Below are 56,490 nucleotides of genomic sequence, written 5' to 3' on the forward strand. Positions count from 1 at the left end.
CAGCCCCACCCGGACCCGGGATCGGACCGGGGCGAGCGGTTGGTCGGTGGTGTCGCTCCGACCGGGGTGGCGGCGCGGTGGCCGCCGACGCGGCATGTGCACGGTCGCCAATGCGGCATGTGCACGGTCGGCGGCGCGGCACCTGCACGGTCGGCCGCGCGGCACCTGCACGGTCGGCCGCGCGGAACGTGCGCGGTCGGCGGTGTGGCCGACAGCCATGTCCGGCGCGGTGGCGAAGGCGTGCGCGGTCGCCTACGGCCAGGTCCCCGCAAGCAGGAGGGGACGTCAGCGCTCCTGCGACGCCGCCAGCGCATGCACGGTCGCCGAGGTCTCCGGGTACAGCCGTCGGTACAGGCGGTACAGCTCGTCGTAGCGCTCCTGGTGCTCGGCGTGCGGCGTCACCGTCACGCGCACCGGGTTCCAGTCGTCGATGGAGGCGTCCCCGATGAGCTGCGCGGCCAGCAGCGCGCCGCCGTAACTGGCGCCGATGGTGGTACTCCGCAGCTCCTGCGGGCGGCCGGTGATGTCGGAGACGAGCTGCGTCCACAGGGAGCCCTGGGTGCCGCCGCCGACGGCGACCACGCGGCGGATGTCGCCGCCGGCCTCCTCGATGACCTCGATGTTGTGGCGGACGCCGAAGCCGGTGGCCTCCAGCGCGGCCCGGTAGAGGTCACCGCGGGTGTGGGACAGGGTCAGTCCGGCGATCACTCCCCGGGCGTCCGGGTCCATGATCGGGGTGCGCTCGCCGGAGAAGTAGGGAAGCATCAGCAGGCCGTTGGCGCCGGGGCCCGCTTCGGCCGCCTGCCGGGTGAGTCCGGCGTGGTCGGCGTCGGCGAACAGGTCGCGCAGCCAGTTGGTGACGGCACCGGAGGTGGCCATGCCGCCGGCCAGGTTGCGGGTGCCGGGCAGCGCGCCGACCGTGCCCCACAGCGACGGGCTGGTGAGCGGCTTCGGCACGGTGTGGATGAGGAACATGGTGGTGCCGTACATGAGCATCAGGTCACCGGTGTGCTGCGCGCCCACGCTCAGGGCCTCGGCCCAGGCGTCGATCGTGCCGGTGGTGACGGGGATGCCGACGGGCAGGCCGGTCTCCCGGGCGGCCTCGGCGGTGACGGTGCCGGCCGCCTCGCCGGACCAGCTCAGCGGGGGCAGGTCGATGCCGGGGGCCACCTCGGCGGCCCAGGGGGCGTACCACTCGCCGGCGAGCGTGTCGTACAGCGGAGTGCACTGGCTGGCGGAGTGGTGGTCCAGGACGTAGGCCCCGGTGAGCTTTCTGACCAGCCAGGAACTGGGCATGTACAGGCGGCGGGCGCGGGCGTAGAGCTCGGGCTCCTCCTCGGCGATCCAGGCGATCTTCGGCCCGGCGGCCTGGGTGGTCAGGGCGGAGCCGCCGCGGCGGATGATCTCCTCGGCACCGAGGCGTGCCTCGATGCGCTCGATCTGGCGGACGGAGCGGGTGTCCACGCCGTAGAGGACGGCGGGGCGCAGCGGGGTGTCGTGCTCGTCGGTGAGCAGGACGCAGGGCCCCATGCCGCTGACGCCGACGGCGATCACGGTGGTGTCCCCGGCGGCGGTCAGCTCCCGGGCGAGCTCGGTGAACTCGCGCCACCACACGGAGGCGTCCATCTCGAAACGGCCGGGGCCGGGCCTGGTGGGGGTGTGCTCCCGTACGGCCGAGCGGATCAGGGTGCCGTCCAGGCCGACGAGGACGCCCTTGCTGCTCGACGTGCCGATGTCCACACCGATGACTGCGTTGCGAGGCATGACGAGCACGCTCGCAGAAATCGATTTCAGCGTCAAGGGAACGCGCAGAAGCAGGCTTTGCCCTGGGGAAACGGCACATCAGACCGGTGCGGTGACATCACCGGATCACGCGCAGGTCTCACCCCTTGACACCCCCAGGGGCCCGCTCTACGTTTCGGTGAAATGGATTTCAGAGGTGGTCGGCCACCGCGCCGGCGGCGCCTCGCCATCTCCCGCGCCCACGTCGCCTCCTTCGGCCCGCGGCGCGCGACCCGCACCCACCCATGAGGGCAAGACACGATGACGACCTTTGGACTCGACGGTATCTCCCGCAGGACGCGTGCCGTGAGCCGTTCCATCAGTGCCGAGAACTTCGACGGCGCCAAGTCCGGCGGCGGCCGCGCCACGGAGGGCACCGGAGCGGTGGCGGCGAGCCGGCTGGGACCGGGCTGGAAGATCTCCCCCAGCATCGACATCGCCCCCGGCGCGACGGCGGAGCTCGCCGACATCGAAGGCCCCGGCACCATCCGCCACCTGTGGTGCACCACCGACCCGCACCGGGCCTGGCGGGGCACCCTCCTGCGGATGTACTGGGAGGGCGAGGAGGATCCGGCCGTCGAGGTTCCGCTCGGTGACTTCTTCTGCAACGGCTGGAACACCTTCAGCCAGGTGTCGTCCGTCCCCGTCGCCGCGAACCCGAACGGCGGTTTCAACGCGTACTGGCCGATGCCGTTCCGCCGCAGGGCACGCATCACCCTGGAGAACCTGACCGCCGAGAAGGTCACGCTCTACTACCAGGTGGACTACGAGCTGGACGAGGTCGGCGAGGACGCCTCCTACTTCCACGCCCAGTGGCGCCGCAGCCACCCGGTGCCCTTCGGCGAGGTGCACACGCTGCTCGACGGCGTCACCGGCGCCGGCGCTTACGTCGGCACGTACATGGCCTGGGGCGTCAACAGCCCGGGCTGGTGGGGCGAGGGCGAGCTGAAGTTCTACCTCGACGGCGACGACGAGTTCCCGACGATCTGCGGCACCGGGACCGAGGACTACTTCGGCGGCGCCTGGAACTTCGACGTCCCCGGACAGGGCTACACCGCCTACACCACCCCGTACCTGGGCCTGAACCAGATCCTGCGCCCTGACGGGCTGTACCGCAGCCAGCAGCGGTTCGGCATGTACCGCTGGCACGTCCTGGACCCCATCCGCTTCTCCACGGACCTCCGCGTCACCGTGCAGAGCCTCGGCATCGGTCCCGGCCAGGGCAACGGTCTGCCGCACCGCTACCGGCACACCAGCGACGACATCGCCAGCACCTCGCTCTTCTACCTGGACGCCCCGAGTTCCGCGTCCCGCCCGGCCACGCCGGACCTGCTCACGCTCGAAGTCGACTGACCCTCGCAGGGCACGTCGCTTCGCGGGGAACCGCCCACCGGTTCCCCGGATCCGCCCCGGGCGCCGCGGCCCCCTCGTCCACGCGAGGACCGCACCGCCCGGGGCCCGCCCCCCAGGATCCGCTCGTCCCCAGCCACATCCCACTCCGACAGGAGCGCACGCATGCTCCAGCACGGCAACGACGCCGGGCGCCCGGCCACGGCCCCCGGCACCTCACGCCGCCGATTCCTCACCGCGATGGCGGGCGCCGGGGCGGCCGTGGCCTCCCCGGCCCTGCTCACCGGTTGCGGCACCGCCCAGGCCAAGGGGGGCAACCTCCAGTTCTGGAACTTCTACGGACCGCAGCGCTCGCCCGACCCGGCGATCAACGCGCAGTCCAAGTGGTTCGTCGACATGGTCGCCCAGTGGAACGCCACCCACAAGCAGCAGATCGACCTGGTCTACGTGCCGATCCAGACCTACCTCAACGGATTCAAGGTCCCGTCCGCCTTCGCCACCGGCGAGGGCCCGGACATCTTCCTGCTCTCCCCCGGCGACTTCCTGCGCTACTACAACGGCGGCGTGCTGGCCGACCTGACTCCGCACATGGAGAAGGAGGCCATCGACGACTTCGGCTCCGCGCTCGACAGCCGCAAGGTCGACGGCAAGGTCTACGCCCTCCCCATGGAGGTCGAGCCGCTGGCCATGTTCTACGCCAAGGACGTCTGGGAGAAGGCCGGCCTGTCCGAGGCCGACATCCCCACCACGTGGGACCAGATGCTCGACATCGGCGACAAGCTGCGCACGAAGACCCGGGCCGGGCTCGTCTTCGAGACCAACCCGGGCTACTACCAGAACTTCACCTGGTACCCGTGGATGTGGCAGGGCGGCGGCGACGTCCTGGACGCGCAGGGCAACGTGGCCTTCGACTCCAAGCCCACCCGCCAGGCGCTGCAGTTCTGGCAGGACGCCGTACGCCACGGCATCGCGCCGCGCACCCTGCCCGCCGCCGGCGACGTGATCGGCGGTTTCCGGGCCGGCAACGTCGCGATGTGGCAGCAGGGCATCTGGAACGTCTCCAGCTTCAAGGCGTTCGCGCCCAAGTACCAGTACGGCATCTTCAAGCTGCCGGTGCCCCCGGGCGGCAAATACGTCACCACGCTGGGCGGCTGGTCCTTCTGCGCCAACGCGCAGGGCCGCAACCCCGATGCGGCGGCCGAGTTCTGCGCCTGGGCGCTGGGCTCCATGAAGGACGACTCCATCAACCGGATGGTCGACTGGTGCGTCGGCGCCAAGTCCGACGTGGCACCGCGGGCGACCGCGCTGGAGCGCGGGGCCGCCAAGGGCGGCTACGACTCCGAGATCATGAAGAAGTTCAAGGACGAGATCTTCCCGGGCGGCCGCGCCGAGCCGCGCTATCCCCCGGTCGTCTACAAGGCGATCTCCGACGCCATCCAGGGCACCATGCTCGCCGGCCGCGGCGTGGCAGGTGAGGCGGAGAGAGCCGCCCAGTCCATCGCGGCCTACACCAAGAGCTACAAGGGGGCGAGCCTGATATGAGCAGCGTCGCCGCACAGGACCGGCGCACCACCGCCAAGGCCTCGGCCCAGGCGCCGGCCTCGTCCGACCGGCGGGGACTGAGCCGGAAGCACCGCGAGTGGCTGGCCGCCGGCCTGTTCCTCGCCCCCGACGTGATCGGGCTCCTGGTCTTCGTCGCCATACCGATGGTGCTGTCCATCGGCTTGAGCTTCTTCCAGGTCAGCGGCTTCGGCAGCTACGAGTGGATCGGGCTCGGCAACTACCGGCGGATGATGAACGATCCGCTGTTCTGGGACTCGATGAAGATCACCGGCGAGTACGTCGTGATCCTCGTCCCCGTGCTGTTCTGCCTGAGCCTCGGCCTCGGCCTCCTGGTCAAGCAGAAGCTGCCCGCCGTCGGCGTCTTCCGCACCGCCCTGTTCCTGCCGTACGTCATCAGCCTCGTGGTGGTGGGCGTGCTGTGGAAGTTCCTGCTGGACGAGCAGACCGGTGTGGTCAACCGGGCCATGCGAGCGGCCGGGTTCGACGGCGAGTCCTGGCTCGGCAGCCCGTCCCTGGCCCTCGGCTGCCTCATCGCCGTCATGGCGTGGGTGATGATGGGCTACTACATGATCATCTTCCTCGCCGGACTCCAGGAGATCCCCAAGGAGTTCTACGAGGCCGCGAAGCTGGACGGCGCGGGCCCGTGGACCACCTTCCGGACCATCACCTGGCCGCTACTGCGCCCCACCAGCTTCTTCGTCCTGCTGATGTCGACGGTCGCCGCCATCACGGGCGGTCTCGACCTGGTCTTCGTCCTGACCAACGGCGGCCCCGCCAACGGCACCTCACTGGCGATCTTCTACATCTACCAGCAGGCCTTCGGATTCGGGGAGTACGGCTATGCGTCGGCCATGGGCTCGTTCCTGGTGCTGATCATGGTCATCATCTCCGCGGTGATCTTCAAGCTCACGAGAGGCGGGAGGTTCGACGATGGCGAGTGACGCCATGTCCCAGCAGGCCCCCACGACCACAGGCCGGCGCCGGCCGCTCTCCTCGCGCACCGGACTGACGGTCCTGGCCGTCGTCCTGTCGCTGATCAGCGTCTTCCCGGTGCTGTACATGATCACGTCGTCCTTCAAGACGCGTGACACCGTCACCGACGGAAACCTGATCCCGCGGGACTTCACCTTCGACAACTTCGTCTACGTCTTCACCGAGGTGCCGTTCGCGCGCTATCTGTGGAACAGCTTCTTCATCTCCGCGGTGATCACCGTGGTGGCGCTGTTCTTCCACTCGATGGCCGCCTACGCGCTGGCGCGGCTGCGCTTCCCGGGCCGCGAGAAGCTCTTCGCGACGATCTTCGCGACCCTGCTGGTCACCCCGCCCGTGGTACTGATCCCGCTGTTCCTGGTCGCCCGCCAGCTGGGTCTGCTCAACAGCTACGCCGGCCTGATCATCCCGGCCATCTTCAACGCCTTCGGCATCTTCCTGCTGCGCCAGTTCTACCTGGGGCTGCCGAAGGAGCTGGAGGAGGCGGCGGTCATCGACGGCTGCGGGCACTGGCGGGTCTACTGGAACATCGTCCTGCCGATGTCCCGGCCCATCCTGTCGGCCCTGGCGATCTTCTTCTTCCTCGCCAACTGGAACGCCTTCGTCTGGCCGCTGGTCGCCACCAACGACCAGAGCCTGACGGTGATCCAGCTCGGCATCGCCTCGTTCCAGACCCAGTACACCTCCAACTGGAACTACATCCTGGCGGCGGCGACGGTGGCCGCGGTGCCCATGCTGGTGCTGTTCTTCGTCTTCCAGCGCCAGATCGTGGAGTCGGTCAAGACGTCGGGCATCAAGTAACGCCCGGCACACGCAAGCGGCGCCGCACCGGTCGAGTGACCGGTGCGGCGCCGCTGTCGCGTTTGCGGAGCCTGTCTCGTGTGAAGGCCGGCAGCCGTCGGCGGGACCGTCAGTCCTCGGCGGGTCCGGCCGTGCTCTCCCGGACCTGGAGCTTCGTGCGCAGCACCACGGTCTGCAGCGGCGCGGCACTGCCCTCCATGCGCTGCAGCAGCAGCTCGGCCGCCGCGCGCCCGAGCTCGTACGAGGGCAGTTCCACGGCCGTCAGGGACGGGCGCACCAGCGACGCCCAGGGGACGCCGCCGAAGGAGAGCACGCCGACGCCGGGCGGGGTGCGGCCGACCTCGGCGAGGGCGTCGAGGACACCGATGGTCATGAGGTTGTTGGCGACGAACACGGCGTCGGGCGGCTCCGGCAGGGCCAGCAGCTCGCGCATCGCCGCCTTGCCGCCCTCCACGCGGAAGTCGGCGTGCCGCACATAGGCGTCGTCGACCGTGACCCCGGAGCCCGGCGCCGACCTCAACGCCGTGCGGTAGCCCGCGAGTCGCTCCTCGGAGGTGGAGGCGCCCTCGGGCCCGGTGATGCAGGCGATCCTGTGGTAGCCGGCCTCCAGGAGGTGCCGGGTGGCCACCTCTCCGCCGTGATGGTTGTCGACCCTGACCGCGTCCACCTCGGCGTCGTGCGGCCGGCGGTCGACGGCGACCACCGGCACGCCCCGGGCGATCAGGGGTCCGAGGTCCGTCTCGTCCTGGGAGGCCGCCGCCACGATCACGCCCGCCATCTGTTCGCCGAGCGCGATCTCGAGATAGCGGCGCTCTTTCTCGGTGTCCTCGTCGGAGTTGCACAGGACGACCGACAGGCTCGTGCGCTGCGCGGCGTCCTCGACACCGCGGGCCAGTGACGTGAAGAACGGGTTCTCGATGTCCGGGATGATCAGGGCGATCACGCTGGACCGCTGCTTGCGCAGGGAGCGGGCCACACGGTTGGGCGCGAAGCCGAGGGCCGCAGCCGCCCGTTGAACGGACAGGGCCCGCTCGGGTGTGACCCTGCCGCCGTTGAACACACGCGATACGGTCGCCGGAGACACCCCGGCGGCTCGCGCCACGTCATGGATCGTCACCACTTGTGCCCGCATCCTCTCATCGGGTGTGTCTATCCACCCTACCCTGCGACTGAAAAGGTTTTCATCCCAGATTTGAGCGGGCGCGACCTGGGACGGACGCGGCGGTGACGAGCCGGCCTCAGGGCGTCACAACAGCCGGTCGATGGTGAGGGGCAGGGAGCGGATGCGGCGGCGCGTGGCGTGATACACGGCGTTGCCGATGGCCGCGGCCAGGCCGACCAGACCGATCTCGCCGATGCCCTTGGTGCCGACCGCGGTGGCCCGGTCGGGTTCGCCGACGAAGAGCACCTCCATGTCGGGCACGTCCGCGTTGACCGGCATGAGGTAGTCGCCGAAGGTGGCGTTGGCGATGCGGCCGGTCAGCGGGTCGGTGGCCGTCTCCTCGAACATGGCCTGGCTGATGCCGCCGACCGTGCCGCCGATGATCTGGCTCGTGGCGGTCTTCTCGTTGAGGATGCGTCCGCCGTCGATGGCCGACACCACCCGCGCGAGGCGCAGCAGCCCGAGCTCGGGATCGACGCGCACCTCGACGAACTTGGCGCCGAAGGCACCTGAGGGGGCCATCCCCAGGTCCTCCGGCTGGGGCGGGGTGCTCCTGCCGTCGGCGCTCAGCTCCGCCAGGCCGTGGCGGGCCAGGATCTCCGCATAGGTCTCTCCCGACGCGGGGTCGGCGGAGCGGTGGATACGCCCGTCGGTGACGGTCACGTCGTCGGGCGAGGCTCCCCGCAGGGGCGAGTCCGGGTCGTCGCGCACGACGTCGAGGAACTCCCCCACCAGGCGCCGGCAGGCGGCCTGGACGGCGCCCGCGAGCGCCCCGGTCAGACCGGAGCCGCCGGCCTGGGGCGCGTACGGCATGTCGGAGTCGCCGAGGTCGAAGCGCACCCGGCCGACGTCGAGGCCGAGCAGTTCGGCGGCCAGCTGGGTCATGACCGTGTACGTGCCGGTTCCGATGTCGGTCGCGGCGCTGCGCACGTACGCCGACCCGTCGTGACGCACGGAGGCGCGGGCCTGGCACGGCACTTGGTAGAAGGGGTACGAGACGCCGGCCAGGCCGTAGCCGACGAGCCAGCGCCCGTCGCGCATGGAGCGGGGCTCGGGCGAGCGCCGCGACCAGCCGAACCGCTCGGCACCCTGGAGGTAGCACTCCCGCAGTGCCTTGCTCGACCAGGGAAGGCCGAGGAGCGGGTGCTCCTGCGCGTCGTTGCGCAGGCGGAGTTCGAGGGGGTCCATGCCCACGGCGTAGGCGATGTCGTCGATGGCCGACTCCAGGGCGAAGTTGCCCTGTCCCTCGGCCGGCGCGCGCATGGAGCCCGGGCAGGGGATGTTCAGCCGGGCCTGCCGGTCCCGGGTCAGCACGTTGGGGCAGGCGTAGGCGAAGGCCGATCCGTGGGCGACCGGTTCCCAGTCGTCGTCCTCCATGGCGAGGGACGACAGGCTGTGGTGCTCGATGGCGACGAGGTCCCCGTCCCGGGTGGCGCCGATCCTGATCCGCTGGACACTGTTGGGCCGGTGTCCGACGGAGGTGAACATCTCCGGGCGCGTCAGCACCAGCTTGACGGGGCGCCTGACCTGGCGGGCCGCCAGGACGGTGAGAACGACGTGGGGCCACACCCGCAGCCCGGCACCGAAGGCGCCGCCGACGAACGGCGCGAGGACCCGGACGCCGCTCTCGGGGACGTCGAAGATCGTGGCGAGTGAGGTGCGGACGTTGTGCGGCCACTGCGTGGAGTCGTGCACGGTGAGCGCGTCGCCGTGCCAGGACGCCACGGTGCTGAACAGGCCGAGCGGGTTGTTGGTGTTGTCGGGGGTGGTGAAGGTCCCCTCGACGACCATGTCCGCCCGGGCGAATCCGGCGTCGACGTCCCCGCGCTCGGTGTCCATCCCCCAGGGGTTGTCGACGATCTCGGCCCGCGGGTCCTCCAGGTCGAGCACGGCCTCGGCCGCCTCGTACTCGACGCGTACCAGCGTTGCGGCGTGCCGGGCCTGCTCCGCGCTCTCGGCGACCACGATCCCGACGTGCTGCCCGTAGTGCAGGACGCGATCGTCCCGCAAGGGCAACGGAGGCGATCCGCCCAGCAGCGTCATCGGGCCGTGCTCCAGCCGCGGCGCGGTCAGATGCGTGATGACGTCCAGCACGCCCGGCGCGGCCACGGCCCGGGACACGTCGATGCTCCGGATGCGGCCCGCCGCGACGGTGCTGCCCACCAGGGCGGCGTGCACCATGCCGGGGAGCGTGACGTCGTTGGGGTACTGGGCCGCGCCGGTCACTTTCAGCGGCGCGTCCACACGGTCGAGGCCCGTGCCGACGACCGTCCGGCTCTCGACAGTGGTCATGACGACGCTCCCGCGACGGTCTCGAGGGCGCGCACGAGAGTGCGCTTGGCCAGCTCCACCTTGAACGCGGTACCGGGCAGCGGCCTGGCGCCGGTGAGCGCCGCCTCCGCCGCCGCGTGGAAGGAGTCGGCGTCCGCCCGGGAGTCGCGCAGCACGTCCTCCGCGTCCCAGGCCCGCCAGGGCACGGTGCCCACCCCGCCCAGCGCCACGTGCGCCTCCCGGACGACGCCGTCCTCGATCACGAGGGCCACACCGGCGGAGGTCAGCGCGAACTCGTACGAGACGCGGTCCCGGACCTTCAGGTAGTGCGACCGTGCCGTCCGGGGCAGCAGCGGGATCTCGACCGCGGTGATCAGCTCGCCGTGCCGCAGCACGTTCTCGACCTGGGGCGTGTCGCCCGGCGGGAGGTAGAACCGGGTCAGGGGGGTCGATCGCGCGCCGTCCGCGCTCTGGATGTGGACCACGGCGTCCAGCGCCGCCAGGGGAACCGCGAGGTCGGAGGCGTGCAGGGCGATGCAGTGGTCGCTCGTGCCCAGAATCGCGTGCATGCGGTGGACGCCCGTGATGGCGGCGCATCCGGACCCCGGGTTCCGCTTGTTGCAGGACCGCACCGCGGGGTCTCTGAAGTAGCGGCACCGTGCGCGCTGGAGGAGGTTGCCGCCGATGGTCGCCATGTTGCGCAACTGGGTGGAGGCACCGAGCAGCAGGGCCTCCCTCACGAAGGGCAGCCGCTCCCTCACGACGGGATCGGCGGCGAGCTCCTCCATCGTCGTCAGCGCCCCGACGCGGACGGCCGCGTCGCCGTGGGTGATGCCGCTCAGCGGCAGCCGGGTGATGTCGACGAGCCGCTCGGGACCGAGGACCCCGTCCTTCATCAGGTCCAGCTGCGTGGTGCCGCCGGCGAGGAACGAGGCGTTCGGGTCGGCGGTGACCACGGCGACGGCCTCGCCGGTGTCGACGGCCCGGACGTATTCGAAGGGGTGCATGATCAGCCCTCCGCGACGACGTCGCGGATCGCCGCGCGGATGTTCGGGTAGGCGCCGCAGCGGCAGATGTTGCCGCTCATGAACTCGCGGATGTCCTCCTCCGAGTTCGCCCGCCCCTCGGCGACGAGCGCGACGGCCGACATGATCTGCCCCGGCGTGCAGTAACCGCACTGGAACGCGTCGTGGCGGGCGAACGCCGCCTGCATGGGGTGCGGTTCGCCGTTCGTGGACAGGCCTTCCACCGTGGTGATCTCGCGCCCCTCGTACTGGGCGGCCAGCGCCAGACAGGACACCACCCGCTTGCCGTCCACCAGCACCGTGCACGCCCCGCACGCCCCCTGGTCGCACCCCTTCTTGGCCCCGGTCAGGCCCAGGTGGTCGCGCAGCGCGTCGAGCAGCGTCACGCGCGCGTCGATCTGCAGGTGATGTTCCGAGCCGTTGACGAGGAGGGTGACCTCGACCTCGGGAACCTCACGCGGCGCTCGGCCGGTCGGAGCACGCGCGGCCTCTACATGCTTCATGACGCCCCTATCCCGACGTATGTCATTACCGAGGTCCTTCAGGAACCCGAATCTTCGACTAGTAGCAGCCTGGGCAAACGGGATGAACGCGGCAAGTCGATCTTTTGGGTACACGAGGCCCGCGTCCCCTCCCGACAGCCCGCCCCACCACACATGCGCGTTTCGTGCAGCGCGGCGCGCGCATCGTGCAGGAGTTCACACGAACGTCATTCGCATACTCGGTGGCCCAAGCCGATTCCTCGGTGGCTCAAGGACCGAATCCTCGGTGCCCCAAGGACCGATCCGCCCCGGATGACACACGGAGGCAGAGTTCCATGCGGACGTTCGTCTACACATCCCATCCCTCGCGGGTGGTCTTCGGTGCCGGAACGGTCGGCCGTCTCGGCGAGGAGGCCGGGCGGCTCGGCTGCTCCCGGGTGCTGCTGCTGTCCAGCCCGCCCCTCGCGGCGGCCTCCGCACGGGTGCGCGAGGCGCTCGGCGGCCTGGTGGCGGCGGAGTTCGACGGCGCGGCCATGCACACGCCGGTGGAGGTGACCGAGCGGGCCCTGGCCGTGCTCAGGGAGTCCGGCGCTGACGGCATCGTCGCCGTCGGCGGGGGTTCGACGACGGGACTGTCGAAGGCGCTGGCCCTGCGCACGGGCCTGCCGCAGGTGATCCTGCCGACCACCTACGCCGGCTCCGAGGTGACCCCCGTACTCGGCGAGACCCGGGACGGACGCAAGGTCACGCAGTCGTCCCCGGAGATCCTGCCCGAGACCGTCGTCTACGACGTCGACTTCACCCTCACCCTGCCGCTGCCCATGTCGGTCACGAGCGGCGTCAACGCGCTCGCCCACGCGGTCGAGGCCCTGTACTCCGCCGACGCCGATCCGGTCACCGACCAGCGGGCCCTCGACGCGATCTCCCGCATCGCCCGGGCGCTCCCCCGGCTCGCCGCCGATCCGGCCGACCCGGAGGCGCGCGCCGACCTGCTGCACGCGGCCTGGCTCGCCGGGACCTGCCTCGCCACGGTCGGCATGGGCCTGCACCACAAGCTGTGCCACACCCTCGGCGGCAGCTTCGACCTGCCGCACGCCGAGACGCACACCGTCGTCCTGCCGCACGCCATGGCCTACAACGCGCCCGCGGTGCCCGACGTGATGCGCCGCATCGCCGACGCCCTGGGCGTGCCCGACGCCCCGAGCGGCGTGTACGACCTGGTCGCCTCCCTGGGCGGCCCCATCTCGCTGCGCGACCTCGGCATGCCGGAGTCCGGCCTCGCCCGCGCGACCGAGCTGGCCACCTCGACGCCGTACCCGAACCCGCGCGAGCTGACCACCGAGGGCATCGCGGAGCTGCTGGCCGACGCCTGGCACGGGCGCCGCCCCACGGGTCCCCCCGCCACGGAGACCCAGCTGGCCCGGCTCACCGAACAGGTCGTGGCGAGCTTCGCGGACGCACCCGACCCACGCGTACGCACCCTGCTGAGCGACCTGGTCCGGCATCTGCACACCTTCGTCGCCGTCAACGACGTCACCGACGCCGAATGGCAGTACGCCATCGACTTCCTCACCCGCACCGGCGAGATCTGCGGCCCGACCCGTCAGGAGTTCGTGCTGCTGTCGGACACCCTCGGCGTCTCCAGCGCCGTGGACCTGCTCACCAACTCCCGTACGCCCAGCACCACTCCGTCCGCGGTGCTCGGCCCCTTCTATGTGGACGGCCCGCCCGAGATCGCGCACGGCGGCGACATCTCCGGAGGGCTGTCCGGCACCCCGCTCTGGGTGGACGTACAGGTCACGGACCCCGCCGGCCGGCCGGTCGAGGACGCGGTGGTGGACGTGTGGCAGTCCAACGAGGACGGCTACTACGACGTCCAGCTCCCGGACCTGGAAGGGCCGGTGCTGCGGGGCCGGCTGCGCACCGACGCCGAGGGCCGGATCAGGTTCTGGTCCATCCTGCCCTCGGAGTACCCGATCCCGGAGGACGGGCCGGTCGGCCGGATGCTCGCCGCGGTCGGGCGCCATCCCTACCGGGCGCCCCATCTCCACTTCATGTTCGACGCGCCCGGCCACCGCCGGCTCGTCACCCAGCTGTTCGTGTCGGGCGGCGCCTACCTGGACAGCGACACCGTCTTCGGCGTCAAGGACGAACTCGTCGTCGACTTCGCGCCGCAGACCGGTCCCACCCCCGACGGCCGCCCGGTCGACGGCGAGTGGCGCCGGCTCGACTACACCTTCCGACTCGCCCCCCTGGCCGGATGACCGAGGAGCGCCCAGCCATGACCCTCACCCACGCGCACCACCCGAACGACGCGTACGACACCGACGTCCTCGTCGTCGGCAGCGGCCCCGCCGGCGGTTCCGCCGCGCTGCTGCTGGCCACCTACGGCATCCGCACCCTGCTGGTGACCAAGTACGGCTGGCTGGCCAACACGCCGCGGGCGCACATCACCAACCAGCGCACCATGGAGGTCCTGCGCGACCTCGGGGTGGAGTCCGCGGCACTGGCCGTCGGCAGCCCGTCCCACCTCATGGGCGACACGGTGCTGTGCACCGCTCTCACCGGGCAGGAGATCGGCCGCATCCGCAGCTGGGGCACGGGCCCGGCGACGGCCAGCGAGTACGCGGCGAAGAGCCCCTGCGAGATGATCGACCTGCCGCAGACCTACCTGGAGCCGATCCTGGTGAACAACGCGGCGGCCCGCGGCGCCAAGGTGCGCTTCGACACCGAGTTCCTGAGCTTCACCCAGGACGAGCACGGCGTCACCGCGCTGCTGCGCGACCGGGTCCGGGGCGACGAGTTCACCGTACGGGCCCGCTATCTGGTCGGCGCGGACGGCGGGCGCAGCGCGGTCGCCGAGCAGCTCGGCCTGCCCTTCGAGGGCCAGATGGCCAAGGCCGGCAGCATGAACATCGTCTTCAAGGCCGACCTCGCCCGGTACTGCGCCCACCGGCCGAGCGTCCTGTACTGGGTGCTGCAGCCCGGGGCGGAGACCGGCGGCATCGGCATGGGCCTGGTCCGCATGGTCCGCCCGTGGAACGAGTGGCTGCTGGTGTGGGGGTACGACATCGAGCAGCCGCCGCCGGAGGTGGACGAGGAGTCGGCGCGGCAGATCGTGCGCGACCTCATCGGCGACCCCGACCTGCCGGTGGAGATCACGTCGACCTCGCTGTGGACCGTCAACCACAGCTACGCCTCCGCGTACGGGTCCGGGAGAGTCTTCTGCGCGGGCGACGCCGTGCACCGTCATCCGCCGTCCAACGGGCTCGGCTCCAACACGTCCGTCCAGGACGCGTACAACCTCGCCTGGAAGCTCGCGATGGTGGTCCGCGGCGAGGCCGGCCCCGAGCTGCTGGAGACCTACTCCGCCGAACGGGCCCCGGTCGGGCGGCAGATCGTGGAGCGGGCCAACCTCAGCCGCGACCAGTTCGGCCCGATCTTCGAGGTGCTCGGCATCGGTGGCGGCGCCGACCACGAGGCCATCGCCGAGGGACTCGACGCGATATCCGCGCCGACGCCCGAGGGCGCCAAGAAGCGGCGCCTGCTCGAAGAGGCGATCCAGCTCAAGAACTACGAGTTCAACGCGCACGGCGTCGAGATGAACCAGCGCTACACCTCCTCCGCCGTGATACCCGACGACGGTCCCGCCGAAGTCTGGGAGCAGGACCGGGAGTTGGTGCACCAGCCGAGCACGCGGCCCGGCGCGAAGCTGCCGCACGCGTGGCTCGTCGACGGACAGGGCGGGCGACTGTCCACGCTGGACGTCGTCGGCGGCGGCACGTTCACCGTGCTGACCGGCCTGTCGGGCGACGTCTGGGACGCGGCCGCGACCGCCTGCCAGGAGGCCCTCGGCGTACCGCTGCGGGTGGTGCGCATCGGCGACGACAACTCCCGTGACGCGTACGGCGAGTGGAGCCGGGTCAGCGAGATCGCCGAGGACGGCGTGCTGCTGGTGCGCCCGGACGGACACGTCGCCTGGCGCCGGGCCACTGCCCTCGGGTCCGCACAGGCGGCCCAGGACGAGCTGCTCGGCGCGCTGCGCCGGGTGCTGGCCCGGTAGGCGAGAACGGACGAGGGCGGAGAGCCGCAGAAAGCCGCAGAGAGCCGCAGACAGCCGAAGAGCGCGGAAGAGAGTGGAAGAGACCGGGATGGACAAGGTGATGGCCACGGCCGAGGAGGCCCTGGCGGACGTGACGGACGGACGGTCGTTCGCCGTCGGCGGCTTCGGGCTGAGCGGCGTCCCCGAGGTGCTCATCGGCGCCCTGTACGAGAGCGGGGCGAGCGGCCTGACGGTCGTGTCGAACAACTGCGGCGTCGACGGCCGTGGCCTCGGCATCCTGCTGGCCGCGGGCCGTATCGCCCGGGTCACGGGCTCGTACATCGGTGAGAACAAGGAGTTCGCCCGCCAGTACCTCGCGGGCGAGCTGGAGGTCGAGCTGACGCCGCAGGGCACGCTCGCCGAGCGGCTGCGGGCGGGCGGCGCGGGAATCCCGGCCTTCTACACCCCGGCCGGCGTCGGCACGCAGGTCGCCGAGGGCGGACTGCCGTGGCGCTACGCCCCGGACGGATCGGTCGCCGTGGCCTCGCCGCCCAAGGAGGTGCGGACCTTCGACGGTGTGGACCACATCCTGGAACACGCCATCACCACGGACTACGCGCTGGTCAGGGCGGCGCGCGGGGACCGCCACGGCAACTTGGTCTTCCGGCGCGCGGCCCGCAACTTCAACCCGCTGGCGGCCATGGCCGGACGCGTCACCGTGGCCGAGGTGGAGGAGCTGGTCGAGCCGGGCGTGCTCGACCCCGACGAGATCCATGTGCCGGGGGTGTTCGTGCAGCGCGTCGTGGCACTGACCCCCGAACAGGCCGCCGACAAGGCGATCGAGAAGAGAACGGTGCACGAGCGATGAGCTGGACCAGGGACGAGATGGCGGCACGCGCCGCGAGCGAGCTGCGGGACGGCGACTACGTCAACCTCGGCATCGGACTGCCCACCCGCGTGGCCGACTTCCTGCCCCCGGGCGTCGACGTGGTCCTGCACTCGGAGAACGGGCTGCTCGGCGTCGGGCCGTACCCGTCGGCCGACGAGGTCGACGCCGACCTCATCAACGCGGGCAAGGAGACCGTCACCGTACGGCCGGGAGCGTCCTTCTTCGACTCCTCGCTCTCCTTCGGCATGATCCGCGGCGGCCACATCGACACCGCGATCCTGGGCGCGCTCCAGGTCTCGGTCCGAGGCGACCTGGCCAACTGGGCGGTCCCCGGGAAGATGATCAAGGGGATGGGCGGCGCGATGGACCTCGTCCACGGGGCCGGCCGGGTCGTCGTGCTCATGGAGCACCTGACGAAGGACGGCACCTCCAAGGTCGTGGAGGAGTGCACGCTGCCGCTCACGGGACGCGGCTGTGTGGACCGGATCATCACCGACCTGTGCGTGCTCGACGTCACGGTCCACGGTCTCGAACTCGTGGAAACCGCACCGGGGGTGACGGCTGACCAGGTCGCCGCCGTGACCCCTCTGACCGCCCTTCGCTGACCTGCCGCCCTTCGCCGGTCCTGCCGTCCATCACCAGACCTGCCCTCCATCACCAGACCTGCCGTCCATCACCAGACCTGCCGTCCATCGCCACACCTGCTGGGAGCATCCGATGATCGAGCGACCGCGTGACGTGTACGTCGTCGACGCCGTCCGTACCCCCTTCGGCCGTTACGGCGGTGCCCTGGCGGGCGTACGCCCCGACGACCTCGCCGCCGGTGTGCTGCGCGCCCTCGTCGACCGCAGCCCCGGCCTGGACCCCGCGCGCATCGACGACGTGCTGCTCGGCAACGCCAACGGCGCGGGCGAGGAGAACCGCGATGTGGCCCGCATGGCCGTCCTGCTCGCCGGGCTGCCGGTGAGCGTGCCCGGCGCCACGGTCAACCGGCTGTGCGGATCCGGCATGGAAGCCGTCATCCAGGCGGCACGGGCCATCGCGCTCGGCGACGCGTCCATCGCGGTGGCGGGCGGCGTCGAGTCCATGAGCAGGGCGCCCTGGGTGCTGCCGAAGCCCGAGCGGGCGTTCCCGGCGAAGGACCAGCAGCTGTACTCGACGACGCTCGGCTGGCGGATGGTGAACCCGCGCATGCCGGCCGAGTGGACGATCCCGCTCGGCGAGAGCGCGGAGCTGGTGGGTGCCAAGCACGCCGTCAGCCGGGAGGCACAGGACGCGTTCGCCCTGGACAGCCACCGCAATGCCGCCCGGGCCTGGCGCGAGGGCCTGTACGCGGGAGAGGTCGTCCCCGTCGAAGGGGTGGACCTGCCCCGCGACGAAGGCATCCGGGACAACACCTCCCTGGAGGCCCTCGCCAAGCTCAAGCCGGCCTTCGTCGCGGAGGGCACGATCACGGCCGGCAACGCCTCACCGCTCAACGACGGAGCGGCCGCGCTGCTGCTCGCCGACGAGGACGGGCTCGCGGCGATCGGGCGGGAACCCCTGGCCCGGGTGCGGGCGGCGGCGGTCACGGGCATCGAGCCGCAGTACTTCGGCCTCGGCCCGGTCGACGCCATCCGCAAGGTGCTCGACAAGGCCGCGGTCGCCCCCGGCGATCTGCACACGATCGAGCTGAACGAGGCCTACGCGGCCCAGGCGCTGGCCTGCCTGGCCGCCCTGCCGGAACTCGACCCGGAGGTGGTCAACCCGCGCGGCGGCGCCATCGCCATCGGCCACCCGCTGGGCGCGTCCGGCGCCCGCATCACCGGAGCGGTCGCCCACCAGCTGGCCGCCGCGGGCTCCGGCACGGGCCTGGCGGCGCTGTGCATCGGGGTGGGCCAGGCGCTGGCGCTGGTACTGGAACGCTGAGGTGTGGGCCTGGGACCCGCACGCACGGGTGCGGGAGCGCCGAGGCCGCGAACCCCGGTTCTCGGGATCTCCCCGTCCTCAGCCGGAGCGGCGCAGCGCGGCCGGGGTGGTGCCGAGCCGGGCGCGCATCAGCCGGGTGAGGTGCTCCTGGTGGGAGAACCCGCAGGTGACGGCCACCTCCGCGATCGGCGCGGAGCCCGTGCGCAGCATCCGGCACGCGCCCTCCAGCCGCAGCTTCAGCAGGAACTGGTGCGGCGACTGGCCCGTGCTCGCCCGGAACCGGCGCGTGAACTGGCTCGAGCTGAGGGAGGCCGCGGCGGCGAGGTCCGCGATCGGCAGCGGTTCGGCGAGGCGCTGCTCCATGAGTTCGCGCACGGCGGTGAGCTGCCGGTCGGACAGCCCGGACCGGTCGGACGGGGGTGCGCTCGTGCCGACGCCGTGTCGGCGCACGAGCTGGGCCGCGAGCATCCCGGTGAGTTGGTCGGTGTACGTGCGGGCCGACGGCTCCCAGGTGCGGACCGTGCTCTCCAGCGCGAGCATGACCTGTTCGGTGAGCGGATCGCTGGCCCCGAGCTCCTCGCACAGCTCCACGGGCCGCCCGCCGTTCGCCTCGCGCAGCGCGTCGTCCGTGAGGTAGGCGTGGATGGTCTCCAGCCGCCCGCCGAGTTCGACGGCGAGTGTCCGGCCGGCCGGCTGCAGGAAGAGCCCGCCGGCCGGGACGGTCCGTGACCGCTTTTCCGCCCCCTGTCCCCGCCGTACGGTGACAGGGCCGCTGAGGTGCAGGATCACCAGGTGGGTGGGGGCGGGGTCGAACGCCGCTCGGTAGGGCTGTTCCTCCTGCGTGGAGAGATACAGCCGGTCCCATCCCAGTCCGGAGCTGCTGCGCCGAGTGCGCACACCGGGCTGTCGCAGCATGCCGACCGTGTCGGCCAGGCCGAGTTCCGTCATGGTGCGACCTCCTCGCGGCACCCTCATATGGTTGAAGGGTAAACCGGAGTGGAGGGTGTCGAGAAGGAGCGGGATCCCTTCGACGAAGATCACATCCGCCGGGAGACCCTCTGCTCACCGACAGCGGCTAACGTGTCTGAACGTGCCTGGTCTGTGACCCTTCGCGACCCACAGCCCGGCGGCGGCAGAGGCCCGGAAAAGGAGAGATCCATGGTGGACGAGCTCAGCGACCGCTTCGACGTGGTGGTACTCGGGGCCGGCCCGGGCGGGTACGTCGCCGCGATCCGCGCCGCCCAGCTGGGCAAGCGCGTCGCCGTCGTCGAGCGGAAGTACTGGGGCGGCGTCTGTCTGAACGTGGGCTGCATCCCCACCAAGGCCCTGTTGCGCAACGCCGAGCTGGCGCACATCTTCACCCGCGAGGCGAAGACCTTCGGCATCCGCGTCGACGGGCAGGTGTCCTTCGACTACGGCGAGGCGTTCCGCCGCAGCCGCAAGGTCGCCGACGGCCGGGTCAAGGGCGTCCACTACCTGATGAAGAAGAACAAGATCACGGAGATCGACGGCCAGGGCACGTTCCTCGACCCGCACACCCTGCGGGTGACCGGTTCCGACGGCAACACGCAGACCATCGGCTTCGACCACTGCATCATCGCGACCGGAGCCACGCCCAAGCTGCTGCCCGGCACCAGCCGTACCTCCCGCGTGGTCACCTTCGAGGAACAGATCCTCGCCGAGGACCTGCCGGAGTCGATCATCATCGCGGGCGCCGGGGCGATCGGCGTCGAGTTCGCCTACGTCCTGCACAACTACGGCGTGGAGGTCACGATCGTCGAGTTCCTGGACCGCCTCGCCCCGCTCGAGGACGCCGAGGTCTCCGCCGAACTCGCCAAGCAGTACCGCAGGCTGGGCATCGACGCGCTCACCTCCACCCGCGTCGACTCCATCGACGAGTCGGGCCCCCGGGTCCGTGTCACGGTCACCGGCAAGGACGGCTCCCAGCAGGTCCTGGAGGCCGACAAGGTCCTCCAGGCGATCGGCTTCGCCCCCAATGTGACCGGCTACGGCCTGGAGAACACCGGCGTGCGGGTCACCGAGCGCGGCGCGATCGACGTCGACGGCCGCTGCCGTACGAGCGTCCCGCACATCTACGCCATCGGCGACGTCACCGCCAAGCTGATGCTCGCGCACGCGGCCGAGGCGATGGGCGTGATCGCCGCCGAGACGCTCGCGGACGCCGAGACCATGGAGCTCGACTACGCGATGATCCCGCGCGCCACCTACTGCCAGCCGCAGATCGCCAGCTTCGGCTACACCGAGGAGCAGGCCCGCGAACGGGGCTACGACGTCAAGGTCGCGAAGTTCCCGTTCACCGCGAACGCCAAGGCGCACGGCCTGGGCGACGCCACCGGCTTCGTGAAGCTGATCTGCGACGCGAAGTACGGCGAGCTGATCGGCGGTCACCTCATCGGCCCGGACGTCACCGAACTGCTGCCCGAGCTGACGCTGGCACAGCAATGGGACCTCACCGTCCACGAGGTCGCCCGCAACGTCCACGCCCACCCGACCCTCGGCGAAGCGGTCAAGGAAGCGGTCCACGGCCTCGCCGGACACATGATCAACATGTGACGCGCGGCCGACGGCACCGGGGGGATCGATCGCGGACCAGGACAACGGCAACGAATCAGGGTCATTGACGGTCGTTGTTGGTCGTCGCTGGTCCCCCTCGGACGGCCCACAGACGGCCAGGTAGCGGCCCGGCTCAGAGGCTCGGCAGATTTACAGTCCCCCAAGATCGTCGCTCGGCATCCCATCTGACCTCGGCTTAGCCCCGTTTGAGCAATGGGTAGGGCAATCCCGTCCACACCTCGTCCTGATCTTGGAAAATTCGCCCGTCAGGCCGTGTTCTGGAAGAGCACCGGCTGTGCGTGTGTGCTGCTGTTGCCGCACCACCGGTTGGTGTACGCCAGAGACGTTGTTCCTGCTGATTGTAGAGACGATGCGTCGGCGATGGGCTCAGCGCTCCCGAGGTGCGGCAGACATAGGGCTGTTGCCCAGCGAGGCCCAGTCCACCAAGCACGACTCCCACGCCGCACCTTCAAGCGTCTGCGCACGGCGCTCTGTCGCAGCATCTTGATGCTACGCCGAGTTGCCGCCCTGGCCTGCGGCTTGTACGTGGCCCGCCGATGACCCCTGCTCTGAGACGGTGCTCGCCGGGATGCCCCCGGCAATCGGATTTCTCACTGATTCGAGGAGCCGTCGGGGCGAAACGCCTAGTTTCCTGCTTCCCCAAAGCGCTGCTGGGCCCAGAAGAAACACCAGCGCTGCTGGAACCGCAGCAGCAAGAGGGACCCCCACTGTCGCTGCAGCGCCGAGTCCTACGGCTGCCGTCAGAGATCCGCCGATGGTGATCCAAACATCACGTCTATCCAGTTCACTCTGCGCCGATTGCGTAACCGTCTCGGAAGCTGGAGCAGGTGAAACATCGAGCAGGTTCAACCAGCGTTGCTCCATCAGGGCCTCGAGCAGTGAGGTGATGGTCTTACATCCAGGCGACAACCGCCCCGATGACACACAAAACCGGCCAGGGACGGGAGCATCTTTCATCCCTTGGCCGGACGGCCTGGACGGCGTGGGGGCAGCGCCTCGGCGCGGGCGAGGGCCTCGTTGCACCCCTGCTGGGCTCAGCCACGCGACCGTTGCCATCGACCAGAGCAAGCGGCGACGGCCGAACCGTGACGACGGTGCCGGAGCCCTCAGCTTGGGAAGTTGCGATCATTTGCAGGCGGGTTGGGCGCTGACCTGGACGAACGGCTGTGATGCAGCTTCGTCGGGCCCGGTTGCTTTCACCGTGGTTCCCCGCTGTTCCCCGCTGGATCTGGTGAGCTTGTGGTGCGGCCGTGGGGGTACACCACGGCCGCAACCTTCTGGTCCGTAGCTCTGGCCGGATCGGTCAATGACGGCCGCACCGGCCCCTGGGCGGGCCCGGAGGGACGCTACCGTGCGGGGCGCCGGTGCGGATGCGGATCCGGGCGTCCACAGGATGCCGGGGATCTCACCGAGGGTGAATTCGCGTTCGAGGACGCCGTCGTCGAGGCGCTGCTCAGAAGTGAATCGCATGGTCGTGCCTTTCGGGAGTGCTCTTGAACAGCGCTCCCGGACGACCTATCGCCCGACCGTGACCCCGGAGGGGAGCACCCATGTCGATACCGCGTTCACGGGTACCACCTCCTCCTTCTCTCGCACGGCCTCCGGGGCGCCGGTATCGGTGCCGCTGTCACGCTGATTCTCTGACGGCATTCCGGCGCACCGTGCCACACGGTTTCCGTCGAAACGGCAATCCAAAAGAGCGCCGCTTACGTAACCAAAAAGTAGCCGCAACCACGGATACGTCCCTAGCCAGCAGCCGATCCCTTAGCCGCGATGATCAATTCGCGGCCGAATCCCCCGTCGCGCGCCGGAGTGGCGCCGGCTTGAGGGTCTGCAGCTCCCACTCCCTGTGGAGGTCTGGGTGAAGGTTGTCGTTGATCTTTCCCGATGTAAGGGGTACGCGCAGTGCGCGTTCCTGGCTCCGGAGGCGTTCCGGATGCACGGCGAGGAAGCGCTCATGTACGACCCGAACCCCGACGACGCCCAGCGCAACCAGGTGCTACGCGCCGCGGCGGCCTGCCCGGTCCAGGCGATCCTGGTCGACCAGCTGGAGGCGCGGCACGCACCGGCGGAGGCGTCGCAGTCATGACCAATGCCGACAACCTGCAAGCGTTCAAGCGCGATGGCCGCATCGTGGTCGTAGGGGCGTCACTGGCCGGACTGCGGGCCGCGGAGGCGCTACGAGACGAGGGCTTCACCGGATCGCTTACCATGATCGGCGACGAGCTGGGCGAGCCCTACGACCGGCCTCCCCTGTCCAAGCAGCTGCTGACCGAGTGGGTGCCTGCCGGGGGCACCGCTTTGCCCCGCCGTCGTGGCATCGATGCGGAGTGGCTGCTGGGCGTGCCCGCCAGCGGGCTGGACCTCGCGACGAACCACGTGCGACTCGCCGACGGACGTGAGGTTCCCTTCGATCGGGTGTTGATCTCCACCGGGGTACGGGCCCGGCCGTGGTTCGTCGAGTCCGAGGCGGCCCTGGACGGGGTGTTCGTCGTACGTACGCGTGAGCATGCCGAGAGCCTGCAGCGGGCCCTCGCCGCCGGGCCTTCCCGCGTTCTGGTCATCGGTGCGGGATTCACCGGCTCCGAGATCGCCTCCGTCTGCCGAGAGCGGGACATCCCGGTGACCGTCGCCGAACTCGGGGCGGCCCCGCTGGTCGGGGCGCTGGGTGCCGTGATCGGTGAGGTTGCGGCGGACATGCAGCGCGCTCACTGCGTCGACCTGCGTTGCGGTGTCAAGGTCGCCCGGCTTGAGGGCGACGCGCACGGACGGTTTCGCCGTGCTCACTTCGACGACGGCAGTACGGTCGACGCCGATGTGGCGGTGGTGGCACTCGGGAGCATCCGCAACACCGAGTGGCTGCGGGAGTCGGGACTGGCGGCGGGCGTGTGGGGAATCACCTGCGACACGGGCTGCCGCGCCCTCGACATCAATGGCCGCGTCACCGACGACGTCTTCGTCGCGGGAGACGTGGCGCGTTGCCCGAACCCCATCTACGAATACCGGCTCATCTCAATGGAGCACTGGGCCAACGCCGTGGAGCAGGCAGAGGTCGCGGCACACAACATGGTCAGCGCCCAGGCGGACCGCCGGCCCCACCTGTCCATCCCGCTGTTCTGGTCGATCCAGTTCGGCGTCAACATCAAGTCCGTCGGCGTGCCGACCTTCGCCGACGCGGTGGTCGTCACCCAGGGATCGCTGGACGACCACCGCTTCGTCACCGCATATGGCTATCGGGGCCGCGTCACGGCTGCCGTGAGCTTCAACAACGCCAAGTGGCTGGACCACTACCGACGGTTGATCGAGACAGCCGCACCTTTCCCGCCGCCCTGCCCCACGCCGGACCAGCCGACCGACATGAAACCGGTGCCCGTCGACTTCCCCGGCCCCGCCCTGCTCGCTCAGGGCGCCACCGTGGTCGTCACAGGCCATGACCCGGGTGAACGCCGCGTCACGACCCTTCACCAGCGTCGGCAGGTGGAAGGCCAGATGACCACGACCGAGACGCCCGGCACGCTGCAACGGATCTTCGACTACTCCGCCCGGGCCGACCCGTACCCGCTGTATGCCGAGTTGCGTGAGACGCCGGTGGCTCGACAGGAGGACGGCAGCTACGTCATTAGTACCTATCGTGAGATCACGGACATACTGAATGACCCGCATCTGAGCTCCGACCTGCGCAATCTGTCGCGTCCGACGCCCTCGGTCGCGGGAGAGGGCACGGAGTCGTTCATCCACATGGACCCGCCCGAGCACGATCGCCTGCGGCGTATGGCAATGCGTCCCTTCGGCCCCCCGCACACCCCAGGGCTGGTGACCGGCATGGACGGCGACCTGACCGCCATCGTCGGCGGCCTGATCGACGGCTTCGCGGGCAAGGAGCAGATCGACGTCGTCGACGATTTCGCCCTCCCACTCCCCGTAAGCGTGATCTGTCACTTGCTCGGCGTGCCACGCGAGGACGAGCCGAGGTTCCACCTCTGGGTGAACGACATCATGAACTCGATCGACTACAACCCCAAGACCGACCCGAAGGAGAAACTGGAGAAGGGTCTACAGGCCCGCAAGGATTTGCGCCAGTGCCTCGACGGCCTGGTGGAGCAGCGCCACGGCCGGCCGGGCGACGGTCTGTTGGGCCGGCTGGCCAACGATGACGGGCCCGACGGTCGGATGGCCGACGCCGACATCGTCGCCACCGCCAGACTGCTGCTCATCGCCGGCCATGAGACCATCGTCAACCTCATCACCAACGGCATGCTGACGCTGCTGCGCCACCCGCAGGTGCTACAGCGACTACGCGACGAACCGGACCTCGTCGTGCCGCTGGTCGAGGAACTGCTGCGCTACGAACCCCCCGTGCACATCATTCCCTACCGAGCGGCGTACAGCGATATCACCGTCGGCGACACCATCATCCCCAAGGGTTCGCAGATCATGCTCATGCTGGCCTCAGGCAGCCGCGATCCGAAGCGCTTCCACGATCCCGACCGCTTCGACCCGGATCGGCGTGACAACCAGCACCTGGGGTTCGGCAGCGGCATCCACCTGTGCTTCGGCGGCCCACTGGCCCGGCGGGAAACCCAGATCGCGCTGACCGAGCTGGCACGCCGGCTCGACCGCCCCAGGCTGGTCGCCGACCCGCCGCCGTACCGGCCCAGCCCCGTTCTTCGAGGTCCGATCCATCTGGACATCGAGCAGGGTGACGGTTGACGCCGCAGCCGAGGGCAGCTGCAAGGTCGCGCCGCGGACGGCGCCCCTCCATCCCGGTGCCGACCGATCCCCCGCCGGAGGCATCGCCCTGACCGTGGCCTTGTTCGTAGGTTTCTACTCACGGCCGTAACTCGCTTGCGGCCCCAGGTCACGGCCGCGGCGCCGTAGGCGCAGAGGGGTCGGGCCCAAGGGGCCCGGCAAGGCTCGTGCCACGGCGTTGTTGGCGCTGCGTGCGGAGGTGGTCAAGCTACGAGCTCACCTCTCGTACATGTGACGCGCCGAGGCCGTGGCCACTGCCCGGGTCGAGCCCAGCCGGGGCGAGCCCAGCCGGGGCGAGCCCAGCCGTGGCCGCTGCCCGGGCCGGGCCGGGCCGAGCCCAACCGAGCCCAGCCCAGCCGGTCACCTCCCGACGTACGCCGCCAGGTGCTCGCCGGTGAGGGTGGAGCGGGCGGTGACCAGGTCGGCGGGGGTGCCCTCGAAGACGATGCGGCCGCCGTCGTGGCCGGCGCCGGGGCCGAGGTCGATGATCCAGTCGGCGTGCGCCATGACCGCCTGGTGGTGCTCGACGACGATGACCGACTTGCCGGAGTCGACCAGCCGGTCCAGCAGGCCCAGCAGCTGCTCGACGTCGGCGAGGTGGAGGCCGGCGGTCGGCTCGTCGAGGACGTAGACGCCGCCCTTGTCGGCCATGTGGGTGGCCAGCTTGAGCCGCTGTCGCTCGCCGCCGGACAGGGTGGTGAGCGGCTGGCCGATGGTGAGGTAGCCGAGCCCGACGTCGGTGAGGCGCTGGAGGATGCGGTGCGCGGCCGGGGTGTGGGCCTCGCCTGCGGCGAAGAACTCCTCGGCCTCGGTCACCGGCATCGCGAGCACCTCGCTGATGTCGCGGCCGCCGAGGTGGTAGTCGAGCACCGACGCCTCGAACCGCTTGCCGTCGCACTCCTCGCAGGTGGTGGAGACACCGGCCATGATCGCCAGGTCGGTGTAGACGACGCCGGCGCCGTTGCAGGTGGGGCAGGCGCCCTCGGAGTTGGCGCTGAACAGGGCGGGCTTGACGCCGTTGGCCTTGGCGAACGCCTTGCGGATGGGGTCGAGCAGCCCGGTGTAGGTGGCCGGGTTGCTCCGCCGGGAGCCGCGGATCGCGCCCTGGTCGACCGAGACCACACCCGCGTCGGCGGGGATCGAGCCGTGCACGAGCGAGCTCTTGCCGGAGCCGGCGACGCCGGTGATGACCGTGAGCACGCCGAGCGGGACGTCGACGTCGACGTCGCGCAGGTTGTGCGCGGTCGCGCCGCGGATCTCCAGCACGCCGGTGGGCTTGCGCACCGTCTCCTTGAGGGAGGCCCGGTCGTCGAAGTGGCGGCCGGTGATGGTGCCGCCGGTCCGCAGCCCCTCGACGGTGCCCTCGAAGCAGACGGTGCCGCCCGCCGTACCGGCGCCGGGGCCGAGGTCGACGACGTGGTCGGCGATCGCGATCACCTCGGGCTTGTGCTCGACGACCAGCACGGTGTTGCCCTTGTCCCGCAGCCGCAGCAGCAGGTCGTTCATCCGCTGGATGTCATGGGGGTGCAGGCCCGTGGTGGGCTCGTCGAAGACGTAGGTGACGTCGGTGAGCGAGGAGCCCAGATGGCGGATCATCTTGACGCGCTGCGCCTCGCCGCCCGAGAGCGTGCCCGCGGGCCGGTCCAGGGAGAGGTAGCCGAGGCCGATCTCCACGAACGAGTCGAGGGAGTGCTGGAGCGCGGTGAGCAGGGGCGCCACCGACGGCTCGGCGAGGCCGCGCACCCAGTCGGCCAGGTCGCTGATCTGCATCGCGCAGGCGTCGGCGATGCTGATCCCCTTGATCTTCGAGGACCGGGCTCCCTCGTTCAGCCGGGTTCCGTCGCACTCGGGGCAGGTGGTGAAGGTGACCGCCCGGTCCACGAACTCGCGGATGTGCGGCTGCATCGACTCCTTGTCCTTGGCGAGCATCGACTTCTGGATGCGCGGGATCAGACCTTCGTAGGTCATGTTGATGCCCGCGATCTTCATCCGGGTCGGCTCGCGGTGCAGGAAGTCCTGCAGCTCCTTCTTGGTGAACCTGCTGATCGGCTTGTCCGGGTCGAAGAAGCCGGACTCGCTGTAGAGGCGCGAGTTCCAGCCGCCGCCCTTGTAGCCGGGGACGGTGATCGCGCCCTCGTTGAGCGACTTGGAGGCGTCGTAGAGCTGGGTGTGGTCGAGATCGGTGACCGAGCCCCGGCCCTCGCAGCGCGGACACATGCCGCCGGTGATGCTGAAGCTGCGGCGCTCCTTCACCTTCTGCCCGGCACGCTCCACGGTGACCGCGCCCGCTCCGCTGATCGAGGCGACGTTGAAGGAGAACGCCTTGGGCGAGCCGATGTGCGGCGTGCCGAGCCGGCTGAAGAGGATGCGCAGCATCGCGTTGGCGTCGGTGGCGGTGCCCACCGTGGAGCGCGGGTCGGCGCCCATCCGCTGCTGGTCGACGGTGATCACGGTCGTCAGCCCGTCGAGCACGTCGACCTCGGGCCGCGCCAGCGTCGGCATGAAGCCCTGCACGAACGCGCTGTAGGTCTCGTTGATCAGCCGCTGCGACTCCGCGGCGATGGTGTCGAACACCAACGAGCTCTTGCCCGAGCCGGAGACGCCGGTGAACACGGTCAGCCGCCGCTTCGGGATCTCGACGCTGACGTCCTTGAGGTTGTTCTCACGTGCGCCGTGCACGCGGATCAGCTCGTGACTGTCGGCGGCGTGCAGCGCGGGCGACTGCGGGTCCGTCTTCTCGGCCATGCTCTCCGGTCTCCATCTGTCGGGGGGCGATCCAGCATCGAACAGTACGTCCGGCCGCCTGCCGCCGGCTGGTCTTTTCCGGCGTCTCGGCACACCCCGATGTCCACGGCCGCCACAGTACGGACGACCGGCGGGGCCGCGCTTCTCCGATCCTGACCGGCCCCGGTGACCTGCCCCACATCCCGCGCCCACCGCTTCCCACAGCGCGCCGTTCCCGCAGGTCACAGGCGCTGTCAGTGGCCGGTGTTAGCGTCGTCCCATGAACCCGCAAGACCTCGCCGCCCTCGCGCATCTGCGCCGGGCCCGGGACCTGATCGACCGGGAGTACGCCCGTCCGCTCGACGTGCCGAGCATGGCCCGGTACGCGCTGATGTCGCCGGGGCACTTCTCGAGACAGTTCCGGGCGGCCTACGGCGAGACACCGTACAGCTACCTGATGACGCGCCGGATCGAGCGGGCGATGGCGCTGCTGCGGGGCGGTATGAGCGTGACCGACGCGTGCATGGCGGTCGGCTGTACCTCGCTCGGCTCCTTCAGCTCGCGCTTCACCGAGCTGGTGGGTGAGACGCCGAGCGCGTACCGCGGCCGGGAGCACCACGCCGTGGCGGCGATGCCCGCGTGCGTGGCGAAGCTGCGCACCCGGCCGACCAGAACGCGGCCGGGACGGAGCGAGGAAGCGGCCGGGGAGGCGGCGGCCTAACGTGGTCGCATGACCATCGCGCTGCAGTACTGCCACATCACCGTCAACGACCCGGACGAGTCGCTCGGCTTCTACCGCGACGCGCTCGGCCTCGAGGTGCACAACGACGTCTCCGCGGGCGGGTTCCGCTGGGTCACCCTCGGCAGCCCGGACCAGCCGGGCCTGGAGATCGTGCTCTCGGAGCCGCACGCCGGCCGCTCCGAGGCCGACGGCGACGCCCTGCAGGAACTGCTCACCAAGGGCGTGCTGCCGAACCTCGTCTTCCGCGTGGACGACCTCGACGCGGCCTTCGAGAAGATACGGGCGTCCGGCGCCGAGGTGCTGCAGGAGCCCATGGACCAGCCCTGGGGCCCCCGCGACTGCGCGTTCCGCGACCCCTCGGGCAACCTGGTCCGCATCTCCCAGGCACCGGCGGCCTGACCCCCACCTCACTCGGACACCGAAAAGCGAGCAAATAGGTATATACACCTCACGAGTCAACTCTTGGTGACATAGTGCCGCCATGGACAACACGACTGCCGTCGGCCGGCCGATCCGTGCGGCTCTTCCCGCCCCTCGCCTCGTCCGGTGAAGGGTTCGTTCTCGCGGTCGCCGCGGGACCCGGGGCCGGGCGGAGGGGCCCGGGCCCGCGTCGGAACCCGCCGTGCGGCCCTCGCGCTGACCGGTGTGGTCGGTGTCGCGGGGGCCGCCGTCTTCGCCGTGGCCGGGCCGTTCGGCGAGCACAGGGCGCCGGTGCGGCCCGGGCACCCCGCCCCCGGCGCCTCCGCCCACCCGCCCGGCGAGGTGCCGTCCCCCGGTGCCCGGGGTGTCGGCGACCCGCTCTTCCCGCTCGACGGCAACGGCGGCTACACGGTCCGCCGCTACACCCTCGACTTCGACTGGCGTGCTCCCCGTACGCCGTTCGCGGCGACGACCACCATCAGTGCCACGGCCACGCAGGCGCTGTCCCGCTTCGACCTCGACTTCGCGGGCAACACCCTGCGTGGGGTCACCGTCGACGGCGCCCCGGCCAGGGCCGTGCGCGACGGGGACGAGTTGACGGTGACTCCGGCCAGGCCCGTGGCCCGCGGCCGCGCGTTCACGGTCCGGGTCGCGTACACCGCGGACCCGACGCAGCACCGGCACCGTGACGACGCCATCCAGGACTACGGCTGGGTGCCCACCGACGACGGGACCCTGCTGTCCCCCCAGCCGGACGGCGCCAAGATGATCTTCCCGGTCGACGACCACCCCAGTCTGCGGGCGCCGTTCACCTTCCGGATCACCACGCCCCCGGATCTGACGGCGGTGGCGAACGGGCGGCTCGTCGAACGCGTCCGGCAGCCCGACGGGCGGATCCGGTGGACGTACGACTCGGAGCATCCGCTCGCCGCCCAGCTGGTCCAGGTGGCCATCGGGAAGTTCACCGTGGCGCGGAGCACGGGCCCGCGCGGGCTGCCGGTCCGGGACGTGGTGCCGGAGGGTCTGGTCGGCGACACCGAGGCGTACCGCTCGCTCACCCCGGACCATCTGGCCTGGCTGGAGCAGCGGCTCGGCCCCTATCCCTTCCGCCGGTACGGCGTGCTGGTCGGGGACACCGATCTGCCGGTGGCGCTGGAGACGCAGTCGCTGTCCGTCGTACCGAGCGCCGACCTGCTGGGCGACCGGGTCGACGCCGAACGCAACCTCGTCCATGAACTCGCCCACCACTGGACCGGCGACAGCGTCGCGATCCGGCGCTGGTCCGACCTGTGGCTGAGCGAGGGGCACGCCCGTTTCTACGAGCTGCTCTACTCCGACACCCACGGCGGCATCAGCCTGGAGGACATGATGCGGGCCGCCTACGAACAGCACGACCAGTGGCGGCACGACGACGGCGCGCCCGCCGAGCCCACCGCGTCGACCCTCTTCCGGCAAATGCGCTACGACGGCTCGGCACTGGTGCTCTACGCGCTGCGGGAGAAGGTGGGCGAGGACACCTTCGAGCGGATCGAGCGGTCCTGGGTGACGACGTACCGGGGCCGGGTGGCCGGTACCCGAGACTTCGTCAGACTCGCCTCCGACGTGGCCGGTGAGGACCTGACGCCCTTTCTGACGCCGTGGCTGTACGGGGCGCACGCCCCCCGGATGCCCGGGCATCCCGACTGGCAGGTGGACCCTGTCGAGGGGGACTGAGCCCTCCCCCGCGGGGCGGGGCGGGCTGCCGCCGACCGGGTGGCCTGTGCCCGGGGGCTGGTCCACGTGGTTGACGCTCGGCGCGACGCGGCGCGCGAGGCAAGGAAACGTACGAGGGGTGACGTGACGGGCAGTCCCCTGTGCCCTGGTCGCATTTCTCTGGCCACGCCAACCCCATTGGAGACTCCTGTATGAGAAAACGCGCCGCCTCCCGCGTCTCCAGTGCCGTACGCGGGCACCGGCGGATCATCTGTGTGACCGCTTCGGCGGCGCTTCTGGTGCCGTTGCTGGTCGACTGCTCGGGCGATGCCGGCGCACCGGCCGACCAGCGCCTGCAGGACGACTACACCGCCGCCGCGGACGAGTTCCACGTGCCCCGAAGCGTGCTGATGGGCGTGTCCTACCTGCAGTCGCGGTGGGACTCCCACCCGGGCACCCCGAGCGTCGTCGGCGGCTACGGGCCGATGCACCTGGTGGACGAGCTCGGACCCAAGCCGCAGAAGGCGCCGCACCGCCCGAACACCCTGCCCGGCGGCACGACGGCGTCCCCGGCCGTCACGCAGCGGTGGCTCAGCTCCCCCCAGGCGGCGAACCTGCGCCGGGCGGCGAGCCTGCTCGGACTGCCGGCCGAACGGCTGCGGAACGACGACAAGGCCAACGTGCGTGGCGGCGCGGCCCTGCTCGCCGCGGCCCAGCGGCAGCTCGGCAAGCCGCTCAGTACCAACCCGCTGGACTGGTGGGACGCCGTGGCGCGCTTCCCGGGCGCGAACGACCCCACGACGGCGGCGACGTACGCGAACGACGTCTTCGAGGTGATCCACCAGGGCGCGCGCCGGACCACCGACGCGGGGCAGCACGTCACCCTCCTCGCGAACCCCAAGGTGCACCCGCACGCTCCCACCACCCAGGGCGCGCCGCGCTCGAAGGACGCCGAGTGCCCGCCGGAGCTGGCCTGTTCCTGGCTCAGCGCGCCCTATGTCGAGTACGACGACGGTGACGCGTACGGCAACCACGACCTGGCCGACCGGCCCAAGGACCAGCGGATCGACTACATCGTCATCCACGACACCGAGGCGCCCCTGGCGTCGATGCTGCAGACCATCCAGGATCCGGCGGAAGCGTCGTGGCACTACTCCATCCGCTCCACCGACGGCCAGGTCACCCAGCACGTCAAGCTCAAGGACGCGGCCTGGCACTCGGGCAGCCAGTTCGTGAACGGGCGCTCGATCGGCATCGAGCATGAAGGTTTCCTCAGGCAGCCCGACGCCTGGTACACCGAGCAGATGTACCGGAACTCGGCCCGGCTGGTGCGGTACTTGGCGAAGAAGTACCAGATCCCGCTCGACCGCCAGCACATCTTCGGCCACGACAACGTGCCCTCCCCGACCACCGACTCCATCCCGGACATGCACGACGACCCGGGTCCCTTCTGGGACTGGCGGCACTACTTCGACCTGCTCGGCGCGCCGCTGCGGGCCACGGCCGGTCCGGACAGCGACGTCGTGATGATCCTGCCGGACTACCCCCACCACTCGCCGAAGTTCACGGGGTGCACCGCGAGCGGTGTGCCGTGCGCGCCGCACGGCTCCAGCGCCGTCCGCCTGTACACGGAGCCGTCCGAGGACGCTCCGCTCATCCAGGACCCGGGCCGGCACCCCGACGGCGAGGAATCCACGGTGGACGTCAACGACCTGGGGTCGCGGGTCTCCGCGGGCCAGATGTTCGCGGTCGCCGACCGCCGGAACGACTGGACGGCGATCTGGTTCCAGGGCCACAAGGCCTGGTTCAGGAACCCGAAGGACGCTCCGACGGCCGTCGGTGCGCGCGCCCGGACGGTGACCCCGAAGGCCGGCCTGGACGAGGTCGAGGCGTTCGGCCGTGCGCTCCCGGAGGGGGACGCCTACCCGGAGGACGTGGAGGAGCAGGACGCGTCCCCGCTGCCGTACACGCTCAGCGCGGGCCAGCGCTATGTGACGCAGTCCCGGGTGCGCGGTACCTACGTCGACAGGTCGACCTTCGGCAGCACGCCGGCCCCGGTGATCAAGGGCGAGGAGCGGTACTACGAGATCCAGCTCGGCCACCGGCTCGCCTACGTCCGGGCGAGCGACGTGGACGTGCTGGAGCCGCCGGCCGCGGCGGGCCCGTCCGCGCAGTCGCCGAAAGCCTCCGGGCACTGACCCGGCGGAGGCCGGCCCGGCGCCGCCCTCGGGCGCCGTCGGGCCGGCCTCCGCCGCGTTCGTCGCCGGCGCCCGCCTTGTTCGTCGTCGGCCTCGGCCCTGTTCGTCAGAGGTGGGCGGCCCGGTGGGTGGGCCGGCCCCCGACCACCGTGAGGAGGACCGGCACGTCGGCCAGCTCGCTGTCGGGGACGTCCAGCGGGTTCTCGGCCAGGACCGTGAGGTCGGCGCGGCGGCCGACGGCGATCCGGCCGGCGACGTCCTCCTCCCCGGCGGCCCAGGCCGCGTTCACGGTGTAACCCTGCAGCGCCTGGAGCGGGGTGAGGGCCTGTTCGGGGCCGTGCGGGGGCAGGGACAGGTCGGCGGAACGGCGGTGGCGGGCGCCGGCCATGACCTGCAGGGGCGGGAACGGGGCGATGGGCCAGTCGGAGCCGAGGACGACCCGCGCGCCGGCGTCCCACAGGTCACGGCAGCGGAAGGCGCGCCCGGCGCGCTCCTCGCCGAGCCGGCGGGACCAGTTGTCGGTGTGGTCGGCCCGGGTGAACTCGCAGCAGTGGGTGGGCTGCATGGACGCGGCCACGCCGAGCCGCGCGAACCGCCGTACGGTGTCGTCGGGCACGGTCTCGATGTGCTCGACCCGGTGCCGTACGAGGGCGGGGCTCTCCGCGTGGGCCTTCTCGACGGAGTCGAGCACATGCCGGACGGCGGCGTCGCCGATCGCGTGGGTCGTGGTGCGGCACACCGACTTCGGCTACGTCCCGGAGCACCCGCTGACCGGCAGCGCGCTGTGGGCGACCGTGCTGGCCGGCGTCGCCCTGATCGCCTCGGGTCCGCTGTCGTACACCACCAGCGCCGACTTCTCCCGCTATCTGCCGCGCACCGCGTCCCCGAAGGCGGTCGCCGGGTGGACCGCGCTCGGCGGGTTCCTGCCGGGCACCGTGGTCTGCTGTCTGGGCGCGTTCGCCGCGACCGCCGTCGACATGAGCGACCCGCAGAGCGCGCTGGAGGGGCTGTTGCCCGGCTGGTTCGGCCCGGTGTTCCTGCTCGCGCTGGTCCTGGGCACGGTCGCCCTGAACGCGCTGACCGCCTACAGCGCCGGACTCGCCCTCCAGGCCGTCGGTCTGCGCATCCGGCGCTCGCGCAGTGTGCTGGTCGACGGTGTCGTCTCGGTCTCGCTGACCCTCTACGCCCTGCTCGTGTCCGACTTCCTGGACAAGCAACGTGCTGCAGCTGACCGTCGTCCTGCTCGGCCCCAGCATGGCCCTCTACGCCACCTGCTACGACGGCATCGCCCTCGCCGACGAGACCCCGGGCAGCCCCTTCTGGTACTCCGGCGGCGTCAACTGGCCCGGGGCGCTGTCGCTCGACGCGGGGGTCACCGCGTCCGCGCTCTGCGTCGACACCGCGTACACCGGCCCCGTGGCCGCGGCCCTCGGCCACGTCGACCTCGCCCTTCCGGTGGGGCTGTTGGTGACGTCGGCGCTGTACGCGCTCACGATGCGCGGGGCACGGGTGCGCGGGACGGACTGAGTCCGGCCGACCGCGCCGCTCACACGTCGCCGAGGAACCCCGGATCGGCGCCCAACTGCCGGGCGAAGCCCACGCGGCCGAAGGACGCCCGCTGGACGTGTTCCTGACGAGCCGTGAGACTGGAGCGCGCCCGACGAACCCGCTCGCCAGGACGGTGACCATGGAAGAGGTAGTCCCCCGCGTCGAACTCACCCCGGAGGCCGCCGAACTGGTGCGCCGGCTGCGGGCCGAGCACGGGCCGCTGATGTTCCACCAGTCCGGCGGCTGCTGCGACGGCAGCGCGCCGATGTGCTACCCGGACGGCGAGTTCCGCACCGGCGGCTCGGACGTGCTGCTGGCCGAACTGGCGGTGGAGGGCGTCGAGGAGCCGGTGACGTTCTGGATGTCGAGGAGCCAGTACGAGGCGTGGAGCCACACCCGGCTGATCGTGGACGTGGTGCCCGGGAGAGGGAGCGGTTTCTCCCTGGAGGCACCCGAGGGGGTTCGTTTTCTCACCCGTTCTCGCGTAGTCGACGCCTAGCCACCCCGAAGGTCCGTGCGGTCTGCTGCACTTCCCCAGAGTCCTGGGACGGTTGACGAGACATCAGGGGGCGCAGTGGCGCGACGCCGGCGGCATTCCGCAGCGAGCAGATCGGTTCTCACGGTTCTCACCGCGTTCAGCGCACTGGCCGGCGCGGCCCTGACCGGTGCCGCACCGGCCGGTGCCGTACCGGCGGGCAGACACATCACACCGGGTGTCTCCTACCGGCAGTTCGACGTGCCGACGGCGGCGGGCACGGCCCACGCCCATCTGCTCACCGTCGAGCTGGGCAATCCGCACGTCCGCCTCGACCTGCTGTATCCGGGTGCGGTGGCCGCCCGCGCGACCGTCTCGAGGCTGGCCGACTCGGCCGGCGCGGTCGCGGGCGTCAACGGTGACTTCTTCAACATCACCGAGACCCAGCACCCGGGCGTCGAGGCCACCGGCGCGACCGTGGGACCGGCGATCGCGGACGGGCAGGTGCTCAAGGCGGCGGTGCCGAAGGGCCAGCGGTTCGGGCCCTCGCTGCCGCCGGGGACGACCACGCAGGACGTGTTCGGCGTGGGCACGGACGGCCGGGCCCGGCTGGACCGCCTCAGCCTCGTCGGCTCGGTCACCACGCCGGAGGGGCAGTTGCCGCTCAAGGGCCTCAACCAGTACGCGCTGCCGGTGAACTCCGTGGGCGCCTTCACCGCGCGCTGGGGGACCGTCTCCCGGGTCCGGGCCACCTGCGGCACCGACACCGACCGGGCGGCGAAGTGCAGCACGGACACCTACGAGGTCACGGTGGAGGACGGCCGGGTCGTCTCCGCCTCCGACACCCCGGGCAGCGGGTCGATCGGTACCGACAGCACGGTCCTGGTGGGGCGCGAGGCCGGGGCGCAGCAGCTGCGCAAGCTGTCGGTGGGCGACCCGGTCACGGTCACGCACGACCTGGTGGCGGCGTCGTCCAAGGTTCCGTACGTGTTCGCGCTCGGCGGCTACCCGGTCCTGCGGGACGGCGCGCCGCTGTCCGGGCTGGACGACACCACCTCGGCCGTGCGCACCGCCGTCGGCTTCACGGACGACGGACGCCACATGCTGCTCCTCGCGCTGGACGGGGCCGCCGCCTACCGGACCGGCATGACCATCGCGGAGGAGGCGGACACCCTGCGGGAGTTGGGCGCGTCGGACGCGTTCAACCTCGACGGCGGAGGCTCGACGGAGATGGTCACGCGGGCGCCGGGCGCGAGCGCCGTGACGGTGCTCAACCACCCGAGCGGCGGCGGCGAGCGTCCGGTGCCGAACGGCATCGGGGTCTTCTCGACGCCCTGACTCAGGGCTTCAGGCCGCCCACCAGCGTGGCGGTCGCGGTGAGTCCGCTCTGGATGGTGGGCGCCACGCTGGTGCCGGCCATGAAGAAGCCCAGCAGCATGCAGACCAGGGCGTGCGTGATCTTCAGCGAGCCGTTGCGCATGAAGATCACGGCGATGATCAGGAGCAGCAGCACCACAGAGATGGAAACGGCCATCGGGAACCTCCTCCGCCACGCCCCTTGAGCGGCGTTCGGCCGCAAGTGTGGCGTAGCGGAGGGTGTGCCCGGGCGGCTGACGTGTCCCCCGTTCGTGTGGTGTTACGCGGACGGGTGGGCGTCGAGGAAGGCCTCCAGGCCGGCGAGGTCGTCGGTGTTGAGGTAGTCGACGCCGCCCGCGAGCAGTTCGGTCCACAGCGCGTCACGGGCGGGGCCGGGGGCGTCCGGGGTGGCCCAGAACCGGATCCGCTGCCCGCGCGCGTGGGCGGCGGCGGTGATGCTGCGCAGCTTCTGCCGCTCGGCCTCCGGGAAGGCGCCCACGCCCTGCCAGGTGAAGTTCAGGGTCCAGTTGTCGCTGATCAGCGGGGCGAAGGAGGCGGGGGCCGAGGTGCCGAGGTCGGCGAGCCGGCCGTCGTAGAAGGCGCGGCGCTCGGTCTGGGCCTCCATCGGGACGCGGGCGGCGCGGTCGCCGGAGATGACGGCGGTGACCGGGCCCGGGTGCACGCGGCCGTGGGCGTAGCGGGTGAACAGGTGCGGGTAGCGCCTCAGGTGGCGGTCGAGTTCGAGGTAGGTGGCGGAGCCCTCGGTCTTGATGTCGATGAGGAGCTGCACCGGCGTGCGCCAGCCCCGGTAAACGGAGCCCTGGTCGGCCTTCACCCGGGCGGCGAGCGGGTCGAGGTAGAGGGATTCGAGGGTGCGGGTGGGGTCCAGCTCGGAGGTGTCGTGCCCGACGAGGAGCTGGTCGCCGACGAGGAAGATGTCGGCCTCGACGCTGCCGAAGCGGTGGTCGAGGGCGTCGAACAGGGGCCGCGGGTGCGCGTAGTCGTTGTGGGCGTGGGCGTTCCACAGCGGGCGCGGGCCGCGGTGACCGCCGCCCGCCCAGGCCTGGCCGGCGGGCAGGGCGACGGCGCCCGTGAGGGCGGCGCCCAGAGTGGTGAGGGCTCTGCGACGGGTGATGAGGGCCATGCGCTGCCTCCCTTGAGGGACCGGACGGGACCGAAGGGAGTATGCGTGCGCGCGTCACTCAAGGGGCCCTTTCCTGCGGGTAGTTGGCCGGACCGCTGTCCTCTGTTCACTTCACCGGAGCGCGGGCACGGAAAAGCCCGCCCCAGGTGGGGCGGGCTTCACGTGCCGTGGGTCAGGGCGCTTGGAGGTCGACCAGTTCGGCCAGTGCCTCCCGGTGCGCGCCCGCGGTGCCGTAGGCGATCGAGTCGGCCTTGGCCCGCTTCAGGTACAGGTGCACCGGGTGCTCCCAGGTCATGCCGATCCCGCCGTGCAGCTGCAGCGCCTCCTCGGTGGCGTGTACGGCGACGGGGGCGGCGTAGGCCTGGGCGACGGCCACCGTGATGTCGGTGTCCTCGCCGGAGGCCAGCGCGTCGGCGGCGGCGCGGGCGGCGGCCCGGAGGTTGACGACCTCCAGCCACAGCTGGGCCAGCCGGTGCTTGAGCGCCTGGAAGCCGCCGACGGGCCGGTTGAACTGCTTGCGCTCCTTCAGGTACCGGACCGTCTCGGTCAACGCCCAGTCAGCGACGCCCAGTTGCTCGGAGGCGAGCAGTCCGGCGGCGGCGCGCAGGGCACGTCGTACGGCGGGCTCGGCGTCGCCCAGCCGGCGGCCCGGGGTTCCGTCGAGGGTGACGGTGGCCAGCGGCCGGGTCAGGTCCAGGGAAGCCTGCGGGGTGATGGTCACGGCGGAGGCGGCGACCGCGTACAGGCCGCCGTCGTCCGCGGGCACGAGCAGCACGTCCGCGACGGCGGCGTCGGCGATGCCGGTCAACTCCCCGTGCAGGGTGCCGTTCTCGAGTCGTACGGTCTTGAAGGCAACGCCCGGAGCGGTGTGCAGCCCGACCGCCAGCGCGCCGATCGTCGTCGCGGACGCCAGTTCGGCAAGCAGGTCGTCGGCCCCGCAGGCCAGCAGCGCCTCGGTGGCGACGACGGCGCTCGTCAGGAACGGCACCGGCGCGACCGCCCGCCCCAGCTCCTCGAGCACGACGGCGGCTTCCCGGTGCGTGGCACCCTGGCCGTCCAGCTCCTCGGGCACGAGCAGGCCCGCGAGGCCCATCCCGCCGGAGAGCACCTTCCACAGCGACACGTCGTGCGGCGCGTCCGACTCCGTGCGGGCGATCACGCCCGCCGCGTCGCAGTGGTCCGTGAGCAGGTCGCGGACGGCGGCGCGCAGCGCCTCTTCCTCCTCGGAGTAGAGCAGATCCGGCTGTGTGCTCATCGGGCCAGGTCCTTCCATGCGACGTCCTTGTCGGTGCGCGGTTCGGCGGGCAGGCCCAGGACGCGCTCCGCGACGATGTTCAGCAGGATCTCGGTGGTCCCGCCCTCGATGCTGTTGCCCTTGGAGCGCAGGTAGCGGTAGCCGGCGTCGCGGCCCACGAAGTCCACCAGTTCGGGGCGGCGCATGGTCCAGTCGTCGTACAGCAGGCCCTCCTCGCCGCGGAGTTCGACCTCCAGACCGCTGATCTCCTGGTTGAGGCGGGCGAAGGCGAGCTTCATGCCGGCGCCCTCGGGGCCCGGCTGCCCGGCGACGAGCTGCTGGCGCAGGCGCTCGGCGGTGAGACGGGAGACCTCGGACTCCACCCAGAGCTTGAGCAGCCGCTGGTGGAGGTCGTGGGTGCGCAGTTCGGGGCGTTCGCGCCAGGTCTTCGAGACCGGGCCGATCATGCCGCCCTCGCGGGGCAGCCGCATGCCGCCGATGGCGACGCGTTCGTTGTTGAGCGTGGTCTGGGCGACCCGCCAGCCGTCGCCGATCTCGCCGAGGCGGCGGGAGTCGGGGATGCGGACGTCGGTGAGGAAGACCTCGTTGAACTCGGCCTCGCCGGTGATCTGGCGCAGCGGCCGCACCTCGACGCCGGGGTCGGTCATGTCGCAGACGAAGTAGGTGATGCCCGCATGCTTGGGCACGTCCGGGTCGGTGCGGGCGATGAGGATGGCCCAGCGGGCGTTGTGCGCGCCGGACGTCCACACCTTCTGCCCGTTGACGACCCATTCGTCGCCCTCACGCACGGCCCGGGTGCCGAGCGCGGCCAGGTCGGAGCCGGCGCCGGGCTCGCTGAACAGCTGGCACCAGACCTCCTCCCCCGTCCACAACGGCCGCAGATAACGCTGCTTCTGCTCGTCGGTGCCGTACTTGAGGATCGTCGGCGCGGCCATGCCGAGTCCGATGCCGTTACGGCGCGCGTCGTTGTCGGGGGCGCCCGCCGCCTCCAGCTCGGCGTCCACGACGGCCTGGAGGGAGCGGGGCACACCGAGTCCGCCGAGGCCCTTCGGGTAGTGCACCCAGGCGAGGCCGGCGTCGAACCGGGCCCGGAGGAAGTCGAGGCGGTCGGTGCTCGCGGGCGGATGGGCGGCGAGCAACTCCTCGGTGCGGCGCTTGAGTTCGGCGGCGTCCGTCATGCCGTGGCTCCCTTCTCCACCATCACGGCCACGCGGCCGGTGGTCACCCCGTCGGCGACCCGCTGCACGGCTCCGGCCGCCCCCTCCAGGGGCACCCGCTCGCTCACCAGCGGCTTGATCGCGCCCCGCGCGGCCAGCTCGGTGAGCTGCTCGTGGCAGTGCAGCACCAGCTTGGGGTTCTTGGTGTTGTACAGGCCCCAGTGCAGGCCCACGATCGAGTAGTTCTTCACCAGCGCGTGGTTGAGCGCCGGGCTCGGGATGCTGCCGCTGGCGAAGCCGACGACCACGATCCGGCCCTCGAAGGCGACGAGCTTGGCGGACTGGGCGTACGCCTCGCCGCCGACGGGGTCGTAGATCACATCGGCACCGCGCCCGCCGGTGGCCTCCTTCACGGCGGCGACGACGTCCTCGGCGCGCCGGTCCACGACCACGTCACAGCCCAGCTCGCGGGCCACGGCCGCCTTGTCGGCGCCGCCCACGACGCCGATGACCCTCGCCCCGGCCGCCTTGCCGAGCTGTACGGCGGCGCTGCCGACGCCTCCGGCGGCCGCGTGCACGAGCAGGGTCTCCCCCGTCTCCAGGTGCGCCCGGCGGTGCAGGCCGAACCAGCCCGTCTGGTAGCCGATGTGCAGCGCGGCGGCCTCGGCGTCGTCCAGCGACTCGGGCGCGGGCAGCAGGGCGCGGGCGTCGGCGACGGCGTACTCGGCGAAGCCGCCGTACGGCAGCGCGGGGTTGGCGATCACCCGGCGGCCGTCCTCGGTCTCGGCGCAGATCTCCACGCCGGGCGTGAAGGGCAGCGGCGGCCGTACCTGGTACTGACCCCGGCACAGCAGCGCGTCCGGGAAGTTGACGTTGGCGGCACGCACACGCAGCAGCACCTGGCCGTCGCCGGGCGTGGGCCGCTCCACGTCCGCGAGGCGCATGACCTCGCTCGGCTCGCCGTTCTCGTGCACTTGCCATGCCTGCATGCGGGGCCTCCAGCGCTGCGTCGTCCGACCGGGCTCAGCGGCATACTAAGCGGTCGCTTGCTGATCAGGGAACAGCGCGCGTCAATCGACTTGGCCGCGCCGAGCCGCCGGCCGCGCCCGTACGTGCATCCGCTCCCCCTGCGGCCCGAACAGGCTCAGGAACTCCACGGGCCCCTCCCCCGTCGACCCGAACCAGTGCGGCACCCGCGTGTCGAACTCGGCCGCCTCCCCCGCCGACAGCACCACGTCGTGCTCGCCGAGCACCAGCCGCAGCCGGCCCGCGAGCACGTACAGCCACTCGTAGCCCTCGTGGGTGCGCGGCTCCGGCTCCAGGCTGCGCTTCGGTTCGAGGACCTTGAAGGCCTGGAGGCCGCCGGGCTGACGGGTCAGCGGCCAGAAGGTGCGGCCGTAGCGCTCCATGGGCCTGGCCCGCACCCGGGGGTCGCCGACCGGCGGGGCCCCGACCAGCTCGTCCAGCGCGACCTGGTGGGCCTGGGCGATGGGCAGCAGCAGCTCCAGGCTGGGTCTGCGCAGGCCCGACTCCAGCCGGGACAGGGTGCTGACGGAGATGCCCGTGGCCTCGGACAGCGCGGCCAGGGTCACCTCCCGCTCCTTGCGGATCCGCCGCAGTCTCGGGCCGACGCCCGCCAGAACGTCGTCGGTGTTCGCGCCGCTCGCTGTGCTCTCGGCGCTCCCGCTGTGCTCCGCGTCTCCGGTGCGTTCGGTGCGATCGGCGCCTTCGGTGCGCTCGGCGCTCTCGGTCCGCTCGGTCTTCATGCTCGTATTGCAGAATCGGCAAAGCCGTTTGTCAACGCGAGGGGCCCTCGGCGACCGTCGGGCGCGGAGGTGGTCACCATGACCGAGAACGTCGAAGTGGTCGTCGTCGGGGGCGGTGCGGCCGGGCTGTCCGCCGCGCTGGTGCTGGGCCGGGCCCGGCGCCGCACGCTGGTCGTCGACGCGGGCGAGCCGCGCAACGCGCCGTCCGCGCACATGCAGGGCTACCTGTCCCGGGACGGGATGTCGCCCGCCGAGTTCCTGGCCGTCGGGCGCGAGGAGATCGCCCGGTACGGCGTGGAGCTGGTGCGCGACCGGGTCGTGGAGGCGGCCCGGGACGAGGACTTCACCGTGGTGCTCGCGAGCGGCCGGACGGTACGGGCCCGGCAGCTGGTCGTCGCCACGGGCCTGAAGGACGAGCTGCCCCCGGTCCCGGGCCTGGCCGGACGGTTCGGCCGCGACGTGGTGCACTGCCCGTACTGCCACGGCTGGGAGGTCCGCGACCGGCCCACCGGCGTGCTCGCGACCAGCCCGCTGAGCGTGCACCAGGCCCTGATGGTCACCCAGTGGTCGAAGGACGTGCGGCTCTTCCTGCACCAGGTGTCGGAGTCGGAGCTGACCGACGAGGACCTGCGCAGGCTGGCCGTCGCCGGGGTCGCCGTCGTACCTGGCGAGGTCGCCGAGCTGGTGGTCGCCGAGGACCGGCTCACCGGAATCCGGCTGGCGGACCGCACGGTCCACGACCGAGAGGTGCTGTACGTCGCCCCGCGTGCCGTGCCGCAGAACGAGCTGCTGGTCCGGCTGGGCGCCGAGATGCGCGAGACGCCCTTCGGCAGCTACCCGGTGATCGACGAGCGGGGCCTGACGACCGTGCCGGGCCTGTGGGCCGCGGGCAACGCGAGCGGCTTCGCCGAGCAGGTGGTGAACGCGGCCGGCCGCGGCTACCGGGCCGGAGCGGCGATCAACGGAGAACTGCTCTTCGCCGATCTGGACGCGGCCGTGCGGGTGTAAAGGGCCCCGTGCCCGGTGCACGATGGCTGCATGCTGCTGACCCGGCTCGCGGACGTGTCCCGGGAGGTCGCCGCGACGGCGGCCCGGTCCCGCAAGACCGCCCTGCTCGCGGAGCTGTTCCGGGACGCGGAGGCGGACGACGTGCCGATCGTCATCCCGTATCTCGCGGGACGGCTGCCCCAGGGGCGGCTCGGCGTCGGCTGGAAGGTGCTGAGCCGCCCGGTCCCGCCGGCCGCCGAGCCCTCCCTGACCGTGCGGGAGGTGGACGCCCGGCTCAGCGAACTGGGCAGGGTGGCCGGGCCGGGCTCCCAGGCCGAGCGGGCCCGGATCGTGGGCGAGCTGATGGGCGCGGCTACCGAGGGCGAGCAGCGCTTTCTGCGGGGCCTGCTCACCGGCGAGGTCCGGCAGGGCGCCCTGGACGCGGTCGCGGTGGAGGGCCTGGCCCAGGCGACCGGCGCGGTCCCGGCGGACGTGCGGCGGGCGGTGATGCTCGCCGGTTCGCTGCAGACGGTGGCCCGGGCGCTGCTGGCCGAGGGGCCCGGGGCGCTGGAGCGGTTCCGGCTCACCGTAGGCCGTCCCGTGCTGCCGATGCTGGCGCAGAGCGCCTCCTCGGTCGGCGAGGCGGTGGAGAAACTGGGCGCGTGCGCGGTCGAGGAGAAGCTGGACGGCATCCGTGTGCAGGTCCACCGGTCGGGCAGCCTGGTGCGGATCCACACCCGCACCCTGGACGACATCACCGACCGGCTGCCCGAAGTGACCCGCGCCGCGCTGGGGTTGGCGTGCGAGCGGTTCGTCCTCGACGGCGAGGTGATCTCCTTCGACGCGTACGGCAGGCCCCGCTCCTTCCAGGAGACGGCGGGCCGGGTCGGCTCCCGCACCGACGTGTCGCGGGCCGCCCGGGAGGTGCCGGTCACCCCTGTCTTCTTCGACGCGCTCCTGGTCGGCGCCCAGGACCTGCTCGACCTGCCGTTCTGCGAGCGGCACGCGCTGCTGGCCGATCTGGTGCCGGGGCCGATGCGGGTCCGCCGCACCGTGGCGTCCGGGCCCCAGCACATCCCCGAGGCGGAACAGTTCCTCGCCCAGACGCTCGCCCGGGGCCACGAGGGCGTGGTCGTCAAGGCGCTGGACGCCCCCTACAGCGCGGGCCGGCGCGGCGCGTCCTGGCTGAAGGTCAAGCCCGTGCACACCCTCGACCTGGTCGTGCTGGCCGCCGAGCGGGGCCACGGCCGGCGCACCGGCAAGCTCTCCAACCTCCACCTCGGCGCCCGCACCGCGGACGGCGGCTTCGTCATGCTCGGCAAGACGTTCAAGGGCATGACCGACGCGATGCTCGCCTGGCAGACCGAGAGGCTGCGGGAGCTGGCGGTCGAGGACGACGGCTGGGTGGTCACCGTACGCCCCGAACTCGTCGTCGAGATCGCCTACGACGGCCTGCAGCGCTCCTCCCGCTACCCGGCCGGCGTCACCCTCCGCTTCGCCCGCGTGGTCCGCTACCGCGAGGACAAGAGCCCCGAGGAGGCCGATACCGTGGAGGCCCTGCTGGCGGCCCACCCGGAGGTCACACCGTGACGGTGCGTGCGACGAAGCGCAGCGCGGGACTCCTGCTGTTCCGGCACACCGACGATGGCCTGGAAGTACTGCTCGGCCACATGGGCGGCCCGTTCTTCGCGAAGAAGGACGCCGGTGCGTGGACGGTGGTCAAGGGCGAGTACGAGCCGGACGAGCCCGCCTGGGAGGCGGCCCGGCGGGAGTTCCAGGAGGAGCTGGGGCTGGCGCCGCCCGACGGGGAGGCCGTACCGCTGGGCGAGGTCGCGCAGAAGAACGGCAAGATCGTCACCGCCTGGGCGATCGAGGCCGACCTGGACCCGGAGACGATCACGCCCGGCACGTTCACCATGGAGTGGCCCCCGCGCTCCGGGCGGACGCGGGAGTTTCCCGAGCTGGACCGGGTGGCGTGGTTCGGCGTGGACCGGGCGCGCGAGCTGATCGTCACCGCGCAGGCCGCGTTTCTCGACCGACTGGCGGAGCATACGGGCTGAACAGGGGACACACACGTTGCAATCGGCCGTGCCGCGCGCGAAGGTCGAAACACAGCCCGTTTCCAGGGGAGGCAGCCATGCCCATCGCGACGGTGAATCCGGCGAACGGCGAGACGCTCAAGACGTACGAGCCCATGGGCGAAGAGGAGCTGGAGCGCCGGCTCCAGCTCGCCGAGGCCACGTTCCGCACGTACCGGACGACCACGTTCGCCGAGCGTGCCCGCCTCCTGAACAAGGCCGCCGACCTGCTGGACCAGGACCAGCAGGAGATCGCGCGGGTCATGACCACCGAGATGGGCAAGCCGGTCAAGCAGGCCCGCGCGGAGGCCGCGAAGTGCGCCAAGGCCATGCGCTGGTACGCGGAGCGTGCCGAGCGACTGCTGGCCATCGAGGAACCGGACGAGTCGGACGTACAGGACTCCGGGGCCTCCCGGGTCCGGGTCCGCTACCGCCCGCTCGGCCCGGTGCTCGCGGTGATGCCCTGGAACTTCCCGCTCTGGCAGGTGGTCCGCTTCGCCGCGCCCGCGCTGATGGCGGGCAACGTCGGCCTGCTCAAGCACGCCTCGAACGTCCCCCAGACCGCCCTGTACCTGGAGGATCTGTTCCACCGGGCGGGGTTCCCGGAGGGTGCCTTCCAGACCCTGCTGATCGGAGCGGGCGCGGTCGACGGCATCCTGCGCGACGAGCGGGTGCGGGCCGCGACGCTCACCGGCAGCGAGCCGGCCGGGCGCGCGGTCGCCTCCACCGCCGGTGAGATGGTCAAGAAGACGGTGCTGGAGCTGGGCGGCAGCGACCCGTACATCGTCATGCCCTCCGCCGACCTCGACCGGGCGGCGCAGGTGGCCGTGACGGCGCGGGTGCAGAACAACGGCCAGTCCTGCATCGCCGCGAAACGGTTCATCGTGCACACCGACGTGTACGACGCCTTCGCCGAGAAGTTCGTCGCGGGCATGAAGGCGCTGAAGATCGGCGACCCGCTGGAGGACGACACCGAGATCGGACCGCTCTCCAGCGAGCAGGGCCGGGCCGATGTGGAGGAACTGGTCGACGACGCGAAGCGGAGCGGGGCCGAGGTGCTGTGCGGCGGTGCGGCCCTGGAGGGGCCGGGCTGGTACTACCCGCCGACGGTGCTCGCGGGCATCACCCGGGAGATGCGCATCCACCGCGAGGAGGCGTTCGGGCCGGTCGCCACGCTGTACCGGGTCGACGACCTGGACGAGGCCATTCTGATCGCCAACGACTCGCCGTTCGGGCTGAGCTCGAACGTGTGGACGCGGGACGAGGACGAGGTGGAGCGGTTCGCGCACGACCTGGAGGCCGGGGCGGTGTACGTCAACGGCATGACCGCCTCTCATCCGGCCTTCCCCTTCGGCGGGGTGAAGCGGTCGGGCTACGGCCGTGAGCTGTCCGAGCACGGCATCCGGGAGTTCTGCAACATCACGACGGTGTGGCAGGGCGCGTGAGCGCCGCGCGGCCAGGCGCGGGCCCCGTCCGGCGGATCAGGTCGCGTCGGCGACAGGATCCGCCGGACAGGCCCTAGCATCCGGTCTGTGAACCGCGAAGTGACTCTGCCTCTGATCGTGGACGACCGTGGGGCCCTGCAGGTGGCTGCCGCCGATGTGAGCAAGTTGCTGCGGACCGTGGGGGCTCGGTGGCTGCACCTCGTCGAGGACGGGGAGCAGCGGCTGGACGAGGACACGGTCGCCGCGCTGACCATCGAGCTGGCCAAGTTGGCGGATCGCATCGATGTGGCGTGCATCGCGCACAGCAGCGGGGCGCCGTAGGGGGTAGGCCATGCCGTCGGGTGCGGGTTCGTCGGGGCGTGCCAAGTGGCCGTTGGCCTGCGGGAACAGGGGGCGCACGGCGGGTTGGTCACCGTCCGTCATCCCCGGTTCGGAGTAATCCCGCGCGAGATCGTCGCTCTCTCGGGTGAGCCTGAATGGACCACCTTCTGACCGGTAGGCGGAAGGCCTGCCGGACGGCGAAAGCAGGGACGGCTCATGGCTACTTTGTGCAGACCCTCGGTGTCCGTACCGGAGCATGTCATCACGATGGAGGAGACGCTGGAGCTGGCACGCTCCCGTCACGCGGACCACCCGCAGCTCCCGCTGGCTCTCCGGCTCATCGAGAACACCGGAGTACGCACCCGGCACATCGTGCAGCCGATCGAGGAGACCCTGAAGCACCCGGGGTTCGAACAGCGCAACAAGCTCTACGAGGCGGAGGCCAAGGCCCGCGTCCCCGCGGTCATCCAGCAGGCGCTGGACGACGCCGAACTCCTGTCCTCTGACATCGATGTCATCATCTACGTGTCGTGCACGGGCTTCATGATGCCGTCGCTCACCGCGTGGCTGATCAACGAGATGGACTTCCCGAGCACCACCCGGCAGCTCCCCATCGCCCAGCTGGGCTGCGCGGCCGGCGGTGCGGCCATCAACCGGGCGCACGACTTCTGTTCGGCGTACCCGGACGCCAACGCGCTCATCGTGGCCTGCGAGTTCTGCTCGCTGTGCTACCAGCCGACCGACCTCGGCGTCGGATCGCTGCTGTCCAACGGCCTGTTCGGTGACGGCGTCGCGGCGGCCGTGGTGCGCGGGCGGGGCGGCACGGGCGTACACCTGGAGCGCAACGGCTCGTACCTGATCCCCAAGACCGAGGACTGGATCGCGTACGACGTCCGGGACACCGGCTTCCACTTCCTGCTGGACAAGCGGGTGCCGACCACGATGGAGCCGCTCGCCCCGGCGCTCAAGGAACTCGCGGGCACGCACGGCTGGGACGCCTCCGACCTGGACTTCTACATCATCCACGCGGGCGGCCCCCGAATACTCGACGACCTCAGCAAGTTCCTGCAGGTCGAGCCCGAGGCCTTCCGGTTCAGCCGGGCCACGCTCACCGAGTACGGCAACATCGCGAGCGCCGTCGTCCTGGACGCGCTGCGCCGGCTCTTCGACGAGGGCGGTGCCGAGCACCGGGCGCGCGGGCTGCTGGCCGGCTTCGGTCCCGGCATCACCGCCGAGATGACCGTGGGCCGCTGGTCGAAGAACGGCGAGGCGAAACGATGAGCGAAGAGACCCTCACGGAGAAACCGCCCCCGATCCGGCCCTGGCCGGCGGACGGCCCCACCGGGCCGGACCTCGGCCCGGTGCTGACCGAGCTGATGCGCGAGGGCCCGGTCACCCGCGTCGAGCTGCCGGGCGGCGAGGGCTGGGCCTGGCTGGTCACCCGGTACGAGGACGTACGGATGGTGGCCGGCGACCCCCGCTTCAGCCGCGAAGCGGTCCTCGACCACCCGGTCACCCGGCTCGCGCCGCACTTCGTACCGGACCGGGGCACGGTCGGCTCCCTCGACCCGCCCGAACACACCCGGCTGCGCGGCGCGGTCGCCCCCGCGTTCACCACGCAGGGGGTGGAACGGATCCGGGACAGGGCGCGCGACATGCTCGACGAGCTGGTGGACGAACTCCTCCAGGACGGCCCGCCCGCCGACCTCACGACGACGGTCCTCGGCCCCTTCCCCATCGCGGTGATCTGCGAGCTGATGGGCGTCCCGGCCGCCGACCGGCACGCCCTGCACACCTGGACCCAGCAGATCCTGTCCCGCGCGCACGGCCGGGAGGACAGCGACAAGGCCCGGCGCGAGATGGACGCCTACTTCGCCGACCTCATCGGGCTGCGCGAGGGCAGCACGGCCGAGGACGTCACCTCGCTGCTCGGTGCCGCGCTGGGCCGGGGCGAGGTCACCCTGGAGGAGGCCGTCGGCCTCGCCGTCCTCCTCCAGATCGGCGGCGAGGCGGTCACCCACCAGAGCGGGCAGCTGTTCCACCTGCTGCTGACCCGCCCCGACCTGGCCGAACGGCTGCGTGCGGAACCGGAGATCCGGCCCCGGGCCATCGACGAACTCCTGCGGTACATCCCGCACCGCGACGCCGTCGGCCTGGCCCGGATCGCGATGAAGGACGTGGAGATCGGGGGTCGGCTGATCCGCGCCGGCGACCCGGTCTGCGTCTCCTACCTGGCCGCCAACCGCGACCCGGACGTCTTCCCCGATCCGGATACCATCGACTTCTCCCGGGGACCCGAACCCCATGCGTCGTTCGGCTTCGGCCCGCACTCCTGTCCGGGCGGCCCGCTCGCCCGGATGGAGACGGAGCTGCTGGTCGACGCGCTGCTGGACCAGGTGCCCGGTCTGCGGCCGGCCGTCCCGCCCCACCAAGTGCCCTTCACCAAGGGCGCGTTGATCCGCGGGCCCGAGGCCCTGCCCGTGATGTGGTGAGCTGCCCATGACGACGACGGAAGGGCTCGCGGTACCCGATGGACCCGCGGCCCGCGTGGCACCGGCCCAGCCCGACGCACCGTCCCTGGAGGCGGCGACGCCCGAAGGGCTAGTGGTGCCGCCGGGGCACGGCCGCGTGGTCCAGACGCCCGCGCAGCGGGTCACGTTCAAGGTCACCGGCACCCACTCCCGGATGGCCTCCACCTTCGAGGTGGAGGTCCCGCCCGGCTTCGATGTGGGCGCCCACCTGCACACGCGCAGCGAGGAGCTGTTCTACATCCTGGAGGGCGAACTGGACGTACTCGCCTTCGAGCCCCGCATCCGCACCCCCGACAACTGGCAGAAGTGGGAGTCGAGTTCGGGCAGCAGGGTGGTCCGGGCGACTCCGGGCACGGTCATCGTCGTACCCCCGGGCTGCCCCCACGCGTTCGCAAACCCGACGGAGACCCCCGCGAAGATGTTCTTCCAGGCGTCTCCCCCGCCGGACCACGAGCTCTACTTCGAGGAGCTGCTGGAGATCCTGGGCGACGGGGGCCCACCCGACCAGGAGGCGATAGAGGCGCTGCGCGCCAAGTACGACATCGAGCAACTCACGCCGCTGAAACACAGGTGAGCGTGGCGTCCTGACGGGGCGCCGGCGAGTTCACTCGCCCGCGCCCCTCACGGCGCTACCGGATCGGCATCCCGGTCAGGGTCCGCGCGATGACGAGCCGCTGGATCTCGCTCGTACCCTCGAAGATCGTATAAATGGCCGCGTCCCGGTGCATCCGCTCGACCGGATACTCCCGCGTGTACCCGTTGCCACCGAGGATCTGTATGGCCTGGGCGGTGACCTTCTTCGCCGTCTCACTCGCGAACAGCTTCGACATCGACCCCTCGGCCGCGGTGAACGGCTTGCCGTTGACGGCCATCCACGAGGCCCGCCACACCAGCAGCCGCGCGGCGTCGATCTGCGTCCGCATGTCCGCCAGCTGGAACGCCACACCCTGGTTGTCGATGATCGGCCGACCGAACTGCTCACGGGTCATGGCGTAGTCCAGGGCGACCTCGTACGCGGCCCGAGCCGTACCGACGGCCATCGCGCCGACCGCCGGGCGGGACGCCTCGAACGTGGCCATCGCCGCGTTCTTCACCCGCTCCCCGCCGGATGCCTTGGCCCTCTCCCGGGCGCGGGCGAGCCGCTCGTCGAGCTTCTCCTTGCCGCCGAGCAGGCAGGAGCCGGGGACGCGGACGTTGTCGAGGACGACCTCGGCGGTGTGCGAGGCGCGGATGCCGTGCTTCTTGAACTTCTGGCCCTGGGCGAGCCCCGGGGTCCCCGCCGGGACGATGAAGGAGGCGTGGCCCTTGGAGCCCAGCTCGGGGTCGACGCTGGCGACGACGACGTGGACGTTAGCGATGCCACCGTTGGTGGCCCAGGTCTTCGTGCCGTTGATCACCCACTCGTCCTTGGCCTCGTCGTACACGGCACGCGTGCGCATGGAGGCGACGTCGGAGCCGGCGTCGGGCTCGGAGGAGCAGAAGGCCGCGACCTTGACGTCGTTCTGGTCGCCGTACATCTGCGGGATCCAGGTGCCGATCTGCTCCTCGGTGCCGTTGGCGAGAACGCCCACGGCGGCGAGGCCGGTGCCCACAATGGACAGGGCGATGCCCGCGTCGCCCCAGAACAGCTCCTCCATGGCCATCGGGATGCCGAGGCCGGTGGGGTCGAAGTACTGCTGCGCGTAGAAGTCGAGGGAGTAGATGCCGACCTTCGCGGCCTCCTGGATGACCGGCCAGGGAGTCTCCTCACGCTCGTCCCATTCGGCGGCCGCGGGGCGGATGACGTCGGCGGCGAAGCCGTGCAGCCAGTCCCGGACCTCCTTCTGTTCGTCGTTGAGCTCCATGGTGAACTCGGCCATGTCCCCTCCAGCGGCGGCACGTGCGGTGCTGCTTGCAGCGTGCTTGCGGTTGCTTGCGGTGTTACTAGCGGTAACCCGAGTGTGTTACTCGCCAGTAAGAAATGTCAACTCCTGAGGACGCCTCGGCATCCCGTTCGATGTCACGGGCAGTGTCAGTGTTAGTTTGCGCAGGCGTCACCGAATCAGCACGGGTGGGGAGAGCACATGGACACCACGCAGCGGACCGATCAGCAGCGGTCCGCCGACCGCCGACGGCGCGAGCTGCTGGAGGCCGCCGACCGGGTGGTGCTGCGCGACGGCCCACAGGCGTCGATGAACGCGATCGCGGCGGAGGCGGGCATCACGAAGCCGATCCTCTACCGGCACTTCGGCGACAAGGGCGGCCTTTACGCGGCATTGGCCAAGCGGCACACGGACGCGCTCCTCGACTCGCTGCGGGCGGCGCTGGACGCTCCGGCGGAGCGGCGGGAGCGGGTGGAGTCCACCCTGGACACCTACCTTGCGGCGATCGAGGCCCGTCCTCAGGTGTACCGCTTCCTCATGCATCCGGCGGAGGGAAGCCAGGGCGGCGACCAGGGCTTCGACGTCGGGAAGCACAGCGCCCCGCTGCTCCGGCGGATGGGCGAGGAGCTGGCGCAGGTCATCGAGGAGCGTGTGGATCTCGGGCCCGGGAGTCAGCAGCTGGCCCGTGTGTGGGGACACGGCATCGTCGGGATGATGCACGCGGCCGGGGACTGGTGGCTCGGGGAGCGGCCGTGCACCCGGGCCGAGTTGGTGCGCTCCCTCGCGGATCTGCTGTGGGGTCGGCTCGCCGCGGCGGGGGACCGCGTCGGGGGTCCGGGGTTCTGACCGACGACTCCTAGCTCGGTCCACCCGTCTGGCGCCACGAAGATCGGGAGATCTGTCTCCTCAGTCTGCGGCGGCGCCAGCCCGTCACGTGGTCGGCGTACACCGTGCCCTCCAGGTGGTCGCACTCGTGTTGCAGGCACCTGGCGAAGAACCCCGTGCCGTGCACAGTGACCGGCTCGCCCGTCATCGTGAAGCCCTCGACCACGGCGTGGTCGTAGCGTTCCGTACCCGCTTCCAGGCCCGGCAGGGACAGGCAGCCCTCCGGGCCCCGGATCACCACACCGTCCGCCTCCACCAGCCGCGGGTTCACGACATGTCCGAGGCGCCGCACATCGTCATCATCCGGACAGTCGTACACGAACACCCGCAAAGGCACACCGATCTGGTTCGCGGCCAGGCCCACGCCCTGGGCCGCGTACATCGTCGCGAACAAGTCCTCCACCAGCCGCGAGAGTTCGGGGCCAAACTCGGTCACGTCGGCGCAAGGGGTGTGAAGCGCCGGGGCGCCGTGCAGGGAAAGGGGCCGGACGCGCCCATGGGCGCCCGGGATCGAGCCGTGTCGCATGGCGGCAAGGGTACGGTTCGTTCGAGCTCATGCCCGCCGCGAGGCGTGGGCCGGGATTCGGGTGTGCGAATGGATCTCGATAGGCTGAGGTCCACACCACGTTGCCGGATGGCCCCAGGCGCGGCGCGTACGCAAGGAGGATCGAGAACTGATGGCAGGCAACTCGGACCCGCTCACGCCGCGGGCCAAGCTGGCCGTGACCGCGGGCAAGGCGGTCGCTGCGGCATCGCGCGCCGCGGGACGCGGCAGCGGATCGGTGATCGGTGGCCGGGTCGCGCTGAAGCTCGACCCCGACCTCCTCGCCCGGCTCGCCCAGAACCTGGACGTCGTCCTGGTGTCGGCGACCAACGGCAAGACCACCACCACCCGGCTGATCGCCGAGGCGCTGCGCGCCGCGGGCCCGGTCGTGTCGAACGCGCTCGGCGCCAACATGCCGGCCGGTATCACCTCCGCGCTCGCGGGTGGCTCGGACGCCAAGTACGGCGTCATCGAGGTCGACGAGAAGTACCTGGCCGGTGTGGCGCGGGACACCAGCCCGAAGTGCATCGCGCTGCTGAACCTCTCCCGTGACCAGCTGGACCGCGCCGCCGAGACCCGCATGCTCGCGGAGAACTGGCGCGAGGGCCTGGCCGGGTCCAAGGCCGTCGTCGTCGCCAACTGCGACGACCCGCTGGTCGTGTGGGCCGCCTCCTCCTCCCCGAACGTGGTCTGGGTCGCGGCCGGGCAGATGTGGAAGGACGACGCCTGGTCCTGCCCGTCCTGCGGTGGCGTGATGCAGCGCCCCGGCGACGACTGGTTCTGCGGCGAGTGCGGCTTCCGCCGGCCGACGCCGAGCTGGGCGCTGTCCGGGGATCACGTGCTGGATCCGCACGGGTCCGCCTGGCCGATCCACCTCCAGCTGCCGGGCCGCGCCAACAAGGCGAACGCGGCCAGCTCCGCCGCCGTCGCCGCCGTCTTCGGGGTGCCCCCGCAGGTCGCCCTGGAGCGGATGTACCAGGTGCAGGCCGTGGCCGGGCGGTACGACGTCGTCCAGTTCCAGAACCGCGACCTGCGGCTGCTGCTGGCCAAGAACCCGGCCGGCTGGCTGGAGACGTTCTCCCTGATCGACCCGCCGCCCGCCCCCGTGATCCTGTCCGTGAACGCGCGCGGGGCCGACGGCACCGACACCTCCTGGCTGTGGGACGTCGACTACACCCGGCTCACCGGTCACCCGATCTTCGTCATCGGTGACCGCAGGCTGGACCTCGCCGTCCGGCTGGAGGTCGCGAACCAGCACTTCCAGGTCTGCGAGAACCTCGACGAGGCCGTGCAGGCATGCCCGCCCGGCCGGATCGAGGTCATCGCGAACTACACCGCGTTCCAGGACCTGCGCCGCCGCGTCGGCAACTGATCTTCTGATCCTCGAAGGGCGATCACCTCATGAGCGACAACCAACTGCGGCTGGTGTGGATCTACCCGGACCTGCTGAGCACCTACGGCGACCAGGGCAACGCGCTCGTCGTGGAGCGCCGGGCGCGGCAGCGGGGCCTGGACGTTGCCCGGCTGGACGTGCGCAGCGACCAGCCGATCCCGACCTCCGGTGACATCTACCTGATCGGCGGCGGCGAGGACCGGCCGCAGCGGCTCGCGGCCGAGCGGCTGCGCCGCGACGGTCATCTGCACCGGGCGGTGGAGAACGGCGCGATCGTCTTCTCGGTCTGCGCGGGCTACCAGATCCTCGGCCACGAGTTCATCAACGACCTCGGCCAGCGCGAGCCGGGCCTCGGCCTGCTCGACGTGGTCTCGGTGCGCGGCGAGGGCGAGCGGTGCGTCGGCGACGTGCTCGCGGACATCGACCCGCAGCTCGGCCTGCCCCAGCTGACCGGCTTCGAGAACCACCAGGGCGTCACGCACCTCGGCCCGACCGCCCGTCCGTTCGCCCGGGTCAAGATCGGCAAGGGCAACGGCACCGGGGACGGCACGGAGGGCGCGTACAACGGGACCGTCTTCGGCACGTACATGCACGGGCCGGTCCTCGCCCGCAACCCGCTGATCGCCGACCTGCTGCTGAAGCTGGCGCTCGACGTCAACGCGCTGCCGCCGATCGACGACCGCTGGTACGAGGCGCTGCGCAACGAGCGCATCGCCGCCGCGCAGCAGCCCGCGTAGCGGACTCAGCAGCGGCCTGCGTAGGAGCCCGCGCAGCGAGCCCGTCGACGGCGGTGGCGCGGGGTCCGCTTAAGCGCCGTTTCAGCACCGCATCAGCGTGTTCCGGCAGGGTCGTAGTGGGCCCGCCTGACGGCCCGTCCGCTCACATGTGCGGGCGCGTCCAGCAGGCGGACGCCCGCTACGGCACCACCCCCTCACGCCGGTAGGGTGGCCGGGAATCCGCCGGACGACGTGGTCCGGTTTCCCGGCCCACGTTGAGAAGGTATTTCGGGCTATGCGCATTGGTGTCCTCACGTCCGGCGGCGACTGCCCCGGCCTGAACGCCGTCATCCGGTCCGTCGTGCACCGTGCCGTCGTCGACCACGGCGACGAGGTCATCGGCTTCCGGGACGGCTGGAAAGGCCTCCTGGAGTGCGACTACACGAAGCTCGACCTCGACGCCGTGGGCGGCATCCTGGCCCGCGGCGGCACCATCCTGGGCTCCTCCCGGGTCCGTCCGGAGCATCTGCGGGGCGGTGTGGAGCGGGCCAGGGGCCATGTCGCGGAACTCGGGCTGGACGCGATCATCCCGATCGGCGGTGAGGGCACGCTGAAGGCGGCCCGGCTGCTGTCGGACAACGGGCTGCCCATCGTGGGCGTGCCCAAGACCATCGACAACGACATCGCTGTCACGGATGTCACCTTCGGCTTCGACACGGCCGTCACCGTGGCCACCGAGGCCCTCGACCGGCTGAAGACCACCGCCGAGTCCCACCAGCGCGTGCTGATCGTGGAGGTCATGGGCCGGCACACCGGCTGGATCGCGCTGAACTCGGGCATGGCGGCCGGCGCCCATGCCGTCGTCGTACCGGAACGGCCCTTCGACATCGAGGAGTTGACCCGGAAGGTCGGCGCGCGGTTCGAGGCGGGCAAGCGGTTCGCCATCGTGGTCGCCGCGGAGGGGGCCAAGCCGCGCCCCGGCTCCATGGAGTTCGACGAGGGCGGCAAGGACATCTACGGCCACGAGCGCTTCGCGGGGATCGCCCGGCAGCTGTCGATCGAGCTGGAGCAGCGCCTCGGCAAGGAGGCGCGGCCGGTGATCCTGGGTCATGTGCAGCGGGGTGGCACGCCGACGGCGTACGACCGGGTGCTGGCGACCCGTTTCGGCTGGCATGCGGTGGAGGCCGTGCACCGGGGCGAGTTCGGCATGATGACGGCGCTGCGGGGGACCGACATCGTGATGGTGTCGCTGGCCGAGGCCGTGGAGACGCTGAAGACGGTGCCCGCGCAGCGGTACGACGAGGCGGAGTGCGTCCTGTAGTTCCACCGGGAACAACCCGCCCCCGGTCACGGCCGTGACCGGGGGCGGTTCTACTCTTGGGGCGGACAGACTTGCACAACCCCCACGAATCAGGAGCCGCCGGATGGATCACAGCGGGCACGGCATGATGATGGATCTGCCGCCGTTCACGCTGGGGCGGGGGCTCCAGTGGTCGGCGGATCCGTTCTTCCTCATCGCCTGTGTGGCCGGGTTGGCCCTGTACGGCTGGGGTGTCGTGCGGCTGCGGCGGCGCGGGGACGGCTGGCCCGTGGCCCGTACGGTGTCGTACGCCGTCGGTGTGCTGACCATCATGCTGGTGAT

Annotated in this window: 47 protein-coding genes and 3 pseudogenes (1 of these 50 cut by a window edge); 33 read left to right on the top strand and 17 right to left on the bottom strand. The window is 71.3% G+C overall.

From position 1 onward, the window contains the following. Positions 1 to 285: 285 nt before the first annotated feature. Positions 286 to 1,764 carry an FGGY-family carbohydrate kinase gene (locus ABZ865_RS25125; RefSeq protein WP_361234427.1) on the bottom strand — a complete coding sequence of 493 codons (1,479 nt, stop codon included), beginning with the start codon at positions 1,762 to 1,764 and terminating at the stop codon, positions 286 to 288. 324 nt (positions 1,765 to 2,088) lie between these two features. Here ABZ865_RS25125 and ABZ865_RS25130 point away from each other — a divergent pair, with 324 nt between their 5' ends. The 4 genes from ABZ865_RS25130 (at position 2,089) to ABZ865_RS25145 (ending at position 6,486) form a co-directional block, all read left to right on the top strand. Next, positions 2,089 to 3,135, top strand: a complete 1,047-nt coding sequence (locus tag ABZ865_RS25130) for a glycoside hydrolase family 172 protein (protein ID WP_361234430.1) — start codon at positions 2,089 to 2,091, stop codon at positions 3,133 to 3,135. Between the two features lie 162 nt (positions 3,136 to 3,297). Further along, positions 3,298 to 4,674 (top strand): sugar ABC transporter substrate-binding protein, encoded by a 1,377-nt coding sequence (locus ABZ865_RS25135; RefSeq protein WP_361234433.1) that lies wholly within the window; start codon positions 3,298 to 3,300, stop codon positions 4,672 to 4,674. Next, positions 4,671 to 5,636 carry a sugar ABC transporter permease gene (locus tag ABZ865_RS25140; RefSeq protein ID WP_361234436.1) on the top strand — a complete coding sequence of 322 codons (966 nt, stop codon included), beginning with the start codon at positions 4,671 to 4,673 and terminating at the stop codon, positions 5,634 to 5,636. The genes ABZ865_RS25135 and ABZ865_RS25140 overlap by 4 nt, the downstream gene beginning before the upstream one ends. Further along, a complete protein-coding gene (locus ABZ865_RS25145; protein WP_361234440.1) occupies positions 5,626 to 6,486 on the top strand; it encodes a carbohydrate ABC transporter permease in 861 nt (286 codons plus the stop codon). The genes ABZ865_RS25140 and ABZ865_RS25145 overlap by 11 nt, the downstream gene beginning before the upstream one ends. A gap of 109 nt (positions 6,487 to 6,595) precedes the next feature. On the opposite strand, the gene ABZ865_RS25150 is transcribed toward ABZ865_RS25145, so the two are convergent. The 4 genes from ABZ865_RS25150 to ABZ865_RS25165 form a co-directional block, all read right to left on the bottom strand. Continuing rightward, positions 6,596 to 7,606 (bottom strand): LacI family DNA-binding transcriptional regulator, encoded by a 1,011-nt coding sequence (locus ABZ865_RS25150; protein WP_361234442.1) that lies wholly within the window; start codon positions 7,604 to 7,606, stop codon positions 6,596 to 6,598. Positions 7,607 to 7,732: 126 nt separating this feature from the next. Continuing rightward, complete coding sequence (locus ABZ865_RS25155) at positions 7,733 to 9,940, bottom strand: xanthine dehydrogenase family protein molybdopterin-binding subunit (RefSeq protein WP_361234445.1); 2,208 nt, start codon at positions 9,938 to 9,940, stop codon at positions 7,733 to 7,735. Continuing rightward, positions 9,937 to 10,926: a xanthine dehydrogenase family protein subunit M gene (locus tag ABZ865_RS25160; RefSeq protein WP_361234447.1), complete on the bottom strand. Its 990-nt coding sequence runs from the start codon at positions 10,924 to 10,926 to the stop codon at positions 9,937 to 9,939. Before ABZ865_RS25160 ends, ABZ865_RS25155 begins: the two co-directional genes overlap by 4 nt. A 2-nt stretch (positions 10,927 to 10,928) precedes the next feature. Next, positions 10,929 to 11,447 (bottom strand): (2Fe-2S)-binding protein, encoded by a 519-nt coding sequence (locus ABZ865_RS25165; protein ID WP_361234450.1) that lies wholly within the window; start codon positions 11,445 to 11,447, stop codon positions 10,929 to 10,931. 314 nt (positions 11,448 to 11,761) lie between these two features. On the opposite strand from ABZ865_RS25165, the gene ABZ865_RS25170 reads away from it, so the two are divergent. From ABZ865_RS25170 to ABZ865_RS25190, 5 genes are all read left to right on the top strand, one after another. Further along, the gene (locus tag ABZ865_RS25170) at positions 11,762 to 13,690 is read left to right on the top strand and encodes a maleylacetate reductase and hydroxyquinol 1,2-dioxygenase domain-containing protein (protein ID WP_361234453.1); all 1,929 of its coding nucleotides are present in this window, start codon (positions 11,762 to 11,764) and stop codon (positions 13,688 to 13,690) included. A gap of 17 nt (positions 13,691 to 13,707) precedes the next feature. After that, on the top strand, positions 13,708 to 15,489 hold the full coding sequence (locus tag ABZ865_RS25175; RefSeq protein ID WP_361234456.1) for an FAD-dependent monooxygenase: 1,782 nt from the start codon (positions 13,708 to 13,710) through the stop codon (positions 15,487 to 15,489). Positions 15,490 to 15,577: 88 nt separating this feature from the next. Beyond that, positions 15,578 to 16,336 (top strand): CoA transferase subunit A, encoded by a 759-nt coding sequence (locus tag ABZ865_RS25180; RefSeq protein ID WP_361234459.1) that lies wholly within the window; start codon positions 15,578 to 15,580, stop codon positions 16,334 to 16,336. Then, on the top strand, positions 16,333 to 16,962 hold the full coding sequence (locus ABZ865_RS25185; RefSeq protein ID WP_361234462.1) for a CoA transferase subunit B: 630 nt from the start codon (positions 16,333 to 16,335) through the stop codon (positions 16,960 to 16,962). Before ABZ865_RS25180 ends, ABZ865_RS25185 begins: the two co-directional genes overlap by 4 nt. A gap of 112 nt (positions 16,963 to 17,074) precedes the next feature. Continuing rightward, complete coding sequence (locus ABZ865_RS25190) at positions 17,075 to 18,265, top strand: acetyl-CoA C-acyltransferase (RefSeq protein WP_361234465.1); 1,191 nt, start codon at positions 17,075 to 17,077, stop codon at positions 18,263 to 18,265. Positions 18,266 to 18,343: 78 nt separating this feature from the next. Here ABZ865_RS25190 and ABZ865_RS25195 read toward each other — a convergent pair whose 3' ends face one another. After that, positions 18,344 to 19,213, bottom strand: coding sequence for a helix-turn-helix domain-containing protein (locus ABZ865_RS25195; protein WP_361234468.1), 870 nt, complete (start codon positions 19,211 to 19,213; stop codon positions 18,344 to 18,346). 213 nt (positions 19,214 to 19,426) lie between these two features. On the opposite strand from ABZ865_RS25195, the gene lpdA reads away from it, so the two are divergent. Further along, a complete protein-coding gene (gene lpdA, locus ABZ865_RS25200) occupies positions 19,427 to 20,839 on the top strand; it encodes a dihydrolipoyl dehydrogenase (protein WP_361234601.1) in 1,413 nt (470 codons plus the stop codon). A gap of 1,383 nt (positions 20,840 to 22,222) precedes the next feature. Here lpdA and ABZ865_RS25205 read toward each other — a convergent pair. Further along, positions 22,223 to 22,330, bottom strand: a pseudogene (locus tag ABZ865_RS25205) (alpha/beta hydrolase); the annotation flags it as partial. Between the two features lie 391 nt (positions 22,331 to 22,721). Here ABZ865_RS25205 and ABZ865_RS25210 point away from each other — a divergent pair. The 3 genes and pseudogenes from ABZ865_RS25210 to ABZ865_RS25220 all read left to right on the top strand — a co-directional run bounded on the left by ABZ865_RS25210 (position 22,722) and on the right by ABZ865_RS25220 (position 25,570). Then, positions 22,722 to 22,949, top strand: a complete 228-nt coding sequence (locus ABZ865_RS25210) for a ferredoxin (RefSeq protein WP_361234471.1) — start codon at positions 22,722 to 22,724, stop codon at positions 22,947 to 22,949. After that, a pseudogene (locus ABZ865_RS25215) lies at positions 22,946 to 24,316 on the top strand (FAD-dependent oxidoreductase); the annotation flags it as partial. The gene ABZ865_RS25210 and the pseudogene ABZ865_RS25215, both read left to right, overlap by 4 nt. 33 nt (positions 24,317 to 24,349) lie before the next feature. After that, a complete protein-coding gene (locus tag ABZ865_RS25220) occupies positions 24,350 to 25,570 on the top strand; it encodes a cytochrome P450 (RefSeq protein ID WP_361234604.1) in 1,221 nt (406 codons plus the stop codon). 399 nt (positions 25,571 to 25,969) lie between these two features. On the opposite strand, the gene ABZ865_RS25225 is transcribed toward ABZ865_RS25220, so the two are convergent. Next, positions 25,970 to 28,354 (bottom strand): excinuclease ABC subunit UvrA, encoded by a 2,385-nt coding sequence (locus ABZ865_RS25225; protein WP_361234474.1) that lies wholly within the window; start codon positions 28,352 to 28,354, stop codon positions 25,970 to 25,972. Between the two features lie 259 nt (positions 28,355 to 28,613). Between ABZ865_RS25225 and ABZ865_RS25230 the strand changes: the two genes are divergently transcribed. From ABZ865_RS25230 to ABZ865_RS25245, 4 genes are all read left to right on the top strand, one after another. Continuing rightward, positions 28,614 to 29,054, top strand: coding sequence for a helix-turn-helix transcriptional regulator (locus tag ABZ865_RS25230; protein WP_361234477.1), 441 nt, complete (start codon positions 28,614 to 28,616; stop codon positions 29,052 to 29,054). 9 nt (positions 29,055 to 29,063) lie between these two features. Continuing rightward, entirely contained in the window at positions 29,064 to 29,474 is a 411-nt protein-coding gene (locus ABZ865_RS25235; RefSeq protein WP_361234480.1) for a VOC family protein, read from the top strand. Between the two features lie 147 nt (positions 29,475 to 29,621). Beyond that, positions 29,622 to 31,208 (top strand): M1 family metallopeptidase, encoded by a 1,587-nt coding sequence (locus ABZ865_RS25240; protein ID WP_361234483.1) that lies wholly within the window; start codon positions 29,622 to 29,624, stop codon positions 31,206 to 31,208. Between the two features lie 191 nt (positions 31,209 to 31,399). Further along, positions 31,400 to 33,385, top strand: coding sequence for a peptidoglycan recognition family protein (locus ABZ865_RS25245; protein WP_361234485.1), 1,986 nt, complete (start codon positions 31,400 to 31,402; stop codon positions 33,383 to 33,385). A 106-nt stretch (positions 33,386 to 33,491) separates the two neighbouring features. Here ABZ865_RS25245 and ABZ865_RS25250 read toward each other — a convergent pair whose 3' ends face one another. After that, positions 33,492 to 34,124, bottom strand: coding sequence for an amidohydrolase family protein (locus tag ABZ865_RS25250; RefSeq protein WP_361234488.1), 633 nt, complete (start codon positions 34,122 to 34,124; stop codon positions 33,492 to 33,494). On the opposite strand from ABZ865_RS25250, the pseudogene ABZ865_RS25255 reads away from it, so the two are divergent. The 3 genes and pseudogenes from ABZ865_RS25255 to ABZ865_RS25265 all read left to right on the top strand — a co-directional run. Next, positions 34,099 to 34,912, top strand: a pseudogene (locus ABZ865_RS25255) (cytosine permease); the annotation flags it as partial. The gene ABZ865_RS25250 and the pseudogene ABZ865_RS25255 sit on opposite strands and share 26 nt — an antisense overlap. Before the next feature lie 160 nt (positions 34,913 to 35,072). Beyond that, positions 35,073 to 35,432 carry a DUF779 domain-containing protein gene (locus tag ABZ865_RS25260; RefSeq protein ID WP_361234491.1) on the top strand — a complete coding sequence of 120 codons (360 nt, stop codon included), beginning with the start codon at positions 35,073 to 35,075 and terminating at the stop codon, positions 35,430 to 35,432. A 75-nt stretch (positions 35,433 to 35,507) separates the two neighbouring features. Further along, positions 35,508 to 36,746: a phosphodiester glycosidase family protein gene (locus tag ABZ865_RS25265; protein ID WP_361234494.1), complete on the top strand. Its 1,239-nt coding sequence runs from the start codon at positions 35,508 to 35,510 to the stop codon at positions 36,744 to 36,746. Between the two features lies 1 nt (position 36,747). Here the strand turns inward: ABZ865_RS25265 and ABZ865_RS25270 are convergent, their stop codons facing one another. From ABZ865_RS25270 to ABZ865_RS25295, 6 genes are all read right to left on the bottom strand, one after another. Next, positions 36,748 to 36,942, bottom strand: a complete 195-nt coding sequence (locus ABZ865_RS25270; protein ID WP_361234496.1) for a hypothetical protein — start codon at positions 36,940 to 36,942, stop codon at positions 36,748 to 36,750. A 102-nt stretch (positions 36,943 to 37,044) separates the two neighbouring features. Next, positions 37,045 to 37,908: a phosphatidylinositol-specific phospholipase C/glycerophosphodiester phosphodiesterase family protein gene (locus tag ABZ865_RS25275; RefSeq protein WP_361234499.1), complete on the bottom strand. Its 864-nt coding sequence runs from the start codon at positions 37,906 to 37,908 to the stop codon at positions 37,045 to 37,047. Between the two features lie 172 nt (positions 37,909 to 38,080). Further along, a complete protein-coding gene (locus ABZ865_RS25280; protein ID WP_361234502.1) occupies positions 38,081 to 39,163 on the bottom strand; it encodes an acyl-CoA dehydrogenase family protein in 1,083 nt (360 codons plus the stop codon). Then, positions 39,160 to 40,341 carry an acyl-CoA dehydrogenase family protein gene (locus ABZ865_RS25285; protein WP_361234505.1) on the bottom strand — a complete coding sequence of 394 codons (1,182 nt, stop codon included), beginning with the start codon at positions 40,339 to 40,341 and terminating at the stop codon, positions 39,160 to 39,162. Before ABZ865_RS25285 ends, ABZ865_RS25280 begins: the two co-directional genes overlap by 4 nt. Further along, the gene (locus ABZ865_RS25290; RefSeq protein WP_361234508.1) at positions 40,338 to 41,309 is read right to left on the bottom strand and encodes an NADPH:quinone oxidoreductase family protein; all 972 of its coding nucleotides are present in this window, start codon (positions 41,307 to 41,309) and stop codon (positions 40,338 to 40,340) included. The genes ABZ865_RS25285 and ABZ865_RS25290 overlap by 4 nt, the downstream gene beginning before the upstream one ends. Before the next feature lie 81 nt (positions 41,310 to 41,390). Then, positions 41,391 to 42,086 (bottom strand): XRE family transcriptional regulator, encoded by a 696-nt coding sequence (locus tag ABZ865_RS25295; protein ID WP_361234511.1) that lies wholly within the window; start codon positions 42,084 to 42,086, stop codon positions 41,391 to 41,393. Positions 42,087 to 42,164: 78 nt separating this feature from the next. On the opposite strand from ABZ865_RS25295, the gene ABZ865_RS25300 reads away from it, so the two are divergent. The 8 genes from ABZ865_RS25300 (at position 42,165) to ABZ865_RS25335 (ending at position 50,022) form a co-directional block, all read left to right on the top strand. Further along, positions 42,165 to 43,094 (top strand): NAD(P)/FAD-dependent oxidoreductase, encoded by a 930-nt coding sequence (locus ABZ865_RS25300; RefSeq protein WP_361234514.1) that lies wholly within the window; start codon positions 42,165 to 42,167, stop codon positions 43,092 to 43,094. A gap of 30 nt (positions 43,095 to 43,124) precedes the next feature. Further along, a complete protein-coding gene (locus tag ABZ865_RS25305) occupies positions 43,125 to 44,663 on the top strand; it encodes an ATP-dependent DNA ligase (protein WP_361234517.1) in 1,539 nt (512 codons plus the stop codon). Beyond that, positions 44,660 to 45,133: an NUDIX domain-containing protein gene (locus ABZ865_RS25310; RefSeq protein ID WP_361234519.1), complete on the top strand. Its 474-nt coding sequence runs from the start codon at positions 44,660 to 44,662 to the stop codon at positions 45,131 to 45,133. The genes ABZ865_RS25305 and ABZ865_RS25310 overlap by 4 nt, the downstream gene beginning before the upstream one ends. A gap of 77 nt (positions 45,134 to 45,210) precedes the next feature. After that, complete coding sequence (locus ABZ865_RS25315; protein WP_361234522.1) at positions 45,211 to 46,596, top strand: NADP-dependent succinic semialdehyde dehydrogenase; 1,386 nt, start codon at positions 45,211 to 45,213, stop codon at positions 46,594 to 46,596. 87 nt (positions 46,597 to 46,683) lie between these two features. After that, positions 46,684 to 46,917, top strand: a complete 234-nt coding sequence (locus tag ABZ865_RS25320; RefSeq protein ID WP_201835159.1) for a DUF6213 family protein — start codon at positions 46,684 to 46,686, stop codon at positions 46,915 to 46,917. Between the two features lie 216 nt (positions 46,918 to 47,133). Next, entirely contained in the window at positions 47,134 to 48,198 is a 1,065-nt protein-coding gene (locus ABZ865_RS25325) for a type III polyketide synthase (protein ID WP_361234526.1), read from the top strand. Continuing rightward, positions 48,195 to 49,409, top strand: coding sequence for a cytochrome P450 (locus ABZ865_RS25330; RefSeq protein ID WP_361234529.1), 1,215 nt, complete (start codon positions 48,195 to 48,197; stop codon positions 49,407 to 49,409). Before ABZ865_RS25325 ends, ABZ865_RS25330 begins: the two co-directional genes overlap by 4 nt. Positions 49,410 to 49,524: 115 nt before the next feature. After that, a complete protein-coding gene (locus ABZ865_RS25335) occupies positions 49,525 to 50,022 on the top strand; it encodes a cupin domain-containing protein (protein ID WP_361234607.1) in 498 nt (165 codons plus the stop codon). Between the two features lie 55 nt (positions 50,023 to 50,077). On the opposite strand, the gene ABZ865_RS25340 is transcribed toward ABZ865_RS25335, so the two are convergent. Further along, on the bottom strand, positions 50,078 to 51,307 hold the full coding sequence (locus tag ABZ865_RS25340) for an acyl-CoA dehydrogenase family protein (protein WP_361234532.1): 1,230 nt from the start codon (positions 51,305 to 51,307) through the stop codon (positions 50,078 to 50,080). Positions 51,308 to 51,511: 204 nt separating this feature from the next. Here ABZ865_RS25340 and ABZ865_RS25345 point away from each other — a divergent pair, with 204 nt between their 5' ends. Then, on the top strand, positions 51,512 to 52,156 hold the full coding sequence (locus ABZ865_RS25345) for a TetR family transcriptional regulator (protein WP_361234534.1): 645 nt from the start codon (positions 51,512 to 51,514) through the stop codon (positions 52,154 to 52,156). A gap of 10 nt (positions 52,157 to 52,166) precedes the next feature. Here ABZ865_RS25345 and def read toward each other — a convergent pair whose 3' ends face one another. Beyond that, positions 52,167 to 52,721 carry a peptide deformylase gene (gene def / locus ABZ865_RS25350; RefSeq protein WP_361234537.1) on the bottom strand — a complete coding sequence of 185 codons (555 nt, stop codon included), beginning with the start codon at positions 52,719 to 52,721 and terminating at the stop codon, positions 52,167 to 52,169. A gap of 151 nt (positions 52,722 to 52,872) precedes the next feature. Here def and ABZ865_RS25355 point away from each other — a divergent pair, with 151 nt between their 5' ends. The 4 genes from ABZ865_RS25355 to ABZ865_RS25370 form a co-directional block, all read left to right on the top strand. Continuing rightward, a complete protein-coding gene (locus ABZ865_RS25355) occupies positions 52,873 to 54,111 on the top strand; it encodes a MurT ligase domain-containing protein (RefSeq protein ID WP_361234540.1) in 1,239 nt (412 codons plus the stop codon). Positions 54,112 to 54,140: 29 nt separating this feature from the next. Continuing rightward, positions 54,141 to 54,869 carry a glutamine amidotransferase gene (locus ABZ865_RS25360; protein ID WP_361234543.1) on the top strand — a complete coding sequence of 243 codons (729 nt, stop codon included), beginning with the start codon at positions 54,141 to 54,143 and terminating at the stop codon, positions 54,867 to 54,869. Between the two features lie 274 nt (positions 54,870 to 55,143). Beyond that, positions 55,144 to 56,169 (top strand): 6-phosphofructokinase, encoded by a 1,026-nt coding sequence (locus tag ABZ865_RS25365; protein WP_361234546.1) that lies wholly within the window; start codon positions 55,144 to 55,146, stop codon positions 56,167 to 56,169. A 103-nt stretch (positions 56,170 to 56,272) separates the two neighbouring features. Then, on the top strand, positions 56,273 to 56,490 hold the start of the coding sequence (locus ABZ865_RS25370) for a cytochrome c oxidase assembly protein (protein ID WP_361234549.1). 733 nt of this gene lie beyond the right edge of the window; the window shows 218 of its 951 coding nt (coding positions 1-218); the start codon lies at positions 56,273 to 56,275; its stop codon lies beyond the right edge, outside the window.

It is taken from the genome of Streptomyces sp. NPDC047085 (assembly GCF_040643735.1).
GTDB lineage: Bacteria > Actinomycetota > Actinomycetes > Streptomycetales > Streptomycetaceae > Streptomyces.

What these genes read in the sequence shown, in the direction of transcription:
- ABZ865_RS25355 (WP_361234540.1), top strand. Translation starts at nt 52,873, where the DNA reads ATGGCAGGCAACTCGGACCCGCTCACGCCGCGGGCCAAGCTGGCCGTG.
- ABZ865_RS25140 (WP_361234436.1), top strand. Translation starts at nt 4,671, where the DNA reads ATGAGCAGCGTCGCCGCACAGGACCGGCGCACCACCGCCAAGGCCTCG.
- def (WP_361234537.1), bottom strand. Translation starts at nt 52,721, where the DNA reads ATGCGACACGGCTCGATCCCGGGCGCCCATGGGCGCGTCCGGCCCCTT.
- ABZ865_RS25295 (WP_361234511.1), bottom strand. Translation starts at nt 42,086, where the DNA reads ATGAAGACCGAGCGGACCGAGAGCGCCGAGCGCACCGAAGGCGCCGAT.
- ABZ865_RS25220 (WP_361234604.1), top strand. Translation starts at nt 24,350, where the DNA reads ATGACCACGACCGAGACGCCCGGCACGCTGCAACGGATCTTCGACTAC.
- ABZ865_RS25170 (WP_361234453.1), top strand. Translation starts at nt 11,762, where the DNA reads ATGCGGACGTTCGTCTACACATCCCATCCCTCGCGGGTGGTCTTCGGT.
- ABZ865_RS25185 (WP_361234462.1), top strand. Translation starts at nt 16,333, where the DNA reads ATGAGCTGGACCAGGGACGAGATGGCGGCACGCGCCGCGAGCGAGCTG.
- ABZ865_RS25275 (WP_361234499.1), bottom strand. Translation starts at nt 37,908, where the DNA reads ATGGCCCTCATCACCCGTCGCAGAGCCCTCACCACTCTGGGCGCCGCC.
- ABZ865_RS25290 (WP_361234508.1), bottom strand. Translation starts at nt 41,309, where the DNA reads ATGCAGGCATGGCAAGTGCACGAGAACGGCGAGCCGAGCGAGGTCATG.
- ABZ865_RS25280 (WP_361234502.1), bottom strand. Translation starts at nt 39,163, where the DNA reads ATGAGCACACAGCCGGATCTGCTCTACTCCGAGGAGGAAGAGGCGCTG.
- ABZ865_RS25155 (WP_361234445.1), bottom strand. Translation starts at nt 9,940, where the DNA reads ATGACCACTGTCGAGAGCCGGACGGTCGTCGGCACGGGCCTCGACCGT.
- ABZ865_RS25365 (WP_361234546.1), top strand. Translation starts at nt 55,144, where the DNA reads ATGCGCATTGGTGTCCTCACGTCCGGCGGCGACTGCCCCGGCCTGAAC.
- ABZ865_RS25145 (WP_361234440.1), top strand. Translation starts at nt 5,626, where the DNA reads ATGGCGAGTGACGCCATGTCCCAGCAGGCCCCCACGACCACAGGCCGG.
- ABZ865_RS25225 (WP_361234474.1), bottom strand. Translation starts at nt 28,354, where the DNA reads ATGGCCGAGAAGACGGACCCGCAGTCGCCCGCGCTGCACGCCGCCGAC.
- ABZ865_RS25195 (WP_361234468.1), bottom strand. Translation starts at nt 19,213, where the DNA reads ATGACGGAACTCGGCCTGGCCGACACGGTCGGCATGCTGCGACAGCCC.
- ABZ865_RS25235 (WP_361234480.1), top strand. Translation starts at nt 29,064, where the DNA reads ATGACCATCGCGCTGCAGTACTGCCACATCACCGTCAACGACCCGGAC.
- ABZ865_RS25305 (WP_361234517.1), top strand. Translation starts at nt 43,125, where the DNA reads ATGCTGCTGACCCGGCTCGCGGACGTGTCCCGGGAGGTCGCCGCGACG.
- ABZ865_RS25260 (WP_361234491.1), top strand. Translation starts at nt 35,073, where the DNA reads ATGGAAGAGGTAGTCCCCCGCGTCGAACTCACCCCGGAGGCCGCCGAA.
- ABZ865_RS25270 (WP_361234496.1), bottom strand. Translation starts at nt 36,942, where the DNA reads ATGGCCGTTTCCATCTCTGTGGTGCTGCTGCTCCTGATCATCGCCGTG.
- ABZ865_RS25300 (WP_361234514.1), top strand. Translation starts at nt 42,165, where the DNA reads ATGACCGAGAACGTCGAAGTGGTCGTCGTCGGGGGCGGTGCGGCCGGG.
- ABZ865_RS25340 (WP_361234532.1), bottom strand. Translation starts at nt 51,307, where the DNA reads ATGGCCGAGTTCACCATGGAGCTCAACGACGAACAGAAGGAGGTCCGG.
- ABZ865_RS25125 (WP_361234427.1), bottom strand. Translation starts at nt 1,764, where the DNA reads ATGCCTCGCAACGCAGTCATCGGTGTGGACATCGGCACGTCGAGCAGC.
- ABZ865_RS25175 (WP_361234456.1), top strand. Translation starts at nt 13,708, where the DNA reads ATGACCCTCACCCACGCGCACCACCCGAACGACGCGTACGACACCGAC.
- ABZ865_RS25190 (WP_361234465.1), top strand. Translation starts at nt 17,075, where the DNA reads ATGATCGAGCGACCGCGTGACGTGTACGTCGTCGACGCCGTCCGTACC.
- ABZ865_RS25345 (WP_361234534.1), top strand. Translation starts at nt 51,512, where the DNA reads ATGGACACCACGCAGCGGACCGATCAGCAGCGGTCCGCCGACCGCCGA.
- ABZ865_RS25165 (WP_361234450.1), bottom strand. Translation starts at nt 11,447, where the DNA reads ATGAAGCATGTAGAGGCCGCGCGTGCTCCGACCGGCCGAGCGCCGCGT.
- ABZ865_RS25315 (WP_361234522.1), top strand. Translation starts at nt 45,211, where the DNA reads ATGCCCATCGCGACGGTGAATCCGGCGAACGGCGAGACGCTCAAGACG.
- ABZ865_RS25330 (WP_361234529.1), top strand. Translation starts at nt 48,195, where the DNA reads ATGAGCGAAGAGACCCTCACGGAGAAACCGCCCCCGATCCGGCCCTGG.
- ABZ865_RS25180 (WP_361234459.1), top strand. Translation starts at nt 15,578, where the DNA reads ATGGACAAGGTGATGGCCACGGCCGAGGAGGCCCTGGCGGACGTGACG.
- ABZ865_RS25285 (WP_361234505.1), bottom strand. Translation starts at nt 40,341, where the DNA reads ATGACGGACGCCGCCGAACTCAAGCGCCGCACCGAGGAGTTGCTCGCC.
- ABZ865_RS25360 (WP_361234543.1), top strand. Translation starts at nt 54,141, where the DNA reads ATGAGCGACAACCAACTGCGGCTGGTGTGGATCTACCCGGACCTGCTG.
- ABZ865_RS25245 (WP_361234485.1), top strand. Translation starts at nt 31,400, where the DNA reads ATGAGAAAACGCGCCGCCTCCCGCGTCTCCAGTGCCGTACGCGGGCAC.
- ABZ865_RS25325 (WP_361234526.1), top strand. Translation starts at nt 47,134, where the DNA reads ATGGCTACTTTGTGCAGACCCTCGGTGTCCGTACCGGAGCATGTCATC.
- ABZ865_RS25135 (WP_361234433.1), top strand. Translation starts at nt 3,298, where the DNA reads ATGCTCCAGCACGGCAACGACGCCGGGCGCCCGGCCACGGCCCCCGGC.
- ABZ865_RS25160 (WP_361234447.1), bottom strand. Translation starts at nt 10,926, where the DNA reads ATGCACCCCTTCGAATACGTCCGGGCCGTCGACACCGGCGAGGCCGTC.
- ABZ865_RS25230 (WP_361234477.1), top strand. Translation starts at nt 28,614, where the DNA reads ATGAACCCGCAAGACCTCGCCGCCCTCGCGCATCTGCGCCGGGCCCGG.